Source organism: Microbacterium sp. F1-18, from assembly GCF_052921305.1.
In genome coordinates, this window is record NZ_JBREVD010000006.1 from 1 (window position 1) to 57,443 (window position 57,443).

The 57,443-nt window shown below is 69.0% G+C and carries 49 protein-coding genes and 1 pseudogene (1 of these 50 running past the window's edge); 24 read left to right on the top strand and 26 right to left on the bottom strand.

What is annotated here, in order from left to right:
- Positions 1 to 108 (top strand): annotated as a pseudogene (locus ACU6RU_RS15075) (L-ribulose-5-phosphate 4-epimerase); the annotation flags it as partial.
- Positions 109 to 116: 8 nt separating this feature from the next.
- Here the strand turns inward: ACU6RU_RS15075 and ACU6RU_RS15080 are convergent.
- On the bottom strand, positions 117 to 350 hold the full coding sequence (locus ACU6RU_RS15080; protein ID WP_289330250.1) for a three-helix bundle dimerization domain-containing protein: 234 nt from the start codon (positions 348 to 350) through the stop codon (positions 117 to 119).
- Positions 351 to 442: 92 nt separating this feature from the next.
- On the opposite strand from ACU6RU_RS15080, the gene ACU6RU_RS15085 reads away from it, so the two are divergent.
- On the top strand, positions 443 to 910 hold the full coding sequence (locus ACU6RU_RS15085) for an acyl-CoA thioesterase (RefSeq protein WP_259455406.1): 468 nt from the start codon (positions 443 to 445) through the stop codon (positions 908 to 910).
- Positions 911 to 1,000: 90 nt separating this feature from the next.
- The gene (locus ACU6RU_RS15090) at positions 1,001 to 2,068 is read left to right on the top strand and encodes a helix-turn-helix domain-containing protein (RefSeq protein ID WP_446726952.1); all 1,068 of its coding nucleotides are present in this window, start codon (positions 1,001 to 1,003) and stop codon (positions 2,066 to 2,068) included.
- On the opposite strand, the gene ACU6RU_RS15095 is transcribed toward ACU6RU_RS15090, so the two are convergent.
- From ACU6RU_RS15095 to ACU6RU_RS15120, 6 genes are all read right to left on the bottom strand, one after another.
- Positions 2,012 to 2,764: a glycosyltransferase gene (locus ACU6RU_RS15095; protein ID WP_446726953.1), complete on the bottom strand. Its 753-nt coding sequence runs from the start codon at positions 2,762 to 2,764 to the stop codon at positions 2,012 to 2,014. The genes ACU6RU_RS15090 and ACU6RU_RS15095 overlap by 57 nt on opposite strands.
- On the bottom strand, positions 2,761 to 4,128 hold the full coding sequence (locus ACU6RU_RS15100; RefSeq protein ID WP_289330247.1) for a bifunctional PIG-L family deacetylase/class I SAM-dependent methyltransferase: 1,368 nt from the start codon (positions 4,126 to 4,128) through the stop codon (positions 2,761 to 2,763). Before ACU6RU_RS15100 ends, ACU6RU_RS15095 begins: the two co-directional genes overlap by 4 nt.
- Positions 4,122 to 5,186 carry an acyl-CoA dehydrogenase gene (locus ACU6RU_RS15105; RefSeq protein WP_446726954.1) on the bottom strand — a complete coding sequence of 355 codons (1,065 nt, stop codon included), beginning with the start codon at positions 5,184 to 5,186 and terminating at the stop codon, positions 4,122 to 4,124. Before ACU6RU_RS15105 ends, ACU6RU_RS15100 begins: the two co-directional genes overlap by 7 nt.
- Before the next feature lie 68 nt (positions 5,187 to 5,254).
- Positions 5,255 to 6,565: a UDP-glucose dehydrogenase family protein gene (locus ACU6RU_RS15110; RefSeq protein WP_120265318.1), complete on the bottom strand. Its 1,311-nt coding sequence runs from the start codon at positions 6,563 to 6,565 to the stop codon at positions 5,255 to 5,257.
- Between the two features lie 96 nt (positions 6,566 to 6,661).
- Positions 6,662 to 8,515: an amidase family protein gene (locus ACU6RU_RS15115; RefSeq protein ID WP_446726955.1), complete on the bottom strand. Its 1,854-nt coding sequence runs from the start codon at positions 8,513 to 8,515 to the stop codon at positions 6,662 to 6,664.
- Positions 8,512 to 9,267, bottom strand: coding sequence for a cohesin domain-containing protein (locus ACU6RU_RS15120; RefSeq protein WP_446726956.1), 756 nt, complete (start codon positions 9,265 to 9,267; stop codon positions 8,512 to 8,514). Before ACU6RU_RS15120 ends, ACU6RU_RS15115 begins: the two co-directional genes overlap by 4 nt.
- 227 nt (positions 9,268 to 9,494) lie before the next feature.
- On the opposite strand from ACU6RU_RS15120, the gene ACU6RU_RS15125 reads away from it, so the two are divergent.
- Together ACU6RU_RS15125 and ACU6RU_RS15130 are read left to right on the top strand one after the other, a co-directional pair.
- Positions 9,495 to 10,958 (top strand): protein adenylyltransferase SelO, encoded by a 1,464-nt coding sequence (locus ACU6RU_RS15125; protein ID WP_446726957.1) that lies wholly within the window; start codon positions 9,495 to 9,497, stop codon positions 10,956 to 10,958.
- A 179-nt stretch (positions 10,959 to 11,137) separates the two neighbouring features.
- Positions 11,138 to 11,557, top strand: a complete 420-nt coding sequence (locus ACU6RU_RS15130; RefSeq protein ID WP_446726958.1) for an excalibur calcium-binding domain-containing protein — start codon at positions 11,138 to 11,140, stop codon at positions 11,555 to 11,557.
- Between the two features lie 15 nt (positions 11,558 to 11,572).
- On the opposite strand, the gene ACU6RU_RS15135 is transcribed toward ACU6RU_RS15130, so the two are convergent.
- A complete protein-coding gene (locus ACU6RU_RS15135; protein WP_446726959.1) occupies positions 11,573 to 12,508 on the bottom strand; it encodes an aldo/keto reductase in 936 nt (311 codons plus the stop codon).
- A gap of 80 nt (positions 12,509 to 12,588) precedes the next feature.
- Here ACU6RU_RS15135 and ACU6RU_RS15140 point away from each other — a divergent pair, with 80 nt between their 5' ends.
- Positions 12,589 to 13,077 carry an SRPBCC family protein gene (locus tag ACU6RU_RS15140; RefSeq protein WP_446726960.1) on the top strand — a complete coding sequence of 163 codons (489 nt, stop codon included), beginning with the start codon at positions 12,589 to 12,591 and terminating at the stop codon, positions 13,075 to 13,077.
- 86 nt (positions 13,078 to 13,163) lie between these two features.
- On the opposite strand, the gene ACU6RU_RS15145 is transcribed toward ACU6RU_RS15140, so the two are convergent.
- The 3 genes from ACU6RU_RS15145 to ACU6RU_RS15155 form a co-directional block, all read right to left on the bottom strand.
- A complete protein-coding gene (locus ACU6RU_RS15145) occupies positions 13,164 to 14,606 on the bottom strand; it encodes an HNH endonuclease (RefSeq protein WP_446726961.1) in 1,443 nt (480 codons plus the stop codon).
- Positions 14,607 to 14,721: 115 nt separating this feature from the next.
- Positions 14,722 to 14,994, bottom strand: coding sequence for a DUF1905 domain-containing protein (locus ACU6RU_RS15150; RefSeq protein ID WP_446726962.1), 273 nt, complete (start codon positions 14,992 to 14,994; stop codon positions 14,722 to 14,724).
- Between the two features lie 165 nt (positions 14,995 to 15,159).
- Positions 15,160 to 16,836, bottom strand: a complete 1,677-nt coding sequence (locus ACU6RU_RS15155; protein WP_446726963.1) for a fibronectin type III domain-containing protein — start codon at positions 16,834 to 16,836, stop codon at positions 15,160 to 15,162.
- 226 nt (positions 16,837 to 17,062) lie between these two features.
- Between ACU6RU_RS15155 and ACU6RU_RS15160 the strand changes: the two genes are divergently transcribed.
- The 4 genes from ACU6RU_RS15160 (at position 17,063) to ACU6RU_RS15175 (ending at position 24,220) form a co-directional block, all read left to right on the top strand.
- On the top strand, positions 17,063 to 18,145 hold the full coding sequence (locus ACU6RU_RS15160; protein ID WP_446726964.1) for an ECF transporter S component: 1,083 nt from the start codon (positions 17,063 to 17,065) through the stop codon (positions 18,143 to 18,145).
- A gap of 109 nt (positions 18,146 to 18,254) precedes the next feature.
- The gene (locus tag ACU6RU_RS15165) at positions 18,255 to 20,867 is read left to right on the top strand and encodes a LuxR C-terminal-related transcriptional regulator (protein ID WP_446726965.1); all 2,613 of its coding nucleotides are present in this window, start codon (positions 18,255 to 18,257) and stop codon (positions 20,865 to 20,867) included.
- Positions 20,868 to 21,065: 198 nt separating this feature from the next.
- A complete protein-coding gene (locus ACU6RU_RS15170) occupies positions 21,066 to 23,630 on the top strand; it encodes a DUF5979 domain-containing protein (protein ID WP_446726966.1) in 2,565 nt (854 codons plus the stop codon).
- A gap of 407 nt (positions 23,631 to 24,037) precedes the next feature.
- Positions 24,038 to 24,220, top strand: coding sequence for an alternative tryptophan synthase beta-subunit (locus tag ACU6RU_RS15175; RefSeq protein WP_446726967.1), 183 nt, complete (start codon positions 24,038 to 24,040; stop codon positions 24,218 to 24,220).
- Between the two features lie 301 nt (positions 24,221 to 24,521).
- On the opposite strand, the gene ACU6RU_RS15180 is transcribed toward ACU6RU_RS15175, so the two are convergent.
- Together ACU6RU_RS15180 and ACU6RU_RS15185 are read right to left on the bottom strand one after the other, a co-directional pair.
- A complete protein-coding gene (locus ACU6RU_RS15180; RefSeq protein WP_446726968.1) occupies positions 24,522 to 25,880 on the bottom strand; it encodes a DUF222 domain-containing protein in 1,359 nt (452 codons plus the stop codon).
- A 117-nt stretch (positions 25,881 to 25,997) separates the two neighbouring features.
- Positions 25,998 to 26,888: a hypothetical protein gene (locus ACU6RU_RS15185; RefSeq protein WP_446726969.1), complete on the bottom strand. Its 891-nt coding sequence runs from the start codon at positions 26,886 to 26,888 to the stop codon at positions 25,998 to 26,000.
- Positions 26,889 to 27,382: 494 nt separating this feature from the next.
- Between ACU6RU_RS15185 and ACU6RU_RS15190 the strand changes: the two genes are divergently transcribed.
- The 5 genes from ACU6RU_RS15190 to ACU6RU_RS15210 all read left to right on the top strand — a co-directional run bounded on the left by ACU6RU_RS15190 (position 27,383) and on the right by ACU6RU_RS15210 (position 32,144).
- A complete protein-coding gene (locus tag ACU6RU_RS15190; protein ID WP_446726970.1) occupies positions 27,383 to 28,006 on the top strand; it encodes a hypothetical protein in 624 nt (207 codons plus the stop codon).
- 494 nt (positions 28,007 to 28,500) lie between these two features.
- Positions 28,501 to 28,683: a hypothetical protein gene (locus ACU6RU_RS15195; protein WP_112617826.1), complete on the top strand. Its 183-nt coding sequence runs from the start codon at positions 28,501 to 28,503 to the stop codon at positions 28,681 to 28,683.
- 398 nt (positions 28,684 to 29,081) lie between these two features.
- The gene (locus ACU6RU_RS15200; RefSeq protein ID WP_446726971.1) at positions 29,082 to 29,582 is read left to right on the top strand and encodes an acyltransferase; all 501 of its coding nucleotides are present in this window, start codon (positions 29,082 to 29,084) and stop codon (positions 29,580 to 29,582) included.
- 49 nt (positions 29,583 to 29,631) lie between these two features.
- Positions 29,632 to 30,759 (top strand): acyltransferase family protein, encoded by a 1,128-nt coding sequence (locus ACU6RU_RS15205; RefSeq protein ID WP_446726972.1) that lies wholly within the window; start codon positions 29,632 to 29,634, stop codon positions 30,757 to 30,759.
- Positions 30,760 to 31,157: 398 nt separating this feature from the next.
- Entirely contained in the window at positions 31,158 to 32,144 is a 987-nt protein-coding gene (locus ACU6RU_RS15210) for a hypothetical protein (protein WP_446726973.1), read from the top strand.
- A gap of 302 nt (positions 32,145 to 32,446) precedes the next feature.
- Here ACU6RU_RS15210 and ACU6RU_RS15215 read toward each other — a convergent pair whose 3' ends face one another.
- The 8 genes from ACU6RU_RS15215 to ACU6RU_RS15250 form a co-directional block, all read right to left on the bottom strand.
- Positions 32,447 to 33,667 carry a hypothetical protein gene (locus ACU6RU_RS15215; RefSeq protein ID WP_446726974.1) on the bottom strand — a complete coding sequence of 407 codons (1,221 nt, stop codon included), beginning with the start codon at positions 33,665 to 33,667 and terminating at the stop codon, positions 32,447 to 32,449.
- Positions 33,668 to 33,866: 199 nt separating this feature from the next.
- Complete coding sequence (locus ACU6RU_RS15220) at positions 33,867 to 35,174, bottom strand: hypothetical protein (RefSeq protein WP_446726975.1); 1,308 nt, start codon at positions 35,172 to 35,174, stop codon at positions 33,867 to 33,869.
- Positions 35,171 to 36,019, bottom strand: coding sequence for a glycosyltransferase family 2 protein (locus ACU6RU_RS15225; RefSeq protein ID WP_446726976.1), 849 nt, complete (start codon positions 36,017 to 36,019; stop codon positions 35,171 to 35,173). The genes ACU6RU_RS15220 and ACU6RU_RS15225 overlap by 4 nt, the downstream gene beginning before the upstream one ends.
- Entirely contained in the window at positions 36,006 to 36,767 is a 762-nt protein-coding gene (locus tag ACU6RU_RS15230; RefSeq protein WP_446726977.1) for a WecB/TagA/CpsF family glycosyltransferase, read from the bottom strand. The genes ACU6RU_RS15225 and ACU6RU_RS15230 overlap by 14 nt, the downstream gene beginning before the upstream one ends.
- The gene (locus ACU6RU_RS15235; RefSeq protein WP_446726978.1) at positions 36,764 to 37,579 is read right to left on the bottom strand and encodes a glycosyltransferase; all 816 of its coding nucleotides are present in this window, start codon (positions 37,577 to 37,579) and stop codon (positions 36,764 to 36,766) included. Before ACU6RU_RS15235 ends, ACU6RU_RS15230 begins: the two co-directional genes overlap by 4 nt.
- A gap of 415 nt (positions 37,580 to 37,994) precedes the next feature.
- The gene (locus ACU6RU_RS15240) at positions 37,995 to 39,569 is read right to left on the bottom strand and encodes a sugar transferase (RefSeq protein ID WP_446726979.1); all 1,575 of its coding nucleotides are present in this window, start codon (positions 39,567 to 39,569) and stop codon (positions 37,995 to 37,997) included.
- A 253-nt stretch (positions 39,570 to 39,822) separates the two neighbouring features.
- Positions 39,823 to 41,061, bottom strand: a complete 1,239-nt coding sequence (locus ACU6RU_RS15245; RefSeq protein ID WP_289330217.1) for a hypothetical protein — start codon at positions 41,059 to 41,061, stop codon at positions 39,823 to 39,825.
- Positions 41,054 to 42,523, bottom strand: coding sequence for an outer membrane protein assembly factor BamB family protein (locus ACU6RU_RS15250; protein WP_446726980.1), 1,470 nt, complete (start codon positions 42,521 to 42,523; stop codon positions 41,054 to 41,056). The genes ACU6RU_RS15245 and ACU6RU_RS15250 overlap by 8 nt, the downstream gene beginning before the upstream one ends.
- Positions 42,524 to 42,778: 255 nt before the next feature.
- On the opposite strand from ACU6RU_RS15250, the gene ACU6RU_RS15255 reads away from it, so the two are divergent.
- The gene (locus tag ACU6RU_RS15255) at positions 42,779 to 44,485 is read left to right on the top strand and encodes a LuxR C-terminal-related transcriptional regulator (RefSeq protein ID WP_446726981.1); all 1,707 of its coding nucleotides are present in this window, start codon (positions 42,779 to 42,781) and stop codon (positions 44,483 to 44,485) included.
- 476 nt (positions 44,486 to 44,961) lie between these two features.
- Here ACU6RU_RS15255 and ACU6RU_RS15260 read toward each other — a convergent pair whose 3' ends face one another.
- Both ACU6RU_RS15260 and ACU6RU_RS15265 read right to left on the bottom strand, forming a co-directional pair.
- The gene (locus ACU6RU_RS15260) at positions 44,962 to 45,417 is read right to left on the bottom strand and encodes a MarR family winged helix-turn-helix transcriptional regulator (protein WP_446726982.1); all 456 of its coding nucleotides are present in this window, start codon (positions 45,415 to 45,417) and stop codon (positions 44,962 to 44,964) included.
- 110 nt (positions 45,418 to 45,527) lie between these two features.
- Positions 45,528 to 46,283, bottom strand: a complete 756-nt coding sequence (locus tag ACU6RU_RS15265) for an SDR family NAD(P)-dependent oxidoreductase (protein ID WP_446726983.1) — start codon at positions 46,281 to 46,283, stop codon at positions 45,528 to 45,530.
- 79 nt (positions 46,284 to 46,362) lie between these two features.
- On the opposite strand from ACU6RU_RS15265, the gene ACU6RU_RS15270 reads away from it, so the two are divergent.
- On the top strand, positions 46,363 to 46,629 hold the full coding sequence (locus ACU6RU_RS15270; RefSeq protein WP_120265233.1) for a hypothetical protein: 267 nt from the start codon (positions 46,363 to 46,365) through the stop codon (positions 46,627 to 46,629).
- 39 nt (positions 46,630 to 46,668) lie between these two features.
- Here the strand turns inward: ACU6RU_RS15270 and ACU6RU_RS15275 are convergent, their stop codons facing one another.
- Entirely contained in the window at positions 46,669 to 47,046 is a 378-nt protein-coding gene (locus tag ACU6RU_RS15275) for a MerR family transcriptional regulator (RefSeq protein ID WP_446726984.1), read from the bottom strand.
- Between the two features lie 88 nt (positions 47,047 to 47,134).
- Here ACU6RU_RS15275 and ACU6RU_RS15280 point away from each other — a divergent pair, with 88 nt between their 5' ends.
- On the top strand, positions 47,135 to 48,709 hold the full coding sequence (locus ACU6RU_RS15280) for a SulP family inorganic anion transporter (protein WP_446726985.1): 1,575 nt from the start codon (positions 47,135 to 47,137) through the stop codon (positions 48,707 to 48,709).
- 40 nt (positions 48,710 to 48,749) lie between these two features.
- On the opposite strand, the gene ACU6RU_RS15285 is transcribed toward ACU6RU_RS15280, so the two are convergent.
- Positions 48,750 to 50,759, bottom strand: coding sequence for a sigma-70 family RNA polymerase sigma factor (locus ACU6RU_RS15285; RefSeq protein ID WP_446726986.1), 2,010 nt, complete (start codon positions 50,757 to 50,759; stop codon positions 48,750 to 48,752).
- Positions 50,756 to 51,061: a hypothetical protein gene (locus ACU6RU_RS15290; RefSeq protein WP_446726987.1), complete on the bottom strand. Its 306-nt coding sequence runs from the start codon at positions 51,059 to 51,061 to the stop codon at positions 50,756 to 50,758. The genes ACU6RU_RS15285 and ACU6RU_RS15290 overlap by 4 nt, the downstream gene beginning before the upstream one ends.
- Positions 51,062 to 51,612: 551 nt before the next feature.
- Between ACU6RU_RS15290 and ACU6RU_RS15295 the strand changes: the two genes are divergently transcribed.
- From ACU6RU_RS15295 to ACU6RU_RS15320, 6 genes are all read left to right on the top strand, one after another.
- On the top strand, positions 51,613 to 53,016 hold the full coding sequence (locus ACU6RU_RS15295; RefSeq protein WP_446726988.1) for a DUF222 domain-containing protein: 1,404 nt from the start codon (positions 51,613 to 51,615) through the stop codon (positions 53,014 to 53,016).
- 179 nt (positions 53,017 to 53,195) lie between these two features.
- Positions 53,196 to 54,656, top strand: a complete 1,461-nt coding sequence (locus ACU6RU_RS15300; protein ID WP_446726989.1) for a response regulator transcription factor — start codon at positions 53,196 to 53,198, stop codon at positions 54,654 to 54,656.
- Positions 54,657 to 54,720: 64 nt separating this feature from the next.
- The gene (locus ACU6RU_RS15305) at positions 54,721 to 55,017 is read left to right on the top strand and encodes a DUF7882 family protein (protein ID WP_120265238.1); all 297 of its coding nucleotides are present in this window, start codon (positions 54,721 to 54,723) and stop codon (positions 55,015 to 55,017) included.
- 118 nt (positions 55,018 to 55,135) lie between these two features.
- Complete coding sequence (locus tag ACU6RU_RS15310; RefSeq protein ID WP_446726990.1) at positions 55,136 to 56,623, top strand: UDP-N-acetylmuramoyl-L-alanyl-D-glutamate--2,6-diaminopimelate ligase; 1,488 nt, start codon at positions 55,136 to 55,138, stop codon at positions 56,621 to 56,623.
- 70 nt (positions 56,624 to 56,693) lie between these two features.
- On the top strand, positions 56,694 to 57,062 hold the full coding sequence (locus ACU6RU_RS15315) for a hypothetical protein (protein WP_147374451.1): 369 nt from the start codon (positions 56,694 to 56,696) through the stop codon (positions 57,060 to 57,062).
- Positions 57,063 to 57,204: 142 nt separating this feature from the next.
- Positions 57,205 to 57,443: the start of an SDR family oxidoreductase gene (locus ACU6RU_RS15320; protein ID WP_446726991.1), read on the top strand. The gene runs 784 nt beyond the window's last position; 239 of the gene's 1,023 nt are visible here — the first part of the coding sequence; the start codon lies at positions 57,205 to 57,207; its stop codon lies beyond the right edge, outside the window.

A 57,443-nucleotide genomic window follows, 5' to 3' on the forward strand; every position in this document is an offset into this window, starting at 1 on the left:
ATCGCCCGGCAGGCGGGTGAGGTGATCCCGATCCCGCAGGACGCGATCGATGCGTTGTACGACCGGTATCAGAACGTTTACGGACAGACCACCGACGACCGCCGGTAGCCCGGCGCTCAATCGGATTCGCTGGATGCCTCCTCGGCGATGCCGGCGAGGCGCTCGCGGGTCTCGCGTTCGGCGATGATGCCGATGAAGTCGGTGACGCGGGCGTCGGCGTGGCTCTCGACCGATGCTGCGGCTTCGCGGCGGATGAGATCGTCGTCGACGTCCGGCATCCGCTTCTTGACTCGTTCGGCGACCTCCTCCGTCACCTCGTGAGCGTCGAAGTCTTTCGCAGGCTTGTCCATGGTCATATCATCCGACGTCGCCGTTGCGCGGGGAACCCGTCGACGCGACGCCCCCGCGCGTGCGATGATGCGCGGGATTAGGCTGGATCAACGTGAGCGATCAGACGAGTTCCGAATGGCCTTGGTCGGAGGGCGGCATCAACTTCCACACGCGCAAGTGGGTGCGACCGGAAGACCTCAACGCCAACGGCACGCTCTTCGGCGGCAGTCTGCTGCGCTGGATCGACGAAGAGGCCGCGATCTACGCGATCATCCAACTCGGCAACTACCGCGTCGTGACGAAGCTGATCTCCGAGATCAACTTCGAGTCGTCGGCGCTGCAGGGCGACCTCATCGAGATGGGGCTGACCGCGACCCACTTCGGTCGCACCTCGCTGACGATGCGCGCGGTGGTGCGCAACATGATCACGCGCAAGCGCATCCTCTCGATCGAGCGTCTCGTCTTCGTGAGCGTCGACGAGAACGGCCAGCCGATCCCGCACGGCTACTCCGCCATCACGTACGACCGCGACCGGATGCCGCACGAGCACCCCAAGACGGACTCGGTGCGCCTGCCCTGACCCGCGCGCATCCGCGTGATTCCGGGCTGGCCAGATGGTCGAGCCGTGTCGGCTTGGTGTGCCGGGCCCGCGGGTGGTGCACTGAGCGACGTGAATGAAACGTACGGGACCGGATCCCACAAGGGCGACGTCGGTCGCTTCCTCGCCACCGCTCGGCGCGCCGCCGGGCTCACGCAGAAGGAGCTCGCCGCGAGCGTCTTCGTGACCGAGTCGGCGGTGTCGAAGTGGGAGCGCGGGCTGTCGTACCCCGACCTCGCGACTCTCGGTCCGCTCGCGCAAGCGCTGGGGGTGACCGAGGGTGAGCTCGTCAGCGCCAGTGCGGACGACCGTGGCCGGCTCGACGCGCACCAGGCTCGCGTGCACCGCCGGTGGCGGGCCGCCCTGCTGTGGACCACGATCGGCGCGTACGCGATCGCGCTGGTCGCGACCTTCGTGACCAACCTCGCCGTCGAGCACACGCTGTCGTGGTTCTGGATCGTCGCCTCGGCGGTCGCTCTGGCGTTCTCGCTGACCACGCTGCCGCTGCTGGTGACGGGTCGGCGCGGCTGGACGACCTTCGCCGCGGCGCTGGTGTCGCTCGGCCTGCTGCTCGCGTCCGTCGAGGCGCTGACCTCGGCAGGGTTCCTCGGCGTCACCGGTGCCGCGATCCTGTTCGCGGCGGTCGTGGTCTGGGGGCCGCTCGCGTTGCGATCGTTCGGATCGGGATGGCTGCGCGCACACAGCGCCGCAGTCGCTGTCGTGATCGATGCGGTGGGGCTGACGCTGATGCTCGCCGTGATCCTCGGGGCGGTGGGCCAGGACCGCGCGTTCGTCGAGATCGCACTGCCCCTCGTCGCCGGAGGCTTCGGTCTGGCCCTGCTGATCGTTCTGGTGATCCGCTACCTTCCGCTGCGCGGGCTGCAGCGGGCCGCCATCGTGTGCCTGGTCGCGGGTGTCGTCGCGGTCGTCGCCGGGCCGCTCGTCGACGGGCTTCTGGAGCACGCCCCGGTCGTGCTGGGTCCCGTCGATCTGACGACGTGGTCGGACGCGACGATCAACGGCAACGTGACGGTGCTGATCGCAGGGGCGTGCGTGCTCACGGCCATGGTTCTGGGGGTGTTGTCATTCGTGCTGCGGCGCGGCGATCGTCCGGACGCCGCTGACGTCGTGGCGATCTGAGAGCCGCGCGTGGGTGGCCCGGACGAAGGCGGCGTACCCGCCGGGTGTGCGGCCGTCGAACCTGCCGGAGGTGACGACTTCGTTGTGATCCGTTGCCACCACGCGGGCGCCGACCGCACGTGCCCCGCGCACGAGTTCGACATCCTCGTGCTCGTCGAGGTCGGCGAACCCGCCCGCAGCGAGGTACACCTCGCCACTCAGGCCCAGGTTCGCGCCGTGCACGTTGCCGGCCGGGTTGCCGGGGTGGTGCGTCGCGATCCAGTGGGCGGCGTGCCGCGCCGTGAGGTCGGCGAAATCCGGGCGCACCGTGCCCAGGACCACCTCGGCGCCGGCCGCGTGGAGGGCGAGCTGGTGGCTGAGCCAGTTGGGCGGGACGACGGAGTCGCCGTCGGTCGTGGCGATCCAGGTGCGCGCCGGCGGCACGTCGCCGAGCTCGTCGAGCGCCTCGGCGACCCCCGCACGCCGAGCTGCGCCGACGCAGCGCGCGTCGATGCGCAGGGTGCGCACGGGCCAGGAACCGGCGATGACCTCGGAGGCGTCCGTGCAGGCGTCGAGAACGACGATGGGCGCGATCCGGACGCCCGGATGCGTCTGCCCGGTGTGTTCGAGCGCCGTGGTCAGCGCCGCGAGGCAGCGATCGAGGAGGTCGGCTTCGTCATGCACCGGCACGACGACCGCCACCGCATCCGGGGTCACGCGACGAGACCGGTCTCGTTCGCGACCGAGCGGGCGGCTGCTCCCGCGAACACCTCGAGGATGAAGTCCTCCTCGTCGTGGCGGACGAGGCGCGTCAGCGACCCCTCGGCGTGCAGAGCCGCGTGGACGTCGTCGCCCGAGAGGGGGTACTCCGCCACCGGGTGGCGCCAATGGCACGCGATCAGGTGCCCGTCCGGTGTCAGCGACGAGACGATGCGTCCGACGGCGGCGGTCAGATCGGTCGTGTCCCAGTAGTAGCCGACCTCGGAGAGCACGACGAGGTCGAACTCGCCGCCCGGCCACTCGCCCGGAAGTGCTGCTCGTGCGAGACGCACGTCGCTGCGCTCGCCGAGACGTCGTGCCGCGACGGCGAGCGGCGCGTCGGCGATGTCGACCGCGAGCAGGGCATCGCACCGTTCCGCGAGCAACGCCGTGAGCGCACCCGTCGAGCACCCGAGCTCGAGCGCTGACCGGTATCGGGCGCGTGGGAGGGTCGCCATCGTGATCTCTCGTTTGCGTTGTTCGTACCACCGCGAGTCGAAGCCCCAGGGGTCGTCGCCGTTGCGCCGGTAGAACGCGTCGAAGAAGCCGCGGGTCAGGCTTCGCGCCTCGCGCGGGGCGCGGATGAACACCTCGAACGAGCGGTCGAAGTGTTGCTGCATCCCCTCATGGAGCATCACTTCGTCGCCGGGGGCCGCCGACAGGGGCTCTACTTGGCTGCGGTGCATGCGAGTGGCGGCACGTTTGCTGTCGAGTTCGGTGCCGCTGAGGTCGACGATCTCTATCTCGTCCCAGGGGACGTCGGCGGGCGAGCCCCAGTGCCACAGCCAGATGGGGTAGGCCCGGCAGGGGATGCCGACGTGTGAACACACCTCGTCGACCACCTCGCCGACGACCCGATGATCGCGGTGCCCGTCGCCCTGCCAGGGTGACACGACGAGCCGGCGGGTGCTGCCGGGGTCAGCCTGCAGTGCGTCACGCAGGGCGCGCGCGATCTCGTCGCGCGCGGCATCCGTCTCACCGTCGGGAACTCCGAGGAACCGCGGGCGGATGGTCGGCGAGAGCTCCGCGAGCGCCCGGGTCGCCTCTTCTCGGCGCAGGTGGGCGAGCTCATCCGGCCGGTGGGTCGGCGAGTCCGGGTGCGACCCCTCGCCGTCGGTCACGACGAGCACCGTCACGGCGCCGCCGCGCGCCGCTACGCGCGTCATCAGGCCGGCCGCTCCCAGGGTCTCGTCGTCGGGGTGGGCGGCGACGACGATGAGGTGGTCGACGTCGTCGGGCATCGTCGGGAGCGCACGCCCGGCGAAGGCCTCCGTCCAGGTCGCCTCGGGTGTGCCGGCGTCTCGGTGGCTGAAACTCACCATGCTCCGCGCCCCTCGCTCAGGCTGGTCCCGATCCGCGCGAGGTCACGCTCCCCGTGGTGCTGGCGGAGATAGATCTGCAGGTCGGCGACGCGGCGCGCATGTGGCTCGTCCGCGACGAGCGGGAGTGGCCCGAGTGCGCGGGCCGATTCGGCGAGTGTCGTCTCGACGGCAGCCGCCACGACAGCGCGCACGCGCCCGGCGAGCAGCGCCGGATCAGGGTCGGCGTCGATCGCCTCGGCCGCCGAGCGGAGAGCGAGCCGTGCGTTCCACAGGGCCGTGTCGACGCGGGCGAGGTGGACCCGCGACAGCTGATCGGCGCCGGGGCGTCGAGCCGCGTCGAGCAATGCACCACGAAGGGTGACCGCCCCTCCCCACCAGCACGCCGCCACGCCGATCCCGCCGCGTGCGAAGCCGGGGCGGCGCAGATACCAGCCGGCCTCGCCGACGGGCACCGCGGCCGCGGAGGTGAAGTCGACCGGAGCACTCACCACCGGAACGAGTCCACGGGCGTGCCAAGGACCCGCATGAGCGTCGACCTCGGGAGTGCGCAGTGCGACCGCGAACAGCCGGCGTTCGTCGCCGTCCCACGCGGTGACGAGAGCGTGGGTGAGCTGCTGCGCGAGGGAGCACCAGGGCTTCGTGCCGGAGAGCCGCCATCCGTCGCGATCGCGGTGGGCCTCGAGACGCAGGCCGGGCCCTTCCGCGGCGAACACGCCCCACGACGAGCCGGTGCCCGCGCCGATGGACTCGAGCGCGGCCTCGCGCCCCTCGCGCCGGGCTTGGTCGAGGATGTCGAGCGCGTCGAGGTGGGGTTCGAGGATGCGGGCGGCCGCGACATCGCGACCCGCCACCGAGGCGAGCAGCGACCAGTCGTCGATCGCCGAGTGATCGAGCGGCCGGGTCGCGCCGACCATGACCGCCCAGTCGAGGGTGGCGGCCACATCCGTGCCGAAGCCGTCGATGTCGGCCGCGGCGTCGAGTGCGCGGGCCACGGCGCTGTCAGCTTGTCCCTCCTCGGTCAAGCGGGGCAGGGTCATCGAGTCGCGGGGGTCGCTCACCCGTTCATCATCGCGCGGACGACCGGTGCGCAGGGGGACCCGTGCCCGATCCGCCGGTGTGGTGTATGTCAGGGGCGCCCCATGCCGCGGTAGTCCCAACCGGCGGCGCGCCATGCGTCGGCGTCGAGGCAGTTGCGTCCGTCGATGATGATCCGCCCGGCGGTGAGGGAGGCCGCATGAGCCGGGTCGAGCTCGCGACGGTACTCGTCCCACTCGGTGACGACGATGACGGCGTCGGCGGCGCGGAGGGCCTCGTCGCGGTCGTCGACGTAGTTCAGCTGCGGGTGGATGCGACGGGCGTTCTCGATCGCCTCGGGATCGGTCACGGTGACCCACGCGCCGAGGCCGTGCAGGCGAACGGCGACGTCGAGCGCGGGGGAGTCTCGGGTGTCGTCGCTGTGCGGCTTGAAGGCGGCCCCGAGCACCGTGATGTTCTTCTTGAACACCGATCCGCCGAAGGCGCTGACGACGAGGTCGACGGCGCGGTCGCGGCGCCGCATGTTGATCGCGTCGACCTCGCGGAGGAAGGCGACCGACTCGCCGCGGCCGAGCTCTTCGGCACGGGCGGAGAAGGCGCGGATGTCCTTGGGCAGGCAACCGCCGCCGAAGCCGATGCCGGCCCCGAGGAAGCGGCGGCCGATGCGTGCGTCGTGACCGATCGCGTCGGCGAGGGTCGTGACGTCTGCTCCGGTGACCTCGGCGATCTCGGCCATGGCGTTGATGAAGCTGATCTTCGTCGCGAGGAAGGCGTTCGCGGCGACCTTCACGAGTTCGGCGGTGGCGAGGTTGGTAACGATGAACGGGGTGCTCTTGGCGATCGAGGGGTGGTACACCTCGCGCAGGATGTCGGCGGCTCGCTCGCCCTCGGCGCCGGCGGGAACACCCGCGACGAGGCGGTCGGGGTCGACGGTGTCCTGCACGGCCCACCCCTCGCGCAGGAACTCCGGGTTCCAGACGAGGGTGGCGCCGGTGGGGGTCACGCGTTCGGCGAGCGTCGCGGCGGTGCCGACGGGGACCGTCGACTTGCCCGCGACGATGTCGCCCTCGGCGAGGTGCGGGATGAGCGCATCGACAGCGGCGTTGACGTAGGTGAGGTCGGCGGCGTAGCCGTCCTTCTGCTGCGGGGTGCCCACGCCGATGAAGTGGACGGCGGCGCCGGCGGCATCCGCCATGTCGGTCGAGAAGCGGAGTCGGCCCGAGGCGAGGCCGTCGCTCAGGATCTCCTGCAGCCCGGGTTCGAAGAACGGCGCCTCGCCGTTCGAGAGCGAGGCGATCTTGCGCGCGTCGACGTCGATTCCGACGACCTCGTGCCCGATGGATGCCATCGCGGCGGCGTGGACCGCACCGAGGTAACCGCAACCGATGACCGACAGACGCATCATGCTCTCTCTCCGCGGCCCCGACGGGACCGACACTCTTTCATATCAACTTCCCGTGACGCGGGTGTAAACGAGCCACCCGCGTCACGGGAATGATCAGCCCGCCGGAAGCGGTCCGTACAGCGCAGGCGTCGTCCGCGCGCCGGTCGCCTGCTCGAACGAGAACGCCAGACCCAGCAGGGTTCCCTCGGCGAAATCGCGTCCCAGGAACTCGAGGTTCACGCCAGCACCGGGGATCTGCTCGGTCGCGCTCGCCTGGCCCATCGGCACCGTCACGGCCGGAAGGCCCGTGTTCGGGCTCAGCCGCATGTTGCTGCCGACCGTGCCGTAGGGCGTGCCGCTGGGATAAATGATCGCGTCGATGTCGTTCGCGTCGAGGAACTCCGTGACGATCTGCTTTCCGCGGGCGAGCTGCAGCGTGTGCGATCCCGCCGGTCCTGCCCAGTCCTCGTACTGCTGCGGGGTGACGGTCGAGCGCGGCCCGTACGTCGATGAGCCGCGGTTCGGTGCGACGTTCGGCGACTGCGCGATGGCTGCGAGGCTCCGAGCGCTGACCGCCGGGTTCAGGTAGTCGTCGATGTAGGCCTGCAGGTCGTACCCGAACTCGACGGCGCTGCCGCTTCCCTCGCTCAGGATGCCGCTGAATCCGTCGGGCGCCGCGAGCTCGACGACCTCGGCGCCCTGCGCCTCGAGCGTCTCACGCGCAGCGGTGAACAGGCGCTGCGTCGTGGCGTTGGTGCCGACCATGTTCTGCGCGGTCGGCAGACCCGTGATCACGGCGATGCGGGCGCCGCGGAGGGCATCGGCGTCGAGCGAAGCGGTGTAGCTGGCGGGCACGAGCCCCTCCTGGCGGGCTGTCACCGGATCCGCCGAATCGGCGCCCACGACGGCGTCGAGAGCGACCGCCGCGTCGGTGACCGAGCGCGCCATCGGACCGCCGGTGTCCTGCGAGAGCGCGAGCGGCACGATGCCGTCGCGGCTCGCGAGCCCCACCGTCGGACGCACGCCGACGAGCTGGTTGTAGGTAGAGGGGATGCGGATCGAGCCGCCCGTGTCGGTGCCGAACCCGATCGCGGCGAGGTTGCTCGCGATGGCGGCGCCCGTCCCTCCCGACGATCCGCCGGAGCTGCGGTTCGTCGCGTACGGGCTCGAGACGGTGAGGGCGGTGCCGGCCGGCTGGTAGGCCGACCACTGCGACGACAGGTTGATAGCGAACTCGTCCATGCTCGCCTTGGCGAGGATGACCGCGCCGTCGGCGCGAAGGCCTTCGACCATGTGCGCGTCCGAGGCGGTGCGGTTGTCGTTCCAGCAGCCGCAGCCGGCCGTGGTGGGCATGTCGAGGGTGTTGTAGTTGTCCTTCACCGCGATCGGCACACCGAGCAGCATGCTCGTCATGCCCTTCTCGGCGCGGACGGTGTCGGCTGCTGCTGCCGCAGCGAGGGCGGCGGCGTCGCCGGTCGTGATGATCGAGTTCAGTGGCCGTCCACCGGGCTCGATCACCGCGCGGTCGTAGGCGGCGATGCGGTCGAGATAGTGCTGGGTGAGCTCGACCGACGTGACGACCCCGGCGTTCATCGCCGCCTGCATCGACACGACGTCGGCCTCGACGATCTCGAAGGGACCGTCGTCGTAGATGGCTCGCTCGGAGACGAGGGCGATGTCGGATGCCGTGATCGCACCGTCCCCGTCGAGGTCGTACGCTCCCGCCTCCGCCCAGTCGGCGTCGGTGTTGGTGCTTCCGATGAACGCCGCGACAACGGCGAGGTCGTCCGTCGTGATCCTGTCGTCGCCCGTGAGGTCGAGCTCGGTGTAGTAGGGCGCGAGGAACGGAGCCCCGGCGGTAGGTGCGGCCGCTGCGGCCACGGCGGGCGCCGCGGCTGCGGGTGCGGCGAAACCGCAGGTCAGCAGCGCGCCGATGGCGGCGGCGGGGACGATCAGCCGGCGGTTCATGCGGTCACCGCCCGACGGCGCAGGACGATAGCGGTGCCCGCGGCGAGAAGAACGGCGCCGAGCGCCGCGCCCAGCACGATCGGCGTCGCGTCGCCGCCGGTGGCCGAGAGCGATCCGCTGGCGGCTCCGCCGGGGGCGGAACCTCCGGATCCGGCAGCCGGGGAGCCCGCGACGGGCGCGCTCGCCGACGGTTCGGGTTCGGGTTCGGGTTCGGGCTCGGGTTCGGGCTCAGCGACGGGGAGAGCGGCGATCGTGATGTCGGCGGTCGCGGCATCCGTTGCCGTCGCCGTCTCGCCGGTGCCGCCGACGAGACGGACGCTCGGGAGTGAGACCTCGGCCGTCCCGGCGCCCTCGGCGGTGAACGAAAGCGTCGCGAGCGTGAGGGGAGCGGCAGGGTCGGACGCGAGGCCGGGCGAGGTGCCGAGGCGGGAGTGGGTGACGGTGATCGTGCCGCTCGCGGTCTCGCGTGCGGCGGTGAAGCCGCCGTCGGGACCTGTGGCCGAGCCGTCGACGTAGTCGAGCAGAGCGTCGGGCACGGAGACTTCGAGATCGTAGGCGTAGAGGTCGACGACGTCGGTCGCCGTGAGGACGACGTCGATCCGGTCGCCTTCCGTGGCGGTGGCGGCGATGCCGATCGCGAAGGTCGCGCTGGGTGGTGCGGCCACCGCGGCCGGCGCCGCGGCGAGGGCCGCGGCCAGTGCGACGACGCCGGCGACGGCGGGCGCGAGGGTGATCGATGGTCGAGCAGGCATGCGGAAGCAGCCCCTTTCCTGGGTCGGGTGCACTCAGGACGGCAGGCTCTCGTGGGGCTCCGAGCCCACGGTCCTCGGGGGATGTGCCGAGCTTGGCAGGACAGCGTTTCCTGTCGGTGTCGGCGCGTTACGCGCCGGTTTCACTGCCGCTGTCCCGGGCCTGCCCAGATCATCCGGAGGACCGCCACGCCGGCCCCGGTGCGGCGCAGCCCGCGTAGCCTCGGTTCATGCCTCCCGTCACGCTCTCGCTGTCGCACGACTTCGCCGACGCGTTGCCCGCGCTCGCGCGGCCGTGGTCGGCAGATCCGGCGCCCGAGCCGCGGCTGCTCGCGCTCAACGAGGCGCTCGCCGACGAGCTGGGGCTGGATGCCGCGTTCCTGCACAGCCCCGCAGGGGTCGACTTTCTCGTGGGTGCTGCGCTGCCCGATGGCGCGCAGCCGGTCGCGCAGGCGTACGCCGGTCACCAGTTCGGCGGCTTCTCGCCGCGGCTCGGCGATGGGCGGGCGCTGCTGCTCGGCGAGATCACCGCACCCGACGGCTCGCTCCGTGACCTGCACCTGAAGGGATCCGGGCCGACGCCGTTCGCGCGTGCGGGCGACGGGCTCGCGGCGGTCGGCCCGATGCTGCGGGAGTACGTCATGAGCGAGGCGATGCACGCTCTCGGCATCCCGACGACCCGTTCGCTCGCCGTCGTCGCGACCGGGCGTGAGGTGCTGCGCGAGACGGCGCTGCCCGGTGCCGTGCTGGTGCGGACTGCCTCGAGCCACCTGCGTGTGGGCAGCGTCGAGTTCGCGCGGGGTACGGGCGACATCGCGGTGCTGCGGTCGGTGGTCGACTATGCGATCAGGCGGCACCACCCCGAGGCTGCGGACGAGGAGATTCCCGCGCTGGGGCTGTTCCGCGCCGTTGTGGCGGCGCAGGCCGATCTCGTGGCCCGGTGGATGCTTGTCGGCTTCATCCACGGGGTCATGAACACCGACAACATGACGCTCTCGGGCGAGACGATCGACTACGGCCCATGCGCTTTCCTCGACGCGTACGACCCGGCGACGGTGTACAGCTCGATCGACACCGGCGGGCGTTACGCGTATGGCGCCCAGGCCTACATCGCAGAGTGGAACCTCGCCCGCCTCGCAGAGGCGATGCTGCCGTTGTTCGACGACCAGCTCGACCGTGCCGTCGAGCGGGCGCAGGGCGTGCTGGCCGAGTTCCGGCCTCGGTTCGCCGAGGCGCGGACGGCGGGCATGCGACGAAAGCTGGGGCTCGTCGGTGCGCGAGTGGTCTCCGATGAGCAGGTCGAGGCTCTGGCGGGCGACTTCCACGAGATGCTCGAGCGGGTGCGCGCCGACTACACCTCGACGTTCCGGTCGCTGTCGGATGCGGCGCGCGGCGATGCCGCCGGTCTTGAGGCGGCTCTCGGCGGCGACGCGGCGCTGGCCGGCTGGCTGGGCCGGTGGCGTGCGCTGGATCCGGACGTCGGTGCGATGGATGCGGCGAACCCGATCTACGTGCCGCGGAACCACCTCGTGGAGGAGGCGCTCGCCGCGGCGACGGACGGGAACCTCGAGCCTCTCGGATGGCTGACGACCGTGCTGTCGACGCCGTTCACGGCGCGCGCGGGCGCCGAGCGGTACGCCGAGCCGGCGGGTGCGGACTTCGCCGCGGGCTACCAGACGTTCTGCGGCACCTGACCGGAGCGGAACGCGACGCCGCCGGTCCGCATTGCGACGCACCGGCCGGGCATCCGTGGTGCGGTGACGGCTCTCCCGCGCTGATCACGTCGGCGTCGGCGCTCGTCGCGGGGCTGCTGCTCGGCGGCGGGGCCGGCGGAGCGGGCGCCCAATCCGAGGTGACGTCGCTGAAGGATCAGGTGACCTCGCTCGAGACGGATGTCGCCGACGCGGAGACGGTTGCTGTCGAGAACGACACCGCGCTCACCGACGCCCGCGCCGATCTCGATGAAGCGCTCGAGGATCTCGCCACGGCGAGCGCGTCGCTCGAGACCGCCACCGCGCAGGTGACCGAGATGCAGACCGCTGCGACGGCATCGCAGACCGAGCTCGACGCCCGTGCAGCGCGGATCTCGGATCTCGAGGGGCAGCTGTCATCTCGGTCGGCGCAGGCGCCGGTGGCTCAGGTGCCGGCTGCTCCGGCGCCCGCGGCTCCGGCATCCACGTATTACGACAACTGCACGGCAGCTCGGAACGCCGGTGCCGCCCCCGTGCGGGCGGGCGACCCCGGTTATGGGCGCCACCTCGACCGCGACGGCGACGGCATCGGCTGCGAGTAGCTCCGGGCTCCGGACTCAGGGGACCTTGTGGCCGGCGGCCTGGATGAGTGCGTACCACTCGCCGCGGGTGAGGGGGACGTCGCTGCCGGCGGCGGCATCCGCGACGCGCTGGGGATTCGTGGTGCCGAGCACGACCTGCATGCCGGCGGGGTGGCGGGTGATCCACGCGGTCGCGATGGCGGTCGGGGTGACGCCGTACTTCGCGGCGAGCTCGTCGAGCTTCGCGTTGAGCTCCGGGTACTCCTCGGCACCGAAGATGACCCCGTCGAAGAAGCCCTTCTGGAACGGTGACCACGCCTGCAGGGTGATGCCGTTGATGCGCGCGTAGTCGACGAGCCCGCCGCCGTCTCGCGTGATCGAGTCGTCTTCGCCGGCCATGTTCGACGCGAGTCCCTGGGCGATGATCGTCGAGTGCGTGATCGACAGCTGCACCTGGTTGGCCACGAGCGGCTGGGTCACGGCCGTCTTCAGCAGGTCGATCTGCCGGGGTGTGTGGTTCGAGACGCCGAAGGCGCGGACCTTGCCCGATGACTCGAGGTGGTCGAAGGCGCGGGCGACCTCGTCGGGCTCGACGAGGGCGTCGGGACGGTGCAGCAGCAGCACGTCGATGCGGTCGGTGCCGAGAGCTTCGAGCGACTCCTCGGCCGAGGTGACGATGTGCTCGTACGAGTGGTCGAAGTGCCAGTCATCGGCGACGATGCCGGTCTTGGTCTGCAGTGTGATCTCGTCGCGTTCGGATGTCGTCAGGTTGAGCGCCTCGGCGAAGCGCCGCTCGCACGCGTGGCGCGACGAGCCGTACAGGTCGGCGTGGTCGAAGAAGTCGACACCGACCTCGCGGCAGCGGTCGTAGAGGGCGCGGATGTCGGCGTCGGAAAGGTCCTCGATCCGCATCATGCCGGCGACGACGTTGGGGACCTGAATGTTGCTCCGACCTAGGGGGACGCTGCGCATGATTCTCCGTTGATTCAGGGGCTGGGTGGGCGGGGTCGCCCTTCTCAGTATGCGTCGCCGGAGCGTGCCACGATGGGCGGATGCCGGTCGTCGAGTCGCGTTGCGTCGTTCCCGTGTCCGTCGACGTTGCATTCGCGGTGTCGCAGACGCAGGGCGAGGTGCGCAAGCGATGGGATCCGTTCATCCGGCGACAGCACCTGATCGGTGCCGAACGTCCCGCGAAGGGAGTTCGTACCTACACGGTCCAGCGGTTCGGGCTCGCGATGGAGAGCGAGTATGTCTCGTACAACCCGCCGTCGAACGTCGGGATGCGGATGACGAAGGGCTCGTGGTTCTTCGCGAGGATGGGCGGCGGGTGGCGGTTCCGTCCGGTCGAGGGCGACCCATCGCGCACGCTGGCGGTGTGGCGGTACAACTTCACCTGCCGCCCGGCATGGCTCGCGCCGCTCGCGGAGCGCATCGGCGCGGCTATTCTGCAGCGGGACATCGATCGGCGGATCGCCGGGTTCGCCCGCGGATGCGAGGATCCCGTCGTGCTCGCCGAGGCGGAGCGTATTCGCAGCGCGTGATCTCCCGGCGACCGGCGCCCGGCGCCCGGCGCCCTCCGCCCTCCGCCCTGCGCATCCCGTCGGTCTCGCGGGAACTGCGCGTCGGGTCAGAAGGGTGGCGCCCCATCGGGCGGTGCACCGGTCCTTGCCGCGAGCGCCGGTGGTGGCGGCGGGCTGCCGATATCGGGAACAAAGCACACCGATGGAACGGGAACGTCTTCGCGGTAGACCCGACCGAGGGGTGAGGTCCACTCCAGGACGCCGCCTCCGACCTGCCGGACCTCCCATCTCGTGAACTGCTTCATCGAATGGTGGCGCTGGCAGAGGTGGGCCAGATTGAAGATGTGGGTGTGGCCGCCCCGGGCGTAGTCGATCGTGTGGTCGAGCTCGCAGCGGATCGCAGCCCGCCGGCATCCGGGGAACCGGCAGTGCTGATCTCGCGCTTTGAGCAGTCGGCTCATCGCGGCGGGCGGCCGATAGGTGTCGACTTCGACCGGCGTTCGCGTGATCGGATCGACGAAGAGGCGGTTCCAGATCTTCGCGCGACCGGCAAGCTCGCGTGCCGTGTCGGCGTCGATCAGTGCAGCGCCGAGCAGCTCGGCCGGGGCGTCATCGGCACCACTCATCGTCTCGGACGTCAGCGTCACCTGCACCTGTGCTCGGATCGCGCCGAGCGGACCCGCGGCGTCGCTGCCGTAGGTCGGGTCGACGATCGGAGCGCCGCCGAGCAACAGGTCGCCGAGGATATCGGCGCGCAGCTGATCCATCGTGCGGACATCGGGCTGTGCGACATCCCCGGCCGTGACATCCGCCTCTTGGACACCTGTCGAACTCGCCGCGGCATCGTCGGTCGAGGGGGCACCTGCGGCTGACCGGGCATCTTTAACGGAATGCGCCATGGCGGTGAGGCGATCGTGGATGCCGGTGGCGATGACCGTGGGCAGGTTCGCGCCGAGTTCGGACATGCCGTCGGCGCCGTGCGTCACCCAGACGCTTCGCTTCGCCGCCGCAGTGCGGTGCCGCTCGGTGAACGATTCGGCCCCCAGCCGCGCGGCGAGATTGCGGAGCGATTCGCGCACCCGTGATGCGATGTCGCGCTCGCAGATCGAGATGGCCTGGCGCTCGTACTCGGGTCTGATGTCGTCGTCGAGACCGCAGCCCATCCGGACGACCATGTCGACGTGGTCGCGGGTGATGCGCCGATGCTGCCATGCCTCGAAGGCAGCGGGGTAGTCGTCGACGATGGTCAGCGCGTGGTCGATCTCGCCCTGGGCGCGGCGATCGTGCGTCCGTCGCACTCCGGCGACTTCTGCTGCGATCGAGCGCATCTCCATGTCGGATCCCATGCCTCGGGGACGCGCGGCCGAGCGCGCCGCCTGGCGCAGAGCGCTGCGTCCCGCCTCGGCGAGAGCGCGCGTCATCGCGATGTGCGCATCCTGGAGCAGATCGTCGGCCTCAGACACCCGATCGATGAGGCTCGCGAGCGACGAGCCGGACGAGCAGGACGAGCCGGCATCCGGTTCGTCGTTCGATGACTCGTTCGCTTGCATGTACCCATCTTGGCAGTGGGGTACGACATTCATATCGAAGATACGTTCTATTGAGGAAAGGTCGCTGCGCCGCGGCATTGGGGAGGAATGGGCGGCGGGCGCGGAGGCGGAGGCTTTACCGAGGTGCGATCACGACGTCGACGGCGTCACCGATGTCTTTGCCGAGCTGCTTCCGCACCTTCGCGCTGAGCGACACCATGTGTCCGCCCGAGCCGGTGACCATCGCCCCGACGTTCTCCAGCCTCACATCGTCGATCGTGGCGTCGACGCGCACCGTCTTCTTCGTGCCGAAGAACTCCGCAGACCCCGGGATTTCGACGCAGCTCCACGTCTCGCCCTTCACCTCGACGCCGATGGTGGCCGGAAACCGCAGCTCGCGCTCGCTCATGCAGCCAGGGTAGATCAACGCCAACGCGGTGGAGAGACCACCGATGGCAGCGCGCCCCGGTGACCGCGCACCGATGCACCCCCGGGGAGCCGCACCCGGATGGACGACGTGCGGGGCACCGCCCCCCATGGCCGGTGCCCCGCACGTCCTGTCACGACGACGACGTCAGTCGGCGACCCGTCGTCGTGCGATCCCCACGGCGCCCGCCGCGAGGAATGCGATGCCCCAGATCGCCAGCTGCCAAGGCGCCTCTCCGCCGGTGGCCGCCAGCATGCGCCGCTCGGCCGCAGCAGAAGCCGCCCCAGAAGCCGCAGCAGAACCCGCCGCCGGGTTCGCCGCGCCTGCAGCGCCGTTGCCCGAGACCGCGCCCCCCGTGCCGGCCTCGGCCCCGGAGCCAGCCCCAGGCGCCGACCCCGACCCAGACCCCGACCCCGACCCAGACCCCGACCCCGACCCAGAACCCGACCCCGGCTGCGATCCGCCCGGCCCCGGCGGCGTCGTCACATCGGCGGGGCGCACCTCGACGGGGCTCCATCCGAGCGTGGTGCCGTCGTCCGCGGCGAGGGCGAGGCGGTGGGAACCGGCCGGGATGTCCGCGGGGAGCGCGAACGTCGCCGCGCCCTCAGCCGTCACGGTGGTGACGCCGAGGTAGCGGGGCTCGGAGAACAGCCACCCGTGGATCGTCGCGCCCGCGAGGTCGCGGCCGACGTTCGCCGTCACCGTCGTGCCGGGCGCCGGTGTTCCGTCCACCACGACGTCCCCGCGGTTGCCTGCGTTCAGACCGTCGGGGTCGGGCACTGCCGGGCCCGAAGCTGCACCTGTCGTGGCCTGCACCGAGACGGGAGCGCTCTGGCCCGCCGCGTTGTGGGCGGTCACCGTGACCGTGTACGTGGTCGACGGCTCGAGGTCGGTGAACCCGAAGCGTCCGAGCCCCTGCACGTCGTCGACCTCGCGCGTTTCGGTGCGGCCGCCGCCCGTGAGAGTCGCGGTGTAGGCGGTCAGCAATCGGAACGGGTACACCGACGCGGGATAGGGGTTCTGCAGCGGCGCTGCCCAGATCTCGCCGATCAGGGCGGTTGAGCCGCCATCGCGCATCGTGATCGTGGGCTCGCCGGGCACCTCGGGAACCGCGAACCAGACGTCGCGGACGCCGGTCGAGCCGAAGCTGTTGTGCAGACTCGCCTCGATCTCGTAGGCGCCCGGCTTCAGCCCGGTCAGGACGAAGACGGTGCGCGTCGTCGCGGTCCGCGTGATCGGCTCGCTCCCGTCGGCGGGGCGGACGATCAGCTCGTAGCGCTCGATGGGCCCACGCTCGTCGAGCGGGTGGACACCGATCTCTGCGCCGTCAACGCGGATGTCGAGCGTGACGCCCGTGTGCGGCGGCAGAGACGCCGGGGTGTCATCGTCACCGGCGCCGGACCCGTCGTCGTTCACGAGAGCGGATACGGCTGCGGGTGCGGTTGCGGATGCCGCGAGCTCACCCGACGCTTGCTCGTTCTCAACGACCTCGGCCAGGTCAGTCTCGGCCGGGCTCGCCACACGCGCCGCGTCGGCAACGTCCGCGTCGGCGACGTCCGGCTCGGCGACGTCCGGCTCGGCGACGTCCGGCTCTCCGACCGGCATCGCGACGACCGGCATCGCGACGACCGGCTCGACCGCCGCCGGCGCCGCCTCAGTCGGCGCGGCCGCCTCGACAGCCTCGGTTGCGGTGGCCGATCCCGCCGGACCAGCGCCCCCGGGCGACTCGTCGGCATGCGCCGGTAGCGCCATGCCGGCGACGACGAGTGTCGCCGCGATCAGCGCGGCGGAGGCCGCGGCGAGGGAGGGATGTCTCTTCTTCATGGATCCTCATCGGGAACGGATTGCGACCCGCGCCCCAGTCGGCGAGCCGTCGATCTCACGCTGGCATCGGTCGCCCGATCACAACGGCCGTTCAGGCCCGCCACGGCCGTGTGCGAACAACCCCGAACACGATCGTGACCGGCATCGATAGAGTGATCGCCGCGGGGCGAGGGGTCGCGCCGCCCGTATGCGGTTTGCGACATGCGATCGCACCAAGGCTGGGGGAGTGTCTGTGCAGGAGGACGAGACGCGATTCGGCGAGCCCGACTCGCTCGACGCGATCGCGCGAGATCTGCTCGCGTTGAAGGATGCCGCAGGCCCCGTGTCGTACGCCGAGCTGGTCCGTCGTATCGCGCAGCTGCGGGTCGAGCGTGGCGTGAACCCCGCGGCCGCGCAGCCGCCGCGCACCACCGTGTACGACGCCTTCCGACCGGGCCGGGCCCGCATCGATGTCGGCCTGCTGCGCGACATCGTGCTCGCGCTGGGCGCCGACACCGATGAGGCCGATCGCTGGATCCGTCGGTATCAGGCCACCCGCCGGCCCGACGACGTCGCTCCGCGGGTCGCCGCCCCGCCCCGCCCGCGCCCGTCCCCGGGCTCCGCCCTCCCACCGTCGCCGCGTCCGACGCCGCAGCTGCCGGCGACCCCGCTGGCGGCGCCGCATCCGCTCGTGTCGCGCCGCGTGCAGGCGCTGATCATGCTCGGATGCCTCATCGTCAACTTCATCGGGATGTCGACGGTGCAGCTGCTGCACCTGCCGATCTACCTCGACATGGCCGGAACCGGGGTGGCGGCGATGATCTTCGGGCCGTGGGCCGGGGTCATCGTCGGGCTGAGCACGAACGTGTTCGGTTTCGTCGTCGGAGCGCCCGGAGCCGCGCCCTTCGCGATCGTCAATGTCGCGGGGGCGCTCGTCTGGGGGTACGGCATCCGCCGGTTCGGAATGGGGACCGACCTGTTCCGCTACGTCAATCTCACGCTGCTCGTCGCGGTGGCGTGCTCGCTGGTGGGCGCTCCGCTGGGCGTTCTCATGTTCGGCGGGTACTCCGGCCACGGTTCCGACAACGTCACGTCGTCGATCGCCGGTCTCGGGCTGCCGGTCGTCGCGGCGGCGTTCTCGGCCAACATCCTCACGTCGATCATCGACAAGATGCTCTCGGGGTTCATCGCCCTCGTCGGCATAGCGATGCTGCGCACCCGAGTGAGCATTCCCACCGCGCAGATCCCGCTCGTCGAACGGCTGATCGTGCAGAGCGGACAGGTCTCGGGTAACCGGATCGGCTGGTCGCCCGGCGCGATCGCGCGCTGACCTCGCTGTCGCTCGACCCTGGTTGCCCTCACGCGGCCACGGCGGAGTCCGGGTTCTCCAAGGTGAGCTTCCTAGGCTTGTCGTTTCGGCATGGCGAATAGGGGTGCAGATGAATCGGGGCTCGGCCGGGGGAGCAGGGATCGAGTCGGCCACCGGGGTGCCCGACCGGGCTCGGCTGACACGCGTGCTCGAGTCGCCGATGGTCCGGTTGTGCGTCATCCAAGGGCCGAGCGGCGCCGGCAAGACGACGCTGGTGCGTACGTGGACGCTGCGGACGGAGCATCCCGAGTCCGTCGTGTGGGTCTCGGTGCCGGAGGGAATCGCCAGCAGTCGGATGCTGTGGCGCCGGGTGCTCACCGCCGCCGCGAAGACCGGGCATCTGTCGGCCGACGTCGTTGCACGTGCCGGCGAGCTGGTCGAGGCGGGTGCCGACCCGGTCGACGTCGCCCGCCGTGTCGTCGCGCTGGATCGCCCGGCCGTGCTCGTGCTCGACGCCTACGAGCGGCTCGGCGAGCTGACCGAGCGGATCGACGCCGATCTCGCGCGTCTCCTCGCGATGTACCCGATGCTGCGCGTCATCGTCGCGACTCGGGGGGAGACGGCCCTGTCGGTCGCCGCTCTGGATGACGGGATCACCCGCGTGCTCTCGCGCAGCGAGCTGGCCTTCACGCCCGCAGAGGTCGTCACGCTCATGCGCGAGCAGGCGCGCATGGCCGACGAGAGGGCGGCGCATCAGGTGGTCGTGGCCACCGGCGGATTCGCGCTCACGGTGTGTGCGGTGGTGAGCGCGATCGCGCAGGTCGGCCACATTCCTCGACTGGACTCGAGCGAGTGGCACGGCGTCGTGGCCGATCGGATCGCGTCGTCGCTGCACGACCCCGCGACCGTCGAGTTCATGACCGACACCGCCGTCGCGCGGTCCGTCGACGCCGACCTCGCCCGACGGCTGAGCGGCAATCCGGATGCCGAGGCGCTGCTCACGGCGCTCGAGAGAGACGGGTTCGGGCGATGGATCCCCTACGCGTCGGGTGGGCGCGTGTTCCAGTACGCCGAGACCGTGAGGGACGCGTTCCGTGCTCGCGCTCGTCGGGACGGCGACCGATACCGGCGGTTGTGCGTGACAGCGGCGCAGTCGATTCTCGAGGGTGGCATGGGCCTCGTCTGCGCCCTCGAGCTGGCCGTCGAGGGCGCGGATTGGGCGCTCGCCGACCGCGTGCTGGCTCACCTGTTCGCAGCGAGCACCGACAGCTACCCGGATGACAGCCTGCTGCCGGTGCTCGAGCGCGTGCCCGAGAACGTTCTGCCGTGGCATCCGATGCTCACGTTCGGCCTGGGGTTGTCTCTCTCGGCCAATCCGCTGCGGTGGCCCGAGGCTGCTCGCCTCTTCGACATGGTGATCGATGCGCCGTCGTACCCCACGTACTTCGCCCCCGCGCTCGATGAGGTGACCCGGCTGAGCGTGGGCGCGACCGCCGCGCGCCTGCGCGGCGACTGGTGCACTCCGATCACGTGGAGCAGGCGTGCCGTCGAACTGATCGACCAGATCGATCCCGATGTCCGTTCGCGCTTCAGAGAGCACCTGGGTGCCATGCTGCGGCAGCTGAGCCTGTCGCTCTGGCAGGGAGGTCGTCTGCACGAAGCGATGACGGCGGCGACGCGGTCGGCGGCGGTGTGCTCGACACCGGCGTCACGCAACTCGTCGACGGTCGTCGCCGCGGCGATGATCGCTTCGGCGGGTGACACCGAACGGACTCGTGCCCTGCTGGCGAGCATCGATCGCACCGCCTGGTCGCTCGAGAACGGCCTGGTGTCGTCCAAGGGTCTGGCGGTCCTCGCCCAGGCATGGATCAGCTTGGACGCGCTCGACTTCCGTGGCGCCGCGAAGCAGTTGAAGCTCATGCCGAACGCGCCGCACTCCGAACGCTGGCCGTTGCTCACGGCGACAAGCCTCGCCGTCTGGCACGGCAAGGGGCTCGCGGCGGCGGAAGCTGAGCGTGTCGCGACGGAGCTCGGCCACGGCGACCTGCCCGGGGTGGGGGCCAACGTCGCCAGCCAGCAGCTGCACGCCGCCCTCGGGCTGGCGTGGCTCGCCGCCGGCGACCACCGCCGTGCCGCCGAGGTGCTGGATCCGCAACCGTCCGACAGTCCGTACCTGTCTCACGCGCGCGTGATGTGGCTGCTGTCCGAGCACCGCGACGCCGCCGCCCTCGAGCGGGCTGAGGCCGAGCTCGAGCTGCCCGGGCACACCATCCGCTCGCGCGCCGAGGTGCAGACGTCCGGGGCGATCGCGGCGCTGAGACTGGGCGACGACGAACGCGCCTGGACCTGGCTCGGGGCTGCGGCCCTGGCCGCCGACAGTTACGGCGCACGGATGCACGTCGCGTTGCTGCCGCCTCGTGATCGCCTCGCGCTGGGAGACTTCGCGGCGCAGCGGAACTCGCTCGTGCTGCAGCGCTACCTCAAGACCCCGGGTCGGGTTCGCGGTGCCGCCCGGCCGCCGGCCATTCAGCTCACCGATCGCGAGAAGGTCGTGCTCGCGGCGGTCGACAAGCATGGGAACACCCGAGACGTCGCCGCAGCGCTCTTCGTCTCGCCGTCGACCGTGAAGGCGCAGCTGCAGTCGATCTACCGCAAGCTCGGTGTGACGTCGCGCCGAGCCGCCTGCGATGTGGCCCGCGAGCTCGGCATCCTCGACTCGAACTCCTCGCCGCACGTGCCGTGAGTGGCACGACCGGGACTAGTCCGGGAGTGAAATCGCGGCCGAAAGGACTAAGTCCTTCCTCCTGACCGTCCTGGCGCGTCTTGGGGCTGAGACCGTTGTTCGGTCGCCACGAGCGCGACCGAACAACCGTCGCCGATCTGGGGCGGCGCGAGACACGATGCGCTCGGGGTGACACCCCTGTGCGCTGGGGGAGGAACCATGCAACGTACGGAGGCAGGTGCGCGTCCACGCCGCGGGCGTATGGCGAGCGCGGTGCTCGCGATCGTCGTGATGGCCATCGGGCTCTGGGGCGGCGCCACGCCGGCGGTCGCCGCCGGGTCGTCGGCGGTGCTCGACAGCGTCGAGTTCGCGAACGACACCTTCCAGGACCAGTCGGTTCAGACGCTCAAGGTGGCGTGGCACGCGAGCGAGTCGCCGGCCACGCCGCCGCTTCACGTCGCGTTCGATCTGCCGGCCGAGCTCATCGGGCAGGGCACGTCGTTCAGCATCGGCAACGGCACGTGCACCGTCACCGCAAACCGGGTCGAGTGTGTCGTCGACGACGACTACGTGCTCGAGAACCCGCTCGACATCCGGGGCGAGTTCGAGATCCGGGCGCAGGTCGACCTCAAGAACACCGAGGCGCTTCCGGGCGCGACGTTCACGGTGGGCGGCGTTTCGACCCCGCCCGTGCACGTCGACTCGCGTTTCTGCGCCGAGAACTGCGAGTACGGCGGCGTCTGGGGGCCGTGGAAGAGCGGCTGGTACGACAACCCGAACGACACCGTCCACTGGTGGGTCGGCGTGCCGACGCGCGGCGACGGCATCGAGTCGGCGGACGGCGGGCTGTCGCTCGCGCCGGGGCAGACGATCACCGTCACCGACAGGTTCGACGAGAACAACCCGTTCACTCTCGTCGAGGGGTCGCCGCGGGTGCAGCGCGCGACCTGCGTCGCGGTGAGCGAGTGGAACGATCCGTCGCTCGTGTGGGTCGACCTCGACCGTTCGCAGTACACCGTGAGCGACGACGGTCGCCGGGTGGAGTTCGTGACGACCGCGGGCGAGGGGTGCGTCGGCCAGGATGCCGGTGAGAACGCGGTCGCGCTGACCGGATCGGTGTACCAGGTGAACTGGGACACCATTGCCGAAGACGGCGGCAAGGGCGTGTCCGGACCGGGCTCGTACGACAACAACGCGACGATCGAGATCGACGGTGCCGTCAGGGAGACCACCGCGACCGCGACCCGTTACAGCAGCAGCGGTTCGGCCATCGGCCGGAGCTACGCCCGCTTCCAGCTGCAGAAGACGTGGGACATCGACGCCGCGGTCATCGCCCCCGACGGCATCCGAGTCGATTACACGATCGAGTACCCGGGCGGCGTCCCCGCACCCACCTCGGGCACCATCACTCTCGACGCCGGGAATGACTGGTCGTACACGAGCCCCGACATCTACGCCGGTTCGACGGTGACGCTGGCGGAGGTCGACCCGTGGCCCAGCAACGTCGACGGCTCGGCCGTGCTGACGCTCGACGGTGCTCCCGTCGCGCCGCTGCGAGACAGCTCGTTCACCTTCACCGCGACCCACTCGACGGCCCCGCTCGCGGTCACCCTGACGAACGCGGCGACGCTGCAGACGCAGGCCGTGCAGGCGCGGAAGCAACTCGACAACCCCGACGGGATGCGGATGCCGGATGGCACGGCGTTCGAGCTGACAGCGTCGTGGCCCGCGAACCCCGACCTCGCGATCGCGGCGGGCTCTGCATCGGTCGCGCTGCCCGCCGACGGATCGGTCGTGGAGTTCCCCGCGCTGCCGGTCGGTGCCGAGGTCAGCTTCGCCGAGACTACGCCTGCCGATGTTGCCGGTGGCACGTGGACCGGCTCGACCGTCTCGCCGCAGACGCTGGTGATCGGACCGGACTCGGTCGGCGCGACCGTGACCGCGACGAACGTGATCGCTCGCGACGTCGGATACTTCGCCATCGAGAAGAAGCTCACCGGCGATGCCGCCGACCTGGTCATCGACCGCACGTTCGAGGTCGACTACGCCTGGCACGCGAACAGCGAGCTCGGCATCGAGGCAGGGTCGGGGACGGTCTCGGTCGCCGCGGACGAGGATGCCGTGACCGTCACCGCGCCCGCCGGCGCCGAGGCCACCCTCAGCGAGAAGCCGGTCGCGATCACCGGAGGGACGTGGGCTGCGCCGACCTTCGAGCCGGGCAACACGATCACGGTCGTGCAGGACGAGACCGCGCGAATCACCCTGACCAACCTCATCGAGCTGAACACGGGCGCCTTCTCGCTCCACAAGGTGATCGACGGCAATGCCGCAGCTCGCGTTCCCGCCGACGCCGAGTTCACCGTGCACTACGCCTACCCCGCCGGGGTCGGATTCGGCGCCGCGGAAGGCGAGCTGACGGTCGGAGCCGGTGAGACCGTGACGAGCCCGCACCTGCCCTACGGGGCGCAGGTCACTCTCACCGAGCTCGCACCCGCCGATGTCGAGGGCGCGACGTGGGAGGCGCCGGCGTTCAGTCCCGCCACCGTCGCGATCGGTGACGGCACGGTCGTCGAGGTGACGCTGACGAACACTCTCACCGCGCCAGAAGTGGTCGCCGCCACGGTCCCGGGTGACCCGGGTGATCTCGCGGCCACCGGTGTGCTGGGCGGTGACGCGGTCGTGTGGTGGGCGACGGGGTCTGCGCTTCTCATGCTCGCGATCGGGGCCGCGGTGCTGATGGCATCTCGCTCGCGGCACGCCCACTCCGTCGGGGCGGTCGAGTAGCGGAGAAGCGCCTCAGATGGGGGGAGTGGCCGGAGCGAGTCGATCGCTTCGGCCACTCGTCCTTTCGGTCAGCGCCTGCGTCGGCCGCGTCGCGGGCCGTAGGCGGCGGCTGTCGCGATGGCGGCTACGGCGAGCAATGCGGCGATGAAACGGATGCGTCGGTCTCGGGGCTTCGGTGCGGGGTCGGTGTGTGCGCTTGAAGTGTACGCGAGGTGCGTATGCCATATGGCATCCCGCCCGCCACAACCTCAGGGTGAGCACACCCGGACTGTGAGCCGGTACCGGTCTTAACCCTGCGTTCCCTCAGGCCTGAGGTGCGCGCAACGTGAGAGGCGTATCGTCGCGTTCTGTCGGGAGCGGGGTGCCGACGCGCATCGATCAGGGGTGGTCTGCGGACGGGGAGGAACATGCGCAACTACCGAGTGACCCACATCTACGACGCAGCCGACGGCTGGCAACAGGTGCGGCCCTTCGTGCTGACCGCTGACATCCGCGATGAACTCATACGGGACGGATGCACGATGGTGCGAGTCCGTTCGGGGCTCGGGCATCGCAAGCTCTCGCTCATCCGGGTGCGAGACCTGCACTGAGGTGCCCAGATCACTGCGGAATAGGGGTCCAGCCGAGCACGATCGCCGTAAGTGTTACTGCTCCTCGTGCTTCCCGTTGCTCTGGAGGTCACGAGTGAATCGCTCCTCTCGCGGGTGATCGGTTCGTCGACGACCGGGTCGAGAAGAAGCGTCCGACCGTGAGCGTCGAGCTGGACGCCCGCCATCTTCAGACGACGTGCGAGTGCGCTGCGGAGGCCCCGTCGAGTGCCACGCGGCCGGGAAGCACGGGATTAGCCATGCTCCTCGAGCTGACCGAGGCGCAGGTAGCGACCCACCCGTGTCAGAAGGGCGGTGGCTCGTGCCTGCTCGCCTCGGGTGGTGGCGCGGCGCCAGTGTCGGGAACGAAACAGACCGACGGAACCGGAACATCTTCGCGGTAGACCCGGCCCAGGGGCGAGGTCCATTCCATGACCCCGCCGCCGATCTGTCTGACTTCCCACCGGGTGAATTGCTTCATCGAATGGTGTCGCTGACACAGGTGGGCAAGGTTGAAGATGTGGGTGTGCCCACCGAGGGCGTAGTCGATGGTGTGGTCGAGTTCGCACCGGATCGCGGCCCGGCGGCATCCGGGGAATCGGCAGTGTTGATCTCTTGCCTTGAGCAGTCTGCTCATCGCCGCGGGCGGCCGGTAGGTGTCGACCTCGACCGGGGTGCGGGTGATGGGGTCGATGAAGAGCCGGTTCCACATCCTGGCGCGGCCGGCGAGTCTGCGGGCGGTGTCGGCGTCGATGAGCGAGGCGCCCACCAGTTCGGCGGGGGCCTCGTCGGCGCCGGTCACCGTCTCGGACCTCAGCGTCACCTGGACCTGCGCCCGGATCGCACCCAGTGGCCCCGCGGCGTCGCTGCCGTACGTGGGATCGACGACCGGGGCGCCGCCCAGCAGCAGGTCGCCGAGGATGTCGGCGCGGAGCTGATCCATCGTGCGGACGTCGGGTGCAGAATCCTCCACCGGCGCCCCACCGGCGGCGGCGCGTGCGTCTTTGACGGACTGCGCCATGGAGGTGAGGCGGTCGTGGATGCCTGCGGCGATGACCGTCGGCAGGGTGGCGCTGAGTTCGGACATGCCGTCGGTGCCGTGGGTCACCCAGACGCCTCGCTTCGCCGCGGCGCTGCGGTGCCGCTCGGCGAAGGACTCGGACCCCATCCGGGCGGCGAGGTTGCGGAGCGGTTCGCGCACCCGGGAGGCGATATCGCGCTCGCAGATCGAGATCGCCTGCTGCGCGTAGTCGTCGCGGATGTCGTCGGCGAGGCCGCATCCCATCCGGACGACGACGTCGACGTGCTCGCGCGTGATGCGCTGCTGCTCCCATGCCTCGAAGACAGCGGGATAGTCGTCGACGATGGTCAGCGCGTGGTCGATCTCGCTCTGCGCGCGGCGGTCGTGCGACCGCCTCACCCCGGCGATCTCGGCGGCAATCGAGCGCATCTCCATGTCTGACCCCATGCCGCGCGGCCGCTCGCCCGAGCGCGCAGCCTGGCGCAGAGCGCTGCGTCCCGCCTCGGCGAGCGCACGGGTCATCGCGATGTGCGCGGCGTGGAGCAGGTCGTCTGCCTCGGACACCCGATCGACGATGCCCGCGTACGGCGAGTTCGACGAGCCGGAACCCGGTTCGTACGAGCTTTCGCCGTTCGATGTCATGTTCCCATTATTGCCAGGAGGTCAGACATTCACCTCGAATATCCGTACATCTGTGGAGAACTATTCTGCCGCTCGGTTGGGGAGGAATGGACTGCCACGGCCGCTAGAACCGGACGCTCACTGCGACGACCTGCCGGTGGACATCTGCACCAGGTCGAACGCCCAGCCCTGTGACATAGCGATCGAAATCGCAGTTATGGTCACGACGGCGGCCAGGCTGCCCCACGAGGTATTCGCGAACTGGAGGGCCCGCTTGGCGAGGAACGGGCTGGGCACACTCACGCGGGTGAATCGGAGGAACGCGAGCCAGTCGAAGACGGTCGCTGCGGCAAGGAACACAAGGATTGCGGCGGACGCGGCGCCAAGGAGGAGGAAGACGAGGAAGTAAGCCGCGAGCGGGCCAAAGGTCTCGAGAAGTGCCGCTACCTGAGCACCGACGGTCCCGAGCGAGCGCACCCATTCGGGTCCCGCGCCGTCCGGGATGGCCTGTTTTGTTGCGGCATCGATAGCGGCCAACGACAGGGCGCCTCCTCGCGTGTTGTACACACCTACCCACGCCACTGCCACGGTCGCAAGAGCGATGACGGTGTTGATCAGAGCGAACACCGCTTGACGTGGGATCCGCTGGAAATCACGCACTGTCATCCGCAACGCATATACCGTTCCGAATACCAGTGCCAATGACGCCCCGATAGTGATGGCGAGCACGTAGGGGTGTAGATGTAGGAAGAGCACCGCCGACACGATCGCGGCTATCGCCGCTCCGACGATCAACTCGGATGTGTCGGAGGATGAGCCCGAGGTGGATCGGCTTCGCTGCGCACCACCGCTCAATGCCCTCGATGCGTTCGCCTGTACCTGAATGACGGTGACGGTCGTGATGGTTGAGGTGTTGACCACCGAGTGGGCGGGCCGCTTCACTCTCTCGATCAAGAGTTGGATAAGCAGCACCACGACGCCTGACACGACGCCGATGCTGATCTGGCCTAACCAGGACGTACTGTCCACGTGGAACCCTTCCGGTGAATGCTGCCTGTCGCGTTGGCTTGGGTGCGCGTCATGCGAAAGGCCCACGTAACGGGAGCATCGATATGCATCCATCGCGCCTGCCGGACGCGGGGAACCGCGACGGCAGGGCGCCGCATATCGTCGCATGACGTTTCCCGGCGTCGCGGCGACCGCCAGGAGGGCTCGTCGAGTGCCGCATCCGGTCCACGTGGTTCGCGATATGCCTCAGATGTCGCTCGAGCGGTAGTAAGGACGCGGTTTGAGTGGGCGGCGCGCGATGCGCGCCATGAGGATGTGTGATGAAGACGGCCGGTGATCGAGGTGCGCCGATTTCACTCATTCGGATGTATGATCTGCCCCGCACTGACCGCGGTCGCTAGGGTGGCGTCGCGGGGTCATTCGGTCGCTTTCGGCGGACTCGGCACTACCCGCTCGAGCCTGGCGGTGACTGATTGGACGTGATGCGACGGAGTGCGGCGCGAAGACCGCGCCGCGTGTTCGTCGCGACCGTCGGGTGCGTCACTCTTGCGCTGACGATGACCGCGTGTTCGCAGGGCCGCATCGACCCCCAGGAGTACGCCCCGTACACGGTGGCGCAGCGCGCGGATGCCGAGGCAGCCGCCGAAGCGGCGCTTTCACGTGCCGCGGATGGGGCGGTGCTGACCGAGCAGACGATGGATGGCTGTTCGCAGGGGCAGAAGAACTGGTGGGTCCAGGACGGCAGCGCGTGGACCTGCGCGCGTTCCCTGCAATGGGTCGTGGCCGCTGCGAGCGGTGACCCGGCAGAGGTGATTGCCGGATATCGAGCTCACCTCGCGGAGGCGGGCTGCATGCTCGACGAAGCGTCTTTCGGGATGGTCGAAAGCTACTGGGCGGACTATGGGGTGGCGGGTCAGAACGGGAACGGTGACCCCTACACGGTCGACGACCTGCCCTCGGCGTCGGCTACGTGCGACAACCGGCAGGTGGGTATCGACTTCCGCACGCCCGGGGGCGTGGAGCTCACTTCGCTGCCGAGGTCGCCTTTGCTGGTCGTCGAGTGCGAACCGTTCAACCTGCAAGCCGTGAGCGACGCGGGAACGCCCCTGGTCGCCGTGCTCGGCACCATTCGCAGCTAACACTCCGTTGACTGGACGGGCGAGATCAGCGGGAAGGAAGAGGATGACGCGCAGTCTGACTCCTCGCCCGGCTGGTGCGCCTGCCACAGCGGAAGCGACTGCGACTGCCCGGGCGGATAGGGGCATCACCGGGTGACAGCCACGTGCCCGTTCGGTCAGCGCTTGCGGCGGCTGCGGCGTCGGCCGTAGGCGGCGGCCGTCGCGATCGCGGCGACGGCGAGCGACGCGGCGATGAAGAAGACGGTGGTGTCCACGGTGGCTCCTCATGATCGTCGGGTGCATGCCACGCTACGCGGAAGGCGGATGCCGCGAGCGGCTCGGTGGCGCCGAAACCTCAGTGCCGGCGCAACCCAACCGGTAGCCGATACGAGTGGGAGCCCAGGGTTCACTCAGGCCTCCTGTGCGGACGGCGAGGGAGGCGTATCGTCGCCTTTTGTCGGGAGCGGGGTGCCGGCGCGCATCGATCAGGGGCGGTCTGCGGACGGGGAGGAACCATGCGCAAGTATCGAGTGACTCACATCTACGACGCAGCCGATGGCTGGCGCCAGGTGCAGCCCTTCATCCTGACCGCTGACATTCGCGATGAACTCGTGCAGGGCGGATGCAGCATGGTGCGAGTCCGCTCAGGGCTCACGCATCGCAAGCTCTCGCTCCTCCGGGTGCGCGATCTGCACTGAGGCCGGCGCGCTGATCGGCGCGGTGGTGCACCGGCGCAGTTGCGGACGTGGTTCAGACGAGACGGCGCCACAGGGCCAGTCGCTCGGCTCGTGAGAGGGGGCGCGCGGAGCAGTCGGATGGTGCAGGGTGTCGGTATGAAGTGGCGCGAGCGTGCGGCCGCCTCGAAGGTCATCGTCACCTGCGGCGCGGGGCTGGTCGTCCTCGGCTTGCTGCTGGGAGTCGCCGGTGTCGTGATCGGCTACTGGGCCGGTTCGATTGAGCGTCGATCGCGTACAGCACGGATGCCGGGGGTCTGCAGCACGAACGCGGGAGCCACTACACCGATCCCCCTTGTGCGTGCGATGCGTGTGATAGGTGGACTAGGGGATGGCTGGTCGGCAGCGATAGGGTCGTGCCCATGGCGAACCCGTTTGCGAACGTAGGCCGCGACTTCGTCCTCAACATCCTGTTGGGTTCGAGCCTGCTGCCGCGTCCGCTGCGGCCGCGCTTCATGAGCGCGCTCGGGATGAACGTTGGCCGATGCAGGGTGTCGCCGCGCGGCTGGTACAGCAGCACTCGAATCACCATCGGCGACGACACATACGTCAACTACGAAGTGATGTTCGACGCGCCCGCTCACATCACAATCGGCGCCCGATGTCTCATCGGTATGGGAACGAAGCTCATCACGGGCACCCACAAGATGGGGGGCGCCGACCGCCGAGGGGGCCCCGCCTACGCTCGGGCAGTCACGATCGAAGACGGATGCTGGTTGGGGGCCAACGTGACGGTGCTACCCGGAGTCACGATCGGAAGGGGATCGGTCGTGGCCGCGGGGGCCGTAGTGTCCAGTGACCTGCCCGCCAACGGCCTCTATGGCGGGGTGCCGGCCAAACTGATCCGCAAACTCGACACCTAGAGATCTGACGGAAACCTCCGAGGACTTCTCGGTGGATAGGCTCAGCGTCATGCCATCCGATACGACCGCGCCCGCCGCCCTGACCACCGCTCGTTTCGGATACAACCCTTCACTCGACGGCCTCCGCGCTGTTGCTGTCGTCGCGGTCATCGTCGGCCACGCCGGGCTACCGCAGCTCGCTGGGTATCACGGCGTGACCGTATTCTTCGTGATCAGCGGGTACCTCATCACCAGCCTGCTGATGGCCGAGTACGCACGATCTCAGACGATCCGCTTTTCGCACTTCTTCCAGCGCCGCTTCGCTCGCCTTGCTCCCGCACTCGTCCTCGCCGTCACGGCGACCGTTGCGTGGCTGCTTCTGGTCGGCTCCCCGGCGCGTGAGTGGTGGGCGGGGCCGATCGGCGCGCTCACCTACACGATGAACATCATCCAAGCTGCGTTCGGGAACGACGCAGTGAGCCACTACTTCCAATGGTCATGGTCGCTGTCTATCGAGGAACAGTTCTATCTGGTGTGGCCTCTCGCGTTCCTTCTGCTGCTGCGACGCAACCGGTACACCTTGTCGTTCGTGATATTGGGCGTGACCGTCCTGTTGACCTGGGTGATTCGTGCCTCCCAAACCTGGGCGGAAGCTTCGCATGAGTTCGTCTACTACGGACCGTTCTCCCACCTCGACGGTCTCGCTCTGGGGGCCATGATCGCGTTCCTGCTCACGCGATACCCCGCCAGCACCGCCCTTCATCGAGTCGCGGTGTGGACCGGCCCCGTGGGGCTCGTCGGGTTGATCCTGCTGCTTCGTTGGCACGACGGCCTACCCCTCGTCCGCAACATTGATGAAGCCGGTTTCGGGCAGACCGCCATCTGCGCCACCGCCGTCGTGTTCTGGATCGCCGCCGTCCCCAGGGGATGGTTCTACAAACTCATGTCGTTCCGTCCCCTGGTGTACTTGGGTCGACTCTCCTACGGCTTGTACCTCTGGAACGTGCTCACGATCGCGATGTTCGTGTGGTTCGTCGGCCGCGAGCCGCTGCACACACCCCTCGGTGTCGTCTGGGCGATCGCTCTCGTCGCAGTTTGCTGGGTCTCCTTCCGATTCGTGGAAACGCCCCTGCGCCAGCGATTCGCTCCGCGTGCAGCGCATGCCGTCTTGACACCATCAGATCCCGTCATCAAATGAGCGCTCATTCGACCCATCTTCGGGTCGGTGCGCCCTCCGACGCAGCGGCAGCCGCTGGTCGGTAACGCTGAGTGACGTGTTGGGCCCAGCGGGCGCCGTTCCACCAAGGCACCAGGCTTGGGTCGCCCGGACTAGGAGACCGTCCTGGTGCGACCTGGGCGGGGGATCTCATCCGATTGCTGCAGCGCGAGAACTCGGTCGGACGAGACCAGCGTGGAGGACGAGGAGGACTCGAAGCCGGACCTCCCGACCGGGCGGGCGCGGCTATCGCCCGTTCGGGTTAGCGATCAACGTCTCATGCGCTGACCGCGCGCATCGACCCGCGCGGTCTTAACTATGCCCTGTAGTGCGCCGTCCTGAAGCTTGGTCGCTTCTTGACGAGGCGCTAGCCTGGTGCCGTGCGCGTCCTGTTCGACACCCGATCGAAGCACTTTTTCCAGAACCCCTACATCGGTGACCTCGCAGAGGCAATTCCCGAGGCCGAGATTCATGGGTTCACGTGGCGGAAGCTCCTCTTCGGGAGGTTCGACATCTTCCACGTACATTGGCCGGAGTGGTTGATCCGCCATCGTCGGGTGCCGCAGCAGGCGCTGATGCGAGTACTACTACGGTTGGCGCTGATACGCCTCAAGCGCGGTCGAATGGTGGTAGTGAGAACTATGCACAACCGAGCACCGCACCAAGCCCTCGACCCTGTGGGCACGCGGCTGGTTGCAGCGATTGAAGCCACAGCCGCGTCAAGGATATGGCTCGACCCTCCCGCCCGCCCTTCGTCACGCGGCGAAATTGACGTCGTGATCCCTCATCCTGACTATCAACAGTGGCGGAGCCGGTTAGCGGTCGACGATGCCCCGCCGCCTGGGGAGCGGAAGTCGCTGTGCATTGGATCTCTCGTCCCGTACCGGAAGTTTGAGCTGGTCGTAGAAGCCGTAACTGCCTGTGCCGAGGGAAGCCTCGTAGTTGCTGGGGCAGCTACTGATCGCGCATATGCGGAGAGGCTCGCTCGTTTGGTTGGCGCCTCCGGTGGGCGGGTATCGCTGATAGCCGCGAGATTGGAAGATGCGGAGATGGCGGCTCTCATCCAAGCGTCGGACCTGGTCGTCGTGCCGTACGAGGGGTTGCTGAACTCGGGCATCGTGTTTCTTGCCCTGACGCTGCAGCGGCCCGTCGCCTTGCCGGCGGGAGTGTCTGCCGAACGGCTACGAGCCGAATATGGTCATGACTGGGTGCGCATTTGGGAAGGCGCCCTGGACGCGCACGCCATCGATACCCTGCATGAGCCGGGCCAGCCAGCCGGGCGATGCTACTCTACGAGACGAGAAATCGCAGCCGTCGGCGCCGCCCACCGAAAACACTACGAGCTAGTCTCGACGCTGCGGCGTTGAGTATATGCCGGTTACGACGGTGCTTCCATACCAGATACGTCATTTTCCATTCTCTCAGGCGTCCCTCCGGTTTTGAGTCGAGCTGCATCCTAGATATCGAGATGATTTCTCGGGCTGGGACGCGAGCGACGGACTGGCGCGCGTAGCGCGCGCCCTGAGCTGATGCAAGCTCAGTTGCACGCTTGCACGCTTGCACGCTTGCACGCTTGCACGCTTGCACGCTTGCACGCTTGCACGCGATGAACGAGGCGGGAGTCGGCACCACTCAATCGTCTTACCAGTCGATGCGCGAGCCGGGGTCGCTAACGCGGCGGCGTGTGGGCGGTGTCGACCGGCTGAGCAGATGTCCGATCAGATACCGCCTGCATTGGCGCGACCTGGCGAGCTGTCACGATAGCGAGCAAGATCGGTAAAGCGACGTAGGGATTGTTGAGTCCGCTCACTGAAAAGCCATTGCTGAAAGCAATCATGAGGAGAGTGGCCGCCAGCCCAAAATGCACGCCTCCACGTCGCATCGCGTACCAGGTCACGCCGAGCGCGAGCAGCAATCCCAGTAGACCGGCGTCGAACACTACGCGCATGTTGAAGGCATGCAGAATGACCGAGTAGCAAGTACCATCTCCGCTACTCGCAAAGAGGGACTCGTAGTATGCGAGACGCTGGCAGCCGCCGCTGCTCAGCGGTGTGATCGGGACTGTTCCAAAAATCCATTCCAGTGGCGTCCACTCGCGGGTTTCATTCAAAAAAACGTCGAGGAAGTTTAGCCTGTCAATTCCGCTCGCTGATCTTGCTGCCCGCTCTTCGAAAATCGCGACGACAGCGAAGCCGAGGGCCGGAACAGAGCAGAACAGTAGATAGCGGACGAAGAGGTTGACTCGCCTGGTCTGGGATATTGCATAGATCGCGAGAATGCCGAATGCTACGGCTCCGCTGCGAGAGCCGGATAGCGCGGTGAGCAAGCCCAGGGTTGCGACAGCCCACCACTGCCCGCGTCCAAGGTGCCGATACACAACGGCGACAAGACCCGCAAAAAGCGCGAGCTCAAAGTTGTTCTCGAGCAAGAGGCCCGGCCGGGATCCGGGACCCATGGTCGCGAACGTCAGCGTCGACTTCAATAGAGCCATTAGCAACAGGGCCCAGGTGACACGCGCGACCGGTTTCAACGGCCCCCAGACTCGCCCTACACAGAGGGCGAACGCCGCAAGATATAGGACCCAACGATAGGCCTGCGCGAAGTCTTCGAGGGGCGAGCTGGTGGCTATTGCCGGGATCAGGCGTGTCGCGAAGTAGGCCCCCAAGACCAGGAGCAGTGGGGTAGTGGCCGTGCGGCCCGTTGCGATGAGTGTGATCATCGTGACGACGAGCCAGATGTCAAGCAGCGCAGTCGTCGGCAAGGGGCCGTATGAGCCGAGCACCGGAACGCTGACGAGGCCCGCAACAACCAGCAAGGTATACAGCGACTCGTGGATGAAGCGGGGTATCCCAACCCGCTCGGGGGTTGCTCGATCTACGCGCTCGCTCAAGGGATGCCTTCCGATTCTCGACGAGGATACAGCGGTGAGTGCGCCCGTGTGCCCCGTTCGGCGGAGACGGACTCAAAGACTTGAGCATCGCGCCGCCCGCGCTTACCGCGGCGACGTGCGGCTGCTATCACACCCGGGCCGCTTCCGACGGGACTCTGGCCCCAGCGCCGGCGCGAGATCGATGGCGGCATGACGACCCTCAGACGGCCATAAACCGGCGTCGGGCGAAGAATATGCCTGGCGCGGTCGTGAACAAAAGCAAGCTCACCGCCGCGGAATAGGCGGGCGCCGCAGGGCCGAGCCAGGGAGTGGTCAGTATCGAGGTGGATACCGTGGACATCGCGGATAGCATCGCGAAACAAGCTTGGAGCCGGAGGCCTTGCGGAGTTGTGAGTAGCATCGCCTGGGTTGCCCCAGCACCTTGGACCGCCAGGAGTAGCGCAAAACCGAACGACAGTGATGGTGAAAGCGCGGCCTCGCCGTCGCTCATGACGTCAACGAGGAGGGGGCCAAACAGGACCAACGCAACTCCAGCGCAGACGCCAAGTGCCGTCAACAGCACGTTGGCGCGCACCCACAAGGCATGATCGAGCGCTACGGAGAATCTCGGCCACAGGATGGTTGAGCCCATGTACACGACCGAAAATAGCGGCAGGTAGAGCTGGAAGGTGAGGGAAAACTCGGCGAGGTCGGAAGGGGCGATCTCCGAGGCCGCTAGAATCGCTCTTCCGGTCTGCACGGTCCCGGCGGTTCCGAGCGCCGTTACGAGCATCGGAAGCGCAGCGTGGAGTAGCTCGCCCGTAGTTGGTAGGTTCGTGTGCCTATTTGCCAGCTTGAGTCCTATACCGCCGAGGCGAGGCGTGTACGCAAGCAGGGCAAAGCTCGCCACGGTTGCGATCGAGCCTGCGGCCGTGCCAAGCGCCAACGTCATAGGCTCCGCGTCCAGGGCGGTGGCCAATGCTACGAACGCAAGATTCACCGCTGGCGGTATGAGGCCTAAGCCCACGAGCAGAGCGGATCTATCCAGTCCGACAAGTACTCGTTGCCCAGTGGCTCCTGGTAGGAGCATGAAAAAGACCACCAGCACGACGCATGTCGCTATATCGAACGAGTGCGCAAGATCTGGAGGGACGGAAAAAAGGCGGCTCCACACGCCGAATGAGGCGGCAACTATTGCGAGCGCTGAAAGGACCCCGCCGAGGCACAGAAGTATGAGTATCGCCCTTCGCGCAAGCAAGCGGACGCTGTCCATGTCTACCTGCCCAGCTGCCGCTTGCGCGACCCGCCTAGTCAAGGCGGTCCCGAGGCCCAGGTCTGCGAACGGCAGTAGCATTGTCAGCTGCGCCACCAATGTGATGTAGCCGAAGGGCTCGACGCCGGTGTGCCTTACGATCAAGGCGGATGAGGCGACGGATGCCGCAGCCGTGAATGGGAGCGTAAACAGTCGAAGGCCCGCGGTACGCAGGAAGATGAGGACCCAGGACTGACCGCCGCCACGTTGGTTCATCTCAGCGCTCCGAGGAGCCCGACGATCATTGCCGCGGGATGGCACCCGCCGCGGGCCGCAAGAAGCGCGACCCGACCGGCCTGGCGCAGTTCGCGCGCCTGCAATGCTCCTCTCAGCACGATGGACGCCAGGAAGTCGGAGCGCGCCTGGGGAGTCGAAGGTCGCGCCCGATGGTTCAGCCAGTCCTCGCTCGCTCGCCACCGCGGCATCTGAGATATCGAGCCCGCACTGTGCTGGAAGACGCGCACGAGTACCTTATCGATAGTGCCGAAATGTACGCCTGCGGCGTGCGCGCGTATCAGGAGGTCCCAATCCTGGTGTTTGGGAAGACTCTCGTCCCAGCCCACGTTAATGGCCACCTCGCGCGGCATCAGGAGTGACGAGGTCTGCATGAAGTTGCGGCGTAGTCGAATAGTGGAACGGTCGAGTAGGTAGTCCGCCATGTGCTGGCCGCTCTGATAAGGGCGTTCCGGAACGATGCGCACTTTGTTGCCCACGAGTTCCGCAAGGGTCGAGCTGATGAACGGTTTGGCACTCGATGCGGCGGATACTTGCTCCTCGCTCTTCCGCGGTAGCCACTCGTCGTCATCGTCGAGATAGGCGACGAAAGGGCTGTCAGATTCGCGTGTTCCGAGATTGCGCGACCCGCCGCCGCCTATCGCGCCCTTAGTAACGATCAGGCGGTAATCGAGCCCGTCGAGCATCCTCTCGACGTCTCCTCGTCGATCTGGGCGATCCAGGACCACAACCGGCCTTGTCGGCAGTGTCTGCGAGGCGGCGGAGCGGACAGCGCGAGCGAGTTCTGGTCTGCCGATTGTCGGAATAATAGCGTCAACTATTGGCATTACGACGCCTTTTATACAACAGGAGCCCCAGCGCTAGAGGCTCGACCAGGTATCTTCGCCAGAGGCGTCGAGGCTGTGATCCTAAGCGCCACGCCCATTCTAAGCCCAACCGTCCGAGCCAACGCGGTGCCAGCGGTTGAGCGCCCGAAAGCTGGTCAATCGCGCCCCCTACTGTGGCTATCGGGCCCCAGGGTTGCGCTGCGTGAATCGCACGCGCGGCAGTCTCTTGAGTCGGCATTCCCAAGCCGATGAGAGTCAGGCTCGGGTTGAACTTCCGCCTCTCCGCGATCGTGTGATCAAGTAGCTCCACGCTCCATCCTTCGCCGGGGATACCACGAATGGCAACGTGTGGGTATCTTTCGGAAAGCTGAGACACTAGTGCGGAGTTTGATGATGGTGATGCTCCTACGATGAGTACACGTTCCGACCCGTTGACGACAGTTTCGATCCAGTCGGTAGAGCCCAGGCGGTAGCTCGAGGTGAAGCGTTTATCTCGCGCCCTTAGGAGCCACCGAAGGGGAGTGCCGTCGATGAGCACCACGTCGGCTTTCTGGTAAAATGCCGAAAAATCCGCGTCCGTGTGGGTTAAGTAGACGCTGTGGAGGTTATGTCCCGCGACAATAAGTGGAGCTCCGGATTTCTGCGCACTGAATATCTGAAGGCTAAGTTCTTGTTTAGTGAGGGGTGTGACAGCGATATCTAGTAGCGGAACTCTCACGCGCGGAGCGCGCTCGGGGGTCGTGCTCACTTGTCGGCCTCGTTGCTAGCTCGGCGGTATGAAGGCGGTATCGACAGGCCTGCCTTCTCGTAAATGCTTCGAAGTTGATCGTCCCGCTCGCGGCCGAACATCTTGCGGCTCTTGAGTCGGGCGGCGGCCCGGCGCTGCGCGAAACGCTCGGGGTCCGTCCGCGCGGATGCGAGGAGGCTGATCAAACCTGCAGTGAGGTCGTGTATAGAGTCGTCGTAGTCCCCTTCGCGATCGGGGTCGCCCCGCCATTCCTTGTTCGTATCGAGGTCTATCGTGACGCATTGGCCAGCATGCCCCGCGATCTCAGGCAGCGCTTGTGCTGAAGATGAGAACGGGAGCGCGCCCATGACGGCGCCCTCTGCGAGGGAGTACCCGAAGGTGTCTGCGAGGCTCGGCAGCGCGACCACGTGGCTGGTACTCATGAGGTGTGCGATCTCTCTGCGTGGCATTGCTCGGTGCCAGGTTACGCGTCGCTCACGAGCTAGACGCCGCTGAATGTCTCCTATCTTACGATCAGTCACCCATCTTGTCGCGTAGTCGGCATGGTCGACGCTGCTGACGATGGTGGCACGTACATTGAGATCATCGCCGACCTGCTCGATGGCGCGAAGTACCGACTCCCCTCCTTTTCTGAAGAAATCGCGGCCTACGAATACGACGGTAAGCGGAGACTCTTCGGTCGCAGGAAGAATATCCTGAGAGGGTGCGTCTGGCATCACCGAGGGGTATACGACCTTCGTTTTCGCGATCGCGATGGATCTCTCGGTCTCCGTAAGGGGGGCGAGAAACCGTTTAAGTGCATAGAAGGACATTGCGTTAACGAATAGGCAGTTTCCGTCGTTTAGAATGCGACGGCGAAGGGTTCTCGCGGTTTGGAGATTTCCGTCAGGGAGTCGCGGAAGCCTGCTCTCGTATGTGACTCCCCAAAGCCCGCTGTTGTAGTACGGGATCTTGTTCCAAAGGTGAAGAACAGTGTCGCGCGTTGACCGGGGTGATACGTAGACACTGCCGCCCAGGTCGCCGATGCGGCCCGGGAGGCGACTAACGGGAATCCCTGGTCGCCGTACGAATCGCATCCCCGGCAGGCCGCAATTGTGCGAAAGGTGGTAATTGGGCTCTCGCGTCACACTGTCGAGGGCTAATCTCATGCAATCTCCTAGCATTGCGCGGCCGTCCGTTGAACGGCTTCACCGAGTTCGTATCCCTGGGCAGCGGCTTACTATCGGGTCACGCAGCGGTGTCGCCGGGCGCGATAGTCGCCCTAGCGGTCCTCGCCACGATCACGAGGTCGCTCACGAGCGACCAGTTCTCAACGTACGACAGGTCCAGGCGAACAGATTCCTCCCACGACAGGCTCGAGCGTCCGCTCACCTGCCAGAGGCCGGTGATGCCCGGCTTCACGAGGAAGCGGCGGTGCACGTGGTCCGCGTACTTCGCGACCTCTGAGGGCAGCGGTGGACGGGGGCCGACGAGCGACATCGATCCGCCGATGACGTTGAAGAGCTGGGGCAGCTCGTCGAGGCTGAACTTGCGCATCACGCGGCCGACGGGCGTGACGCGCGGGTCGTTCTTCATCTTGAAGAGAACCTCGTTGCCCGAGTCGCGTTGCTGTTTGGCAAGCGCCTCGAGCATGTCTTCGGCGTTGACGACCATCGTGCGGAACTTCAGCATCGTGAATTCACGCCCACGCAGGCCCACACGCGTCTGGCGGAAGAAGACCGGCCCCTGGCTCGATAGGCGAACACTGAGCGCGAGGAACAGCAGGACGGGGCTGAGCAGCACGACGCCGATCACGCTGGCGACGATGTCGACCGTGCGCTTGAGGAAGAGCTGACCGCGACTGAACTTCGGCGTCTCGACGTGCATGAGAGGCACGCCGGCGACGGGGCGCGTCTGCACGCGCGGGCCGGCGATGTCGACGATGCTCGGCGCGAGCACGAGGTGCTGGCGGCCGGCCTCGAGCCCCCACGAGATCTGCTTCACCTTGTCGGGTGGCAGCTCGTCGGTGCTGGTGACGGCGACGGTGTCAGCGCCCGTCGCGGCCATGGCCTGGGCGACGGCATCCACGCTGCCCATGATCGGGATCTTCGTTCCCTTGATCTTTCCCGCAACGCGTCCTGACGGAACGCACGCTCCGACGACGCGGTAACCCGAGCCCGGCATCCGCTTCAGCTCGCGCGCGAGATGCGTGACCGATGCCTCAGATCCCACCAGCAGCACGCGCGCGGAGTACTCGCCGACGGATCGTTTCGCGACGAGCCACTGGCGCCAGAGCCACCGCGAGAACAGCAGCATCCCGATGCCGACGGGCAGGCTGATGAGCAGGAATCCGCGGGCGACGTCGACTCGCGCGAGGAAGGCGAGGATCGCGATGACGCCGAAGAGCGACAGGCTCGACCGTGCGATGCGCGCGTACTCCTCCGCCCCGGCGCCAATGATGCGGTGGTCGCGGGTGTCGGCGAGGCTGAGCGTCCACATCCACGCGGCGACCAGGCCTCCGGAGAAGAGCCAGTAAGAGATGTCGGTGATGCGCGAGTCTTCGCGAATCGACACCTCCGCGTTGCCGAAGCCGAACCACGCGATCTGCGTTCCGTAGACGACCCAGACCAGCACGAGCAGATCCGTCAGCCGCAGCAGCGATGCGTACCGGCGTCGCCAATCACGAGGACCGCGGTACGCGGCCGGAGCCGCGGCGGGGTGCTCGTCGCGATCCGCGGACGCGCCGGATGCGGACGGCGCACCGAACGTGTCGGAAGCGGGCGAGGCAGCCGGTGAAGGCGCAGTGGGGGAGTCGTACGGCATGACATCCTCCCGTGCGGTTCGCGATGAGTTGCTGGGAGAGGGATCGTACGCCGCGCGTGTGTCGCGCATGTGAAATCGGGATCACCGAGCTAACGGGCGCCCCTCCCGTGCCGATGGTATCGGTTTCATAGGCGCGGCTTAAGTAGGCCATCCGGTGGACACCCGCTGAAATGCACTGATCAGCGTGGAAAAAATTTGCTCGAACCTGAGCGGGCGACTCGTATTTCGTACCAGGGCTCTGCGCGTCGTGGCCTCACCCTCCCGTCGAGCGGTCGCGGTAGGCCGGCGGGGTGTCGACATAGCTGTCGCCCTGCTGGTGGTTGAGCAGCCTGACCACCCGCTCTCGCGAGAGGTCGTGTTCGGCCGAGAAATCGGGGTCGCAGCGACCGAGCCATGACGCGTGCGCGCCGCAGTCCCAATCGGCGTCGACGGGGAAGTAGCGCAGGAACATCGCATCGGCCATCGGGCAGGCGCCGTTCGCATCCGTGCGGAAGCAGACGCGGTAGTCCGTCGCACCGGAGACCTGGCCGGTGATGCTCGTGATGTTCGACTGCGGGTACTCCGCGGCGATGGTCGTCGTGTCGATGCACGGATCGCTCGTTGTGAGCGGACACCACCGACCCGCGAGTTCCGGCGGCGTGCCGGGGGGATGCTGCGCCTCCGGCTCTCCCGACGGCGCGAGCTGAATCAGGCCTGCACCGTCCGGAATGTAGCGCCGGTCGTACTCGGCCGACCGCGCGGTGATCTCGAATACGTCTCCGCGCGGCACCGCCGCCTTCTCGGCGTAGAGCTCGCCCGACGCGCCGGCGTACAGATGCGACTGCTCGCCGTCGGCGGTCTCGATGTCGAGGCGCAGCATCCAGGTGTAGGAGTACCCGCCCGGCGCGATCACCCCCATGTGCAGCACCGTGCTGACGTCGTTCCGCACCGTGATCGCCTGCGACCGGAAGGAGGGCTGGCCGTCGGCGGCGGTGAAGTCGCCCGAGGCGAGATCGAGATCCAGGCTGTGGACCTCTGGCACGTCGTCGCCACCGCCCTCGCCGCCGGTCCCGAAGTCGACGAACACGTCGTCGTGCGCGGGCGACGCGGTGACATCGACCGCCCTGATGCTCAGGAGCGTGACCGGCTCGCTGCCCGTCGCGCGGAGGGTCCACGAGTCGAGCCGTCGACCGATGGGGATCGCTGCGGCGGGACGAACCCCCGACACGATCTCGCCGACGACGGCGGCGGACTGAATATCGGCCTCGGCCACCGCGTACAGACGTTCCGCCGACATGCCACTCGCTGCGACCCGGATCTGCACGGGCTGCCCCGGAGCGGGCGGCTTCGCGAACCAGTCGTCGGTGGCGGCTCGGATGTTCTCGCCGAACACCCCGATCAGGGCGCCGACGACCGCGACGATCAGGGCGCCGATGATGCCGCCCACCGCCACGACCACGCGCTTGCGCGGCTCGTCGGGCAGCCAGCGAGAGGGTCCCTTCGCTTCACTCATCGCAGGCTCCCGTGGTCTCTGCGGTGAAGATCGCGTCGAGGAGAGTCGCCTCATCGTCGGCGGCGAGGGGCGCTGCGTCCAGACGCACGGACACCAGGCACGAGCCGCGGACCGCGGTGATCGTTCCGTCTGCGCGACGGGCGGTCGCCGCGGCATCCGGTGTGGCGTCAGGTGCGGCGCCCGCCGTGTCGTCGGTCGTGTCGTCGGGCGATCTCGTCAGCTCGAACGCCGTACGCGCCGACGCGGCGGTCGCGAGGGCGGCGGCGTGAACCGTGGCGAAGCGTGCACCGGCGGCATCGTCGACGAGGGCGAAGTCGAGATCGCCTGGGTCGCCGACCGCTGTCGCCGTCAGGCGTCCGGCGGAACCGGCGTGGACCGCGAAGCTGCCGGGCCACGAGCGGATGTCGTCGGGCGGCGGGCCGCCTGTCTGCCAGCGCCACAGCGTCAATACCGTCGCGCCGCCGACCTGGCGTGAGAGCAGGTAGTCGTCACCCGTCAGCGGGGTGAGCTCACCGGCGCGGCCGACGACCGTCGCGAACGCCGTGTCGGGCCCGTCGCCGGCGCGGACCACACTCAGCACGGCGAGATCAGACGCGTTTTTCACGCGCAGGTAGCCCGCAGTCGGATGCAGTTCACCCGAGCCGGACACCGCGACGACGTCGTTCTCGAAGGTGCGGTGCACCACGTCCGTGCCGGGCGGGATCGAGCCGGAGAGCGTCTGGACGAGCGTGCCGTCGTCGCCGACGATCCACAGGTTCGCCCCGTCGTCGCTCGCCGCCGCGAGGCCGTCGATGAAGTCGAACCGGGTCGCGGTCGCGGTCGGCGAACGCCAAACCTCTCGCAGGGAATCATCCAAACGGACGAGGTGAGACGGCTCTTCGTCGCACACCTCGAGAACCGCCAACCATGGCTCTTTGCCGGGTGAGAGCTCGGCGTCTCCCACGGAGCACGACTTCTGCGGCATCCACGGCTCGGCTGTGCGGACGTTCGCCACATCGGTGATCGACACGGCGTCGTCACGCATCGTGGCGACCCGGCCATCGGAGAACGCGCCGATCACAGAGCCGCCGTTCGCGGTGCGATTCCACATCGGGTTGCCGGTCGATGCGCTCACCGCCGAGACGTGCACGCCCGATTCGAGCCGCTGCTGCACCGTCACGACATCGCCGCGCACCGTGACGGCAGAAGGCATCGGGGCGAACGGCAGGCTCCACCTCGTGCCGCCGTTGCGCGTGTTCAGCGCCGCGAGCGTCTGCCCCTGTTCCGAGGCGACGATGACGACCCCGTCGCCGGATGCCACCACCCGGGTCGTCACGTCGAACGTCGTCTCCCAGCGTGGTGAGAACGCCTCTTCGGGCTGTGCGCCGGTGCAGCCCGAGACGAGCAGAGCCGTGACCGCGACGAGAGCGACGCCGACGGCCCGGCGAGGGGTGCGATCCGTGCGCTCCGAGGGCCCGCCCACGCTGTCTCTCCCTTCGTCGGTGCGACCTGCCCGCACCCTACCGAGGGAACGCCCGGCTCGTGAGGGGTCGGCAAGACGGTGGCATGCCATATGGCATGTGGCCTGCGGTGCTCTCGACGCGACCGGCCGTGTCATGGACGAAGGAGAGTCGGGATCGCGCGTTGGTAGCCGAACACTCGGCCCGATTGCGCATCGCCTACGACGGGGGAAAGGGTCCCGCACCTGGCAGAATGAACGCCGACAGAAGGGCGGCGGATGCCACGACCCCCTCTTCTCGACGAGGCCCGCACCGCGTGGCGACGTCGGGAGACCGAGACCGCCGTCCGCGCCGCGCTCGCCGCGCACGACGCCGGCGATCCCGACGGCCTCGCGCTGGCCTGCTCGATCGGGATGCGGGGCTACCGCACCGACATGCTCGCCGCCCACCGGGACGATGTGACCGCGCTGCCCGACGGGGTGCTGCGCGAGGGCGTGCTGGCCATGCTGCAGATCGGCACCGGCGACCTCGACGGCGCCGCGCTCCGCATCCTCGCCCTGGCCGAGAGCGACGAAGGTGCCGAGACCGGCTCCATCGACCCGCTGGAGGGCGAGGGGATGCTGCTGCCGATGCTGCTGTCGTACCTCGCGACCGGCAGCGTCGCGTCGGCGTCGTGGGTGAACGCGCGGCGGTGCATCGACGCGGCCCGCGCGGCCATGGCCGCGGCATCCGCTGTCGAGGGCCGGGTGCCGGCTCCCGCCCATGTGCCGTTCGACCTGCTCGGACTCGACGCGATGGTCGAGCAGCACATGGGAGCGGGGGATGCCGCCCGCCGCGCGCTCACCGAGACCCTCGCCCCGCTGCGGATGCGCAACAGCCTGTCGGACATCCACGCGCTCGCCCTCGTGAGCCTCGGCAGCGTCGAGCACCTGTCGGGGCGTCTCGGCGAAGCTGCGCTCAACCTCGCCCGCGGAGCCCGGCTCGCGCCCACCTGGCGGCATGGGGTGCGTCTTCATGCGGAGGTCGAGCTCGCGTTCGTCCGTGTGCGCCAGGGATGGTGGCGCGATGCCGCCGAGGTCGTGCGCGCGACGGCGCCCCCGTCGGGGTTGATCGAGCACGACTGGCTCGAACCCCAGGCGCTCGCCGTGCACGGGCTGCTGCTCGCGCTCCGAGGCGACATGGCGGCGAGCCGGCCCGTCCTCGACCGGGCCGCGCTGCTGTGCCGCGACACCCCGTCGTTCCTCGCGCAGATGGTCATCACGCACGCCCGGATCATGATGGCGATCTCGCTGAGCGACTGGGCCGGACTGCGTCGCGCCCTCGAGGATGCCGCGGAGCCCGGGTACCGGCATCCGTACCGCGACGATGAATGGCGGATGCTGAACTCGCTCGCCTCGTGGCATCTCGGCCGTGTCGATGAGGTCAGGCGCGGCGTCACCGCATGGATGGCGCAACCGGGGTCGGATGCGAGCCCGTACGCGTGGGCCTTCGTCTCGATCCTCGCCGAGCACGACGAGCGCTACGCCGAGGCGACGACCGCGGTCGACCGCGCCCTCGCGTTGCTGACGCTCGACCACGACCCGCTGGGACGCGCGTGGGTGCGCGTCGTCGCCGGCATCCACTACAGCCTCTTCGGCGCGCGCGGCCGGCCGGATCCGCGGCGCGCGCTCGCCGTCTACGAAGACGCCAGCGCCGAACTGCTGGAGCTCGGCGCGGTCGGTCTCGCGCGCCGCTACGACGAGGCCGTCGCCGCGACGACGACCGAGATGCAGCGCGGGGCGCGGGGCGCCGACCCGACCGCGCGACTGACCGAACAGCAGCGCAAGGTGGCCGACGCGGTGGGACAGGGCTACACGAGCGGTGAGATCGCCGGGCTGCTGCACCTGTCGAAACGGACGGTCGACTACCACGTGGCCAACATCATGCGCCGCCTGGGTGTGTCGAGCCGCCGCGAGATCGCACGGGTTCTCGGCGGCAGGCGCTGACGGGTGGGCGGCGACGCGGTGGTGCCCCGTGCGCGGATGCATGGGATCGTGGGCGACGCGCCGGGGGAACGGCATCCGGGCCGGGGTGTCGGATCGGATGCCGTGCATCGCGGGCCGCGGCGGCCATCCTCCACATCGCGGGGCCGGGTACGCGCAACGAGGCGGTGGATCGCGAGCGCGGTTATCGCGACGCGATGGGCGAAGCGGGACTCGAACCCGACGTGCTCGATGTGTCGACGGACAGCGACCGAATCATCTAATCGTTGAGCCGCAGCTGGTCGTGCGGGCATCCACCGCCGCCGTCTGAGGTGCCCGCCGGGCAGATCTGTCGTGCTGCCCGCGTGCGCGGATGCTAGGAATCGTGGGCGACACGCCGCGGCCGCGGCATCCGGGCCGGGGTGTCGGATCGGGTCCATTGCATCGCGGCACGCGGCACGCGGCACGCGGCACGCGGCACGCGCCGCGGCCGAGGGGAGTCAGGCGGCTTCGGCGGCTACGCGCATGCGTGAGAGGAAGTCGACGAGCACGGCGGCGGAGCCGGCGGGCATGTCGGCGATGACGTCCTCGACGCGGTGCTGCACGTCGGACCCGGACCGGCGCAGGCCCTCGACGGGGCGGTCGCCGAGCGTCACGAACACCTTGCGGCGGTCGGACGGATGCGGCTGGCGTCGCAGATACCCGGAACGCTCGAGGCGATCGAGCATGGCGGTCGTGCTCGCGGATGAGATCCCGAGCTCCTGCGTGATGTTCGAGGGGGTGAGGGTGATGTCGCAGTCCTGCGCCTCGATCAGCTTCTCGAGTGCGATGAGGTCGTTCTCGCAGACCAGCATCGAGTCGCGCAGCCGCAGCCGGATGGCTCCCTCCGCGGCCTCGTAGGCCCACAGCGCATCGAGGACTGCCGACGCCGACGATGTCTCACCCTGCAGTGTCATGACGACTCCCGTACTGATCGGCCTAGCGGCTCAGTCTGTCCGAGCGATCCGGCGAAGGGGAGCCCTTCCCGTGGGAGCGCTCACCTGGTATGGGCAGAGGAAGGTATGCCTCAGTGGACCGAGAACCCGCCGTCGACGGCGATCGCCTGACCGGTGACGTACGCCGAGCCCGGTCCGGCGAGGAAGATCGCTGCGGCAGCGAAATCGTCGGCCCGCCCGTTGCGTCCGACGAAGGTGCGGGCCGCGAGAGCGGTGACCACGTCGGGATCGCTCGCGAGCCGTTCGTTGAGCCGGGTGAGGACGAAGCCCGGGACCAGCACGTTCGACGTCACCCCGGATGCCGACCACGCCTCCGCCTGCGACCGGGCGAGGCCTTCGAGGGCGGCCTTCGACGCGCCGTAGGCACCGCTCGACGCGAACGCGCGGCTCGCCTGCTGCGAGCTGATCGAGATGATCCGGCCGTAACCGCGCTCGATCATCCCGGGCGCGAGCCGCTGGCCGAGGATGAAGGGCGCGTCGAGGTTGACCGCCATCGTGGCATCCCAGGACTGCTCGTCGAGTTCTGCCAGGGGAGGGCGGATGTTGATGCCCGCCGAGTTGACGAGGATGTCGATGTCGCCGGCCCGATCGGCGAGCTCGTGGCAGCCGGCGCGGGACGAGAGGTCGGCGACGATCCCCGCCGCGAGTCCGCCCTCCATGCGGATCTCTTCGACGGTCTCGTCGACGCGGTCCGATCCGCGTGCCGCGACGATGACCTCGGCGCCGGCCGCGGCCAACGCCCGGGCGATCCCGCGGCCGATGCCCGAGCTCCCGCCCGTCACGAGGGCGCGTCGGCCGGAGAGCCCGAAGAGACTGTGCAGATCCATCCCGCCAGCGTATTGACCGAAAGTCCGTTCGGATGAAGCGTCTAGCGACAATCGAAGATGTGTTCTATCCTCGTGTGTCATGACCGATACGACGAGCGCACACGACGTCACCCTCTGGCTCGTCGACGACATCCCCGCGCGGATGTTCTACGCGGGTCGGCGCTGGACCGTCAGCGACATCCCGACCCGCTTGCGCGACTCGGTGTGGTCGCTCGCCGCGGACGACGACCGGCGGCGCGGCCTCTACGGCTGGCGCTTTCAGGCCACCGACTCGGACGGTGAGGCGTTCGTCTTCGATGTGTACTGCGGTGAGGGCGGGTGGCACGTGCATCGCGCTTACGCCTGAGCCGCAGGGGCGGGTGGCGCCATCCTCGCCATCCTCGGGTCAGATGTCGCTGAGCTGCTCGAGGAATTCGTCGGCCATCGCGACCTGGCGCGTCAGTTTCTCGCGACGCTCGGCGGCGCCCGCGCGGATCGCGTCGAGGCGGTCGCGCAGTTCGGCGTCGCCGGGCGCGGCGGAGAGGGCTTCGACGACATCGAGCAGTTCCCGCATCTCGTCGAGGCTGTAACCGAGGGGCTTCATGCGCCGGATCAGCAGGATGCGGGCGATGTCGCCTTCGGTGTACAGGCGGAAGCCGCCCTCGGTGCGCGCGGATGGAGTGACGAGGCCGATCTCGTCGTAGTGCCGGAGCGTGCGGAACGACAGTTCGGTCCGTTCGGTCACCTCTCCGATGCGCATGGTGAACTCGTCGCGATTCGCCATCAAACCTCACGTTACGTTAGATTCTCGTCGGCGCATCGTGCGCCGCCCCCATTCTTCCCGCGCCCGGCAGTCGCCGCTGCGCGCGCCCATGCGATCGCCTGCCACCTCGGGTGAGGCACCGACCGAAAGGCACCGAGTGACCGCCGTCACCCCCGCCCGCGACAGCGCCGCGCGCTACCGCATCGAACCCACCGTCCTGCAGGCTCTGCGCAGCCCCCGGCTCCTGACCCGCGAGGTGTTGGCGGGACTCGTCGTCGCCCTCGCGCTCATTCCCGAGGCGATCGCGTTCTCGATCATCGCCGGAGTGGACCCCCGGGTCGGGCTCTTCTCGTCGTTCATCATGGCGGTCGCGATCGCCTTCCTCGGCGGCCGTCCGGCGATGATCACGGCCGCGACCGGTGCGATCGCCCTCGTCATCGCCCCGGTGGTGCGTGACCACGGCGTCGACTACCTCATCGCCACGGTCCTGCTCGGCGGCGCGATCCAGATCGTCCTGGCGGTGCTCGGAGTGGCGAAGCTCATGCGATTCATCCCGCGCTCGGTGATGGTGGGCTTCGTCAACGCGCTCGCGATCCTCATCTTCCTCGCGCAGCTTCCCCAGCTCTTCGGCGACGGCATCCCGTGGCTCGTCTGGCCGCTCGTCGCCGCGGGGCTCGTCATCCTCGTCGTGTTGCCGCGGCTGACGAAGGTGATCCCGGCGCCGCTCGTCACGATCGTGCTGCTCACCGCGGCGGTCGTGGCGTTCGGCTGGCAGGTGCCGACGGTCGGCGACCAGGGGGAGCTGCCGTCGAGCCTGCCCGCGCTCTTCGTGCCCGAGGTCCCGCTGACGCTCGACACGCTGCGCATCATCGCTCCTTATGCGCTCGCGATGGCGGTCGTGGGGCTGCTCGAATCGCTCATGACGGCCAAGCTCGTCGACGACATCACCGACACCCGCTCGCGCAAGACGCGCGAGGCTCTCGGCCAGGGTGCCGCGAACATCCTCTCCGGCGCGTTCGGCGGCATGGGCGGGTGCGCCATGATCGGCCAGACGATGATCAACGTGAAGGCGTCGGGGGCGCGCACGCGCATCTCGACCTTCCTCGCCGGTGTCTTCCTCCTGATCCTCGTGCTCGTCCTGGGCGACGTCGTCGCGATCATGCCGATGGCTGCGCTCGTGGCGGTCATGATCATGGTCACGGTGGCGACCTTCGACTGGCACAGCATCCGGCCCGCGACCCTCCGGCGGATGCCGAAGAGCGAGACAGCCGTCATGGTCATCACGGTCGTCGCCACGGTGTGGACCCACAACCTCGCCGTCGGCGTCATCCTCGGCGTCATCGCTGCGATGGTGATGTTCGCCCGTCGCGTCGCGCACTTCGTCACGGTCACCCGAACCGTCACCTCGGACGAGGGCGAGCCGGTAGCACGTTACGACGTCGACGGCGAACTCTTCTTCGCCTCGAGCAACGACCTGACCACGCAGTTCGCCCACACCGACGACCCCGCGCGCATCATCATCGACATGAGTCGGTCGCACGTCTGGGACGCCTCGACGGTCGCCGCGCTCGACGCGGTCGTGAACAAGTACGAGCGGCACGGCAAGACCGTGACGATCGAGGGGCTCAACGCCACGGCATCCGCTCTGCACGGACGCCTCACCGGCAACGTCGGCGCGTCCTGATCGAGCGGGCCGGGGTGCGGAATCCGGTCGCGGCCGCCGATCAGAACGTGGTGAACGACACGAACGACGGCGGACCGAAGCGGCCCGTGGCGGGATCGATGTATCGCACCGCGAGCGTCACCGGGCCGGGCGATGGCACCATGTATCGCCCCACGAAGATCCCGTCGGCGTCGAGGCGCATCTGCTCGCCGCGCCAGGGCGCGGCGTCGCCGACACGGGCGCGCTGGACGACCAGGTTCGGCTGACCCGTCACGCCGATGTCGAACCCGGATGCCGGCACCGACGAGCTCGCGAGGGGAGCGGTGAACGTCGGTGGCGGCGACACCGTCACAGCGGCGGGCGGGCAGAGCGACGAGAGCTGCCCGTCGACGCGCTGCCGTGCCGACAGCGCATGCCGGCCCGGGGGCAGGTAGGCCGCGGCATCCGTCTGGTCGCGTCCGCCCGAGAGGTCGGATGCCGTCCACGCGCCGTCGGCGTCTGCCTCGGTGCGGGCCCAGACCGTGCCGTTCTCGTCGATGACCTCGACGACCGCGCCGGGGGTCGCCGTGCCCGAGATCAGCGGGTAGACGCTCGGCCCGGCGCTGCTGTCGACCGTCATCGTCGGCGCGGCGGGCGCGGTGACGACGGGCGGCTGCGAGGTGCCGGGAGTCGGGGTGGGGTTCGGCGTCGGGGTGGGGGTCGGGGTGTGCTCCGAGGTGCCGGTATCGACGGGAGAGTTCGGTGAAGCCGTAGCGTCTGCCTGCGGTCGAGGCGAGCTCGGGACCGAGGGAGCGTTCGGCGCGGGGATGAGGCGAGGGCTGGGCGCAGAGCGCTCGTGCGCGTCAGGGGTCGCGTCGCGCGGCGGCTGCGCAGGCGGTTCGGCGACCGGGGGCGCCTCGGAGGTCGGGCTCTCAGACACAGCGCCGGCCGCGCGCGCGTCGGACGATGTGCGGTGCAGGTGCGGCTCTGACTCGGTCGCCCGCGGGGGAGCGGTCGTCGATTCGGTGAGCGGCAGCGTGACGGCGATCGCCGTTCCCGCCGCGGCGACGGCAGCGACGACGACGAACAGGGGACGACGCCATCCCGACCGCGTGGCGGATCGTGCGGCTCGTCGTGAGGTCGGTGCGCCCGTGGTGGTGCCGCGCGGGGTGCCGGTGGTGATGCCGGCGCCGGTGCCGCCGGTCGCGCCCGTCGCGCCTGCGGGGCCGAGGGCGAAGGTCGCGACCTGTGCAGCACCCGACTGCGTCCACGCCGTGTACGACGCGGCAGCCGGGATGCCGACCACGAGGGGAACGAGCACGAGCGCCAGCCGCGATGAGACGTCGCGTGCCTCGACCCAGGCGAGCGCGCATCCCTCGCACGTCGAGAGGTGCTGCTCGACGCGCCGCGTGTCGCGCCGCGACAGGCCCGATCGCGAATGCGCCCCGAGCAGTTCGAGGGTCTCGCGGCACTCCTCGTTGTCGGCGCGGCGGAGCTGCGCCGACACCCACGCATCGCGGAAACCGCGCCGTGCGCGCACGACAAGAGCGGATGCTGCGTTCGGGGCGAGACCGAGCAGCGGTGCGAACTGGCGCGGCTTCAGACCGTCGACCTCGCTGTACCAGAGGGCTTCCTGCCAGCGGGTGGGGAGGGTCGCGAACGCCGACGCGACAGCGCTCGAGTCGAAGCCCGCGATCGTCGACCATTCGGCGTCGGGAGCCGTCTCGTCGGCGGCATCCTCCAGGTCGGTGGCGTACACCTGCTGCTGCTGCGCGCCCCACTTGTGGGCGACGTTGCGGACCGACGTCAACAGGTACGGTCGGAACCCCATCGAAGGCCCGCCACCGCGCCGGATGGCAGACAGGATGCGGGCGAACGCCTCAGCGACGACATCATCGGGATCGAGCGACGAGTATGCGCGAGCGACGGCGTGAGCGGCGGCCGAGTGGCGCAGCCAGAGCTCGCCGTAGGCGCGTTCATCATGATTCCGGGCGCGCTCGACGAGCTCGTCATCGGACGCTGCGGCGGTCGGTGTGCGCGGCTCGCCGTCGTCGGGAGACGCCAGTCTCAGGCGGTGCGATCCGGCGCTCATGATGACGTGAGGGGGTCGGCGGATGGTCCCGCGCCCAGCCGAGCGAACGGGTCGGATCGTTCGGCATCGCCGATCGCCTCGACGTTGCGCAGATGACGGGTGAGAGCCGCGTAGACCTCGGGTGAGAAGCCGTCGCAGGCGAGAGTGGCGATCACCGCGTCGCCGCGCGACTTGTCGGTGATGAGAATGAGGCGGGCCGTGGCGCTGTCGCCGTCCGCAGCGCGCGACGAGCACACGAACCCGACATCGCGGCGATGCCACGAGTGTTCGCGGGTGCTCGACCAACCCCAAGTGACCCGCACGGTCGCGCCGCTGATCTCGACCGTGGCCGGGCGGATCGCTCCGGCAGGAGTGCTGCTTCGGCGGGTTCGTATGCGACCGATCGGACACGCGGCTGACCGGAAGGTGATCGTGCTCAGACATGCCGCGGACGGGGTCCGGGGATAGTGGTGCGTAGGGGTGTGGGGCTGGTCGGGGGAGTGGTTCAGCTGGTGCCGGCGGTTGCGGGCGCCGGTGCGGGCGCGGTCGCCGGCGCGTCGGAAGGAGGGCCGGGTCCGGGTCCGGCTTCTCGTCGCCGGAGGCGCCGGGAGCGTGTTCGTCGCAGCGTGCATGCTGATGAGACACCGGCGATGGCGAATCGTGACGCGAAAAGGCGGAATTCCTTGCCGGGCGAGATCGGGTGCGGGGTGGGTTTCGCGGGGTGGGGGTCGCGGGGTGGGGGTCGCGGGATGGTGAGGGTGGGATGGCGCCCTGGTGGGACCATTGGTTCCTCCCCACGTGGCGCCGTTCGCTGACTTTTGTGATCGAACAGAGATTCGATAGCTATGTCGTACCTCGCTGCCACAATGGGAACATGGCAGCGAACTACAGGAGCGGCGAGGTGCGATGCGGTGACTCCGCGCCCCCACAGGTGCTCGCGTTCGCGAGGTACGCGGAAGCGCTCGATCTCTCGCATGCCGCGGATGTTGCGCGGATGCGTGCGTTGGCTGACCTGGGGCGGTCGGCGTTGCGGGAGGCCCGGCGAGACGGGGTGCGGGGCTTGGCGTCCGACATGGAGCTGCGATCGGTCGCGGCTGAAGCGGCGGGGATGGCGCGGTTGACGGATCGGCGGTTGCAGGGCGAGATCGACCATGCGATGACCGTCATCGATGACTACCCGGCCGTGTTCGCGGCGTGGGTGGAGCGGCGGATCGAACGCGGACACGTCGATGTGGTCGTGAAGGCCGGGGCGGGGCTGCCGGACGAGGTGCGCGGTGAGTTCGCGGAGGCTGCGATCGGCGTGTGCGAGCGGGATGTGCCCTCACGCGTACGGGGCGCGCTGGACGCGTTGGCGGCGCGGGTGCACCCGCGATCGTTCACGGAGCGGCATACGGCTGCGGCGGCGGAGCGGTGCGTGCGGGTGTCCCACGGGGCCGACGGGATGTCGAACCTCGTCGCCAACCTTCCCACCGTCATCGCTGCGGGGATGCTTGACCGGCTGACGCAGATGGGGCAGTCCGTCAAGGACGCCCGGGCGGAGGGTGCGGATGCTGCGGGGGCTGGCGGTTCGGGCGCGGATGCCGCGGGCGGTGCGGGTTCGGAGGTTGTGCCGGATGCGAGGACGATGGATCAGTTGCGGGCTGACATCCTCGGCGACCTCGTCCTCAGCGGAGCACCCGTGGTCGATCCGACCTACGGGACAGACCGGGCCGGTGGGCTCGGGGCGATCCGCGCACGCGTCCAGGTCGCCGTCACCGCGCAGACCCTGACCGGCGACGACGAGCACCCGGCCGAGGCCGTGGGCGCCGGGTTGATCGATGCCGACACCGCCCGCCAGCTCGCCGCGCAGGTCTCCGAATGGGATCGATTGTTCATCGACTCCGTCACCCGCACCCCGGTTGAGATCGACACGTACCGGCCCACCGTCGCGATGAAGAAACTCCTCACCGCCCGAGACCAGCACTGCAGGTTCCCCGGATGCCGCAGAGCCGCGATCCGGTGCGAACTCGACCACACCATCGACTACGCCCTCGGCGGCCACACCCACATCTACAACCTCGCCCACCTGTGCCAGCGGCACCATTCGATGAAGCAATTCACGAGATGGGACGTGCGGCAGATCGGCGGCGGGGTCCTCGAATGGACCTCGCCCCTGGGGTGGGTCTACCGCGAAGACGTACCGACGCCGGCCGTGTGCTTCACCGCCAACGCCGCCGACCCAACACCGGACGGCCGACCCGCTGATACACCGCCAGCCGGATCACCACCACCCTTCTGACCCGACGGGCCGGCGTCCGGGGTTCGATGTTGCCGCGCGATGCTCCCTCCTCTTACTCCTGGCATCCGCGCGCGACGCGACGATCTCGAGAAGTCGCGTCACGATGCGGGCCTCGCGGCGTCCCTCATATGACGATGCGACGACCGCATCGCGTGATCCAGACACTCCGGAGACCCATCGTGACGATCGAGCGCCGCGCCATCCCGCATCCCAGCCGCACCCACGAGCTGCGGGCCACCGCGCATCGCGTCGTCGCGGGCAGTCTGCCCGGCGCCCGGCCCGGGCGACCCACCCAGGTCGACCTGGCGCGGCTGCGCACGCTCGACGTCGGCGCGACGCCGCAACTGTGGACCGAGTCGAACGTGCACCTGCTCGAAGGGATGCTCATCGCCCGCGTGCGACTCGACGACCTCGACGGCGCGCTCGCCCTCGTCGACGGCCACTTCACCGAGGGGCGTCTGCGGGCCCGCGCCGTGCTGGGGCTCGATGCGCTGGGATCGCTGTTCGCGGCGGTGGCCGAGGTGTACGCGGCGGCAGGACGCCCGCGCGATGCCGGCCTCTACGCATCGCGAGCGCTCACCTTCGCCGACAGCCACGCCGTGCGTTACCGCGCCGCGGCCGTGCAGACCCTGGTCTTCGCGGTGAACGGCGAGTTCGACGCCGCGGCGAGATCCCGCAATATGTGCGCCGAGCTGGGGCGCGCGAACCGCTGGAACGCCGCCGACACCGACTACGCCCTCGCCCTCGCCGACATCCTGCTGGCAGCCGGCGCATTCGACGCGGCACGCGTCTCGCGCGCCGCCGCAGCGCTACGATCGCGCGCTCCCCGTGACCCTTACGCGCAGCACGCGGCCGCGACGGCGGACGCCCTCGCCCTCGTCATCCTCGGCGACCTCACCGCAGGCGCCGCCGGCCTGCGAACGGCGCTCGGCGGCGCCTGGGCGCACCTCAGCCACCGGCTGATCCGTGAGCTGGCGCTCTCCGCCCTCGCGGACGCGACCCTGGCCCAAGGCGCCGCCCGCCGTGCACTGTCCCTGCTCGACGGCCCCACGTCAACACCGAGCCACACCGTGTGCTTCGAGGCGCAGCGCGCGGCCGCCCATCTCGCGCTCGGCGACGAACGCGCCGCACTCGAGGTCACCGACGCTTGCCTCGCGCTCGGAGCCGAGCACTGCCCGCGCACCCTCGCCATCGTCCTGGTGCGCCGCGCCGTGGCGCGAGACCGCCTCGAGCAGCCCGACGCCGCCGACGCCCTGTTCGACGAGGCCTGCGGCCTCGCCCTGCACACCGGCGACCTCATCGCGCCGTTCGTCACGATCCCGCACGCGCAGCTCGCCCCGTTGGAGAACCGACTCCGCGACCGGCGCCCCGATCTCGCCGCACGCATCAGCGCGGCCATCGAGCCCCTGCGGCTTCGCGACTCCCGCCCGCCGAGGCAGGCTCTTCCCGCGCTCACCCCCCGCGAACGATCCGTGGCCATGGCGCTGCGCGACGACAAGACGTACGCCGGACTCGCGCACCAGTTCACCGTCTCGATCAACACGATCAAGTCGCAGCTGCGCTCGCTCTACGCCAAGTTGGGCGTCTCGAGCCGCAGCGAGGCGGTCAGCATGCTCGAACGGCACGGGTTCTTCTTCTGAGCCCGGCCCACGCCGGATGATAGCCGCCGCCCCCGCGCGCCCCACCGCCACCTAAGCTTTGCCCGTGGGCAGATTCTTCTACGACAACGCGGCCAACTTCGTCGAGATCGACGATCGGGCGCTCGCGCACCTCCGGCTGGTCCTGATGACCAAGCTGCGGCGCGGCGAACCGCTGATGTTCGAGACGACCTCGCCCCACGGCACGAGCCGCCGCGACTTCTGGCTGCACCCCACGATCTCGGTGCAGTTCCAGTTCGCCGGCAGCCGGCAGCCGCAGATCAACCCGAAGTGGATCGACGCCCTCATGGAATCGGCCAACAGTGCCGACGGCCTGCGGATGGTGCCCGAACCCCAGGGCTGATGTCCGCTGGCTTAAGCGGCGCTTACGTTACAGTGCCAATCTCAGACTCCATCGAGTCCTTGCTCCGGGTTGCCGCCCGTTCCGGGGACCATCGGGTCAGAGAGCAGTGGGGCGGGAGATGCAGGACGCTGGGCAGGGTCGGAACCTCGACCCCGAATGGTGGGCGACGGGGGTCGCCGGGGGGAACGTACCCGGCGGACGCCTGCGCGGCGACAGTCGCACGGTGCAAGCCGGCGACGTCTTCGTCGCGCTCGGCCGCGACGAGCGGGTGCGCGAGCACATCACGCAGGCTCTCGAACGCGGCGCGGCCCTCGTCCTGACCGACGCGAGCGTCACCCACGTCGACGACCGCGTGCGCGGCATCCCGCACCTGACGACTGTCATCGGGCGCCTGGCCGACCAGTACACCGGACACCCGTCCGCGAACATGACCCTCGTGGGGGTGACCGGCACGAACGGCAAGACGTCGACGGTGCAGCTGCTCGCGCAGAGCTGGCAGATCCTCGGTCATCGCGCGGCCACGATCGGCACGCTCGGCGCCGGCCTGTTCGGCGCCCTCGCCAAGACCTCGCTCACCACTCCGTCGGTGGTCGACATGCACGAACTCCTCGCCGACATCCGTCACGCGGGCGCCGACGCGGTCGCGATCGAGCTGAGCTCGCACGCGCTCACGCAGGGGAGGGTCGACGGATGCCATTTCGACATCGCCGCGTTCACCAACCTCACCCGCGACCACCTCGACTACCACGAGTCGATGGAGGCTTACGGGCAGGCCAAGCAGCGGATCTTCCACCTGCCCGGCGTCCGGGCCGCGGTCCGCAACCTCGACGACCCGTACGTCGCGGGCATCGCACTGCCGACCGGGCTGACGGATGTCGGCGTGTCGACCGTCGGGGCGCCGACGGCGACCATTCGCGCCGACAACATCCGGGTGCGCCCCGACGGCGCCGACTTCATCCTGACGATCGACGGTGAGAGCTACGACGTCGCCTCACCGCTCATCGGCCGGTTCAACGTCGACAACCTCGCGATGACGGCTGGCGTCCTCCACGCGCAAGGCACCGCGCCCGACGCGATCGCGGCAGCGGTGCGCGCCATCCGCCGGGTTCCCGGCCGCATGCAGGTCGTCTCGCCCGGGGTCGGTCCGCACGTCGTGGTCGACTATGCCCACACGCCCGACGCGCTGCGCCAGGCGCTCATCGCCCTCTCGAGCGGTCCCGGACGACTGAGCGTGGTGTTCGGCTGCACGGGCGACCGCGATCGCGGCAAACGACCCGAGATGGCGGTCATCGCCGAAGAGATCGCCCAGACGATCATCGTCACCGACGACGACATCCATCACGAGGACGGCGACGCGATCGTCGCCGACATCCTCGCCGGATTCCGCTCGCTCGAGAACGTTCGCGTCATCCGCGACCGCGCCTCGGCGATCGCGGAAGCGGTGGCCGCAGCAGCACCCGACGACACGATCCTCATCGCCGGCAAGGGGCACGAATCGGTGCAGATCATCGGCGACGACGCCGTCGCATCCGACGACGTCTCGATCGCCGCCGGCGCGCTGCGGACCTGGCGCGAGCGGCATGCGCTGCTGCCCGACGCGCGGTAGTTCGATCCAGCACCGCGTCCAGCCGGAAACGGCGGGCGTTTTCATTCGGGTTATGGCAAGATTCGACGTGATGAGCGACGATATCCACCGCGTCCCCGTGCGGACGAAGACTCTCCTCGAGGAGTGGGTCGCCGAGTTCCTCGAGCAGGGGAAGGCGCCCGGCGTCTCGGTCAAGGTCGCCATTCAAGACGGGTCGGACGGGCTCGACACCGGGCTCGTCATCGTGCACCTCGAGAATGCGCCTGCCGACGTCTACATGCAGCCGCGGGCCATCGACGACCCCGAATGGGAAGCGACGCTCACCGCCCGCTCCGACGACCTCACCCTCACGCCGTACCAGATGGCTGGTCTCGCCGCAGAGGTCGCCTTCGCGGGAAACCTCTGCACCTTCCTGCAGTTCAAGTCGATCGAATGGGACCGCATGTCGGGCATGCGCTGAGCGCGCCCGGACCGTTCCCCTGCACCGTCCCCTAGACCATTCCTCGCGGCCTGGCAACGGCTGCGCTCTCGCTCGCGCACGTGCCGACAATGGTCGCGATCGCGAGCTTCCACCGTGGATGCCTCGGTGGAAGGAGATCGTCATGGTCGCATCGAGCGGGCGCGGAGTCGCCGTCGTCACCGGAGGAAGCGCGGGCCTGGGGCGGGCGATCGTCCGCGAGCTCGCGCGCCGTGGCTGGGACGTCGCAGTCCTGGCGCGCGGCCGTGACGGCCTCGACGGCGCCGTCGCCGACATCGAGGCCTCCGGACGCCGCGCGCTCGCGGTGTCGGTCGACGTCGCCGACGCGGATGCCGTCGACCGCGCGGCAGCCGATGTCGAGGA

Bases quoted from the DNA above. Each gene is read 5' to 3' on its own strand.
- ACU6RU_RS15265 (WP_446726983.1), bottom strand. From the start codon at position 46,283: ATGGATCTGCACAGTCTCTTCGGGCTCTCCGGCCGACGCGCCCTCGTG.
- ACU6RU_RS15180 (WP_446726968.1), bottom strand. From the start codon at position 25,880: ATGACATCGAACGGCGAAAGCTCGTACGAACCGGGTTCCGGCTCGTCG.
- ACU6RU_RS15275 (WP_446726984.1), bottom strand. From the start codon at position 47,046: ATGGCGAATCGCGACGAGTTCACCATGCGCATCGGAGAGGTGACCGAA.
- ACU6RU_RS15140 (WP_446726960.1), top strand. From the start codon at position 12,589: ATGCCGGTCGTCGAGTCGCGTTGCGTCGTTCCCGTGTCCGTCGACGTT.
- ACU6RU_RS15225 (WP_446726976.1), bottom strand. From the start codon at position 36,019: ATGCCAATAGTTGACGCTATTATTCCGACAATCGGCAGACCAGAACTC.
- ACU6RU_RS15285 (WP_446726986.1), bottom strand. From the start codon at position 50,759: ATGAGCGCCGGATCGCACCGCCTGAGACTGGCGTCTCCCGACGACGGC.
- ACU6RU_RS15260 (WP_446726982.1), bottom strand. From the start codon at position 45,417: ATGACACTGCAGGGTGAGACATCGTCGGCGTCGGCAGTCCTCGATGCG.
- ACU6RU_RS15100 (WP_289330247.1), bottom strand. From the start codon at position 4,128: ATGGTGAGTTTCAGCCACCGAGACGCCGGCACACCCGAGGCGACCTGG.
- ACU6RU_RS15240 (WP_446726979.1), bottom strand. From the start codon at position 39,569: ATGCCGTACGACTCCCCCACTGCGCCTTCACCGGCTGCCTCGCCCGCT.
- ACU6RU_RS15125 (WP_446726957.1), top strand. From the start codon at position 9,495: ATGCCTCCCGTCACGCTCTCGCTGTCGCACGACTTCGCCGACGCGTTG.
- ACU6RU_RS15110 (WP_120265318.1), bottom strand. From the start codon at position 6,565: ATGCGTCTGTCGGTCATCGGTTGCGGTTACCTCGGTGCGGTCCACGCC.
- ACU6RU_RS15255 (WP_446726981.1), top strand. From the start codon at position 42,779: ATGCCACGACCCCCTCTTCTCGACGAGGCCCGCACCGCGTGGCGACGT.
- ACU6RU_RS15280 (WP_446726985.1), top strand. From the start codon at position 47,135: ATGCGATCGCCTGCCACCTCGGGTGAGGCACCGACCGAAAGGCACCGA.
- ACU6RU_RS15315 (WP_147374451.1), top strand. From the start codon at position 56,694: ATGAGCGACGATATCCACCGCGTCCCCGTGCGGACGAAGACTCTCCTC.
- ACU6RU_RS15120 (WP_446726956.1), bottom strand. From the start codon at position 9,267: ATGCCTGCTCGACCATCGATCACCCTCGCGCCCGCCGTCGCCGGCGTC.
- ACU6RU_RS15270 (WP_120265233.1), top strand. From the start codon at position 46,363: ATGACCGATACGACGAGCGCACACGACGTCACCCTCTGGCTCGTCGAC.
- ACU6RU_RS15200 (WP_446726971.1), top strand. From the start codon at position 29,082: ATGGCGAACCCGTTTGCGAACGTAGGCCGCGACTTCGTCCTCAACATC.
- ACU6RU_RS15205 (WP_446726972.1), top strand. From the start codon at position 29,632: ATGCCATCCGATACGACCGCGCCCGCCGCCCTGACCACCGCTCGTTTC.
- ACU6RU_RS15235 (WP_446726978.1), bottom strand. From the start codon at position 37,579: ATGTCCTTCTATGCACTTAAACGGTTTCTCGCCCCCCTTACGGAGACC.
- ACU6RU_RS15175 (WP_446726967.1), top strand. From the start codon at position 24,038: ATGCGCAACTACCGAGTGACCCACATCTACGACGCAGCCGACGGCTGG.
- ACU6RU_RS15135 (WP_446726959.1), bottom strand. From the start codon at position 12,508: ATGCGCAGCGTCCCCCTAGGTCGGAGCAACATTCAGGTCCCCAACGTC.
- ACU6RU_RS15150 (WP_446726962.1), bottom strand. From the start codon at position 14,994: ATGAGCGAGCGCGAGCTGCGGTTTCCGGCCACCATCGGCGTCGAGGTG.
- ACU6RU_RS15310 (WP_446726990.1), top strand. From the start codon at position 55,136: ATGCAGGACGCTGGGCAGGGTCGGAACCTCGACCCCGAATGGTGGGCG.
- ACU6RU_RS15165 (WP_446726965.1), top strand. From the start codon at position 18,255: ATGAATCGGGGCTCGGCCGGGGGAGCAGGGATCGAGTCGGCCACCGGG.
- ACU6RU_RS15115 (WP_446726955.1), bottom strand. From the start codon at position 8,515: ATGAACCGCCGGCTGATCGTCCCCGCCGCCGCCATCGGCGCGCTGCTG.
- ACU6RU_RS15245 (WP_289330217.1), bottom strand. From the start codon at position 41,061: ATGAGTGAAGCGAAGGGACCCTCTCGCTGGCTGCCCGACGAGCCGCGC.
- ACU6RU_RS15195 (WP_112617826.1), top strand. From the start codon at position 28,501: ATGCGCAAGTATCGAGTGACTCACATCTACGACGCAGCCGATGGCTGG.
- ACU6RU_RS15170 (WP_446726966.1), top strand. From the start codon at position 21,066: ATGCAACGTACGGAGGCAGGTGCGCGTCCACGCCGCGGGCGTATGGCG.
- ACU6RU_RS15145 (WP_446726961.1), bottom strand. From the start codon at position 14,606: ATGCAAGCGAACGAGTCATCGAACGACGAACCGGATGCCGGCTCGTCC.
- ACU6RU_RS15080 (WP_289330250.1), bottom strand. From the start codon at position 350: ATGGACAAGCCTGCGAAAGACTTCGACGCTCACGAGGTGACGGAGGAG.
- ACU6RU_RS15295 (WP_446726988.1), top strand. From the start codon at position 51,613: ATGGCAGCGAACTACAGGAGCGGCGAGGTGCGATGCGGTGACTCCGCG.
- ACU6RU_RS15155 (WP_446726963.1), bottom strand. From the start codon at position 16,836: ATGAAGAAGAGACATCCCTCCCTCGCCGCGGCCTCCGCCGCGCTGATC.
- ACU6RU_RS15220 (WP_446726975.1), bottom strand. From the start codon at position 35,174: ATGAACCAACGTGGCGGCGGTCAGTCCTGGGTCCTCATCTTCCTGCGT.